Source organism: Streptomyces sp. NPDC107654, from assembly GCF_055639035.1.
Window position 1 is genome coordinate 115,344 of the sequence record NZ_JBVKBI010000010.1, and the last position, 55,169, is coordinate 170,512.

A 55,169-nucleotide genomic window follows, 5' to 3' on the forward strand; every position below is an offset into this window, starting at 1 on the left:
CCTGCGCCCGTCGAAGCTCCTGCCCGGCGTCGCCACCCCGCTCGCCGGCCAGCCGGAGATCGACTTCGTCGTGGTCCGCGAGGGCACCGAGGGCCCGTACACCGGCAACGGCGGCACCATCCGCAAGGGCACCCCGCACGAGGTCGCCACCGAGGTGTCCGTCAACACCGCCTTCGGTGTCGAGCGCGTGGTCCGCGACGCCTTCGAGCGCGCCCAGGCCCGCCCGCGCAAGAAGCTCACGCTGGTCCACAAGAACAACGTGCTGAGCTTCGCCGGACACCTGTGGACGAACGTCTTCGACACCGTGGCCCAGGAGTACCCCGAGGTCACCACCGACTACATCCACGTCGACGCGGCCACCATCTACCTGGTCACCGACCCGGCCCGCTTCGACGTCATCGTCACCGACAACCTCTTCGGCGACATCATCACCGACCTCGCCGCGGCCGTCTCCGGCGGCATCGGCGTGGCCGCCAGCGGGAACATCAACCCCTCCCGCGAGTTCCCCTCGATGTTCGAGCCGGTCCACGGTTCCGCGCCCGACATCGCCGGCCAGGGCAAGGCCGACCCGACCGCCACGGTCCTGTCCGTCGCCCTGCTCCTGCGCCACCTCGGCTACGACGACGAGGCCGACCGCATCGACGCGGCGGTCGCCGCCGACCTCACCGAGCGCGCCGGGAAGCCGGCCCGCTCCACCTCCGGGATCGGCGACGCGCTCGCCGTACGCGTAGCCGGCTGACCCGCCGCGCTCACCTCCAGCCGCCGGGTCGCGACCGCACCCGGCGGCTTTTCCCGTGCCTCGCCGGGTGCCACCATCAACCCCTGGGCCGCTTCACCCCGATTCCGTCCGCCACCGCCGCCGCGCGATAATCGAACGCGGAGCCGCGGTATGAGGGAATGCTCGGACGTCCTAGCACTGGCGACCAGCAGTACAGGCGTGAGCGCGGCCCGTCACTACAACCGGTGAAGGACAACACATGACGACGCCCACGATCGAGCTCAAGCCCTCCGCCAGCCCGCTCGCCGCCGCAGAGCGCGAGGCGATCCTGGCCAACCCCGGGTTCGGCCGCCACTTCACCGACCACATGGTGACGATCAAGTGGACGGAGGGCCGGGGCTGGCACGACGGCCAGCTCGTTCCGTACGCGCCGATCCCCCTCGACCCGGCCACCAACGTCCTGCACTACGCCCAGGAGATCTTCGAGGGCCTGAAGGCCTACCGTCAGCCCGACGGCTCGGTGGCCATGTTCCGCCCGGACCAGAACGCCAGGCGTTTCCAGCGTTCCGCCCGCCGCCTCGCCATGCCCGAGCTGCCGGTCGAGACGTTCATCGAGGCCTGCGACGCCCTGGTCCGCCAGGACGTCGACTGGGTGCCCGCACACGGCGGCGAGGAGTCGCTGTACCTGCGCCCGTTCATGATCGGCACCGAGGTCGGCCTCGGCGTCAAGCCCGCCAACGAGTACCTGTTCATCGTCATCGCCTCCCCGGCCGGCGCCTACTTCCCCGGCGGCGTCAAGCCGGTCTCCATCTGGGTCTCCGAGGACCGCGTCCGCGCCGTCCCCGGCGGCATGGGCGACGCCAAGACCGGCGGCAACTACGCCGCGTCCCTTCTCGCCCAGGCCGAGGCCGCCGCCAAGGGCTGCGACCAGGTCTGCTACCTCGACGCGGTCGAGCACACGTGGGTCGAGGAACTGGGCGGGATGAACCTGTACTTCGTGTACGGCGACAAGATCATCACCCCCACCCTGACCGGCTCCATCCTGGAGGGCGTCACCCGTGACTCCCTGCTGGCCGTCGCCCGTGACCTCGGGTACGAGTCCGAGGAGGGCCGCGTCTCCGTCGACCAGTGGCAGCGCGACTCCGAGAACGGCACCCTCACCGAGGTCTTCGCCTGCGGCACCGCTGCCGTGATCACCCCGGTCGGCACCGTCAAGCGGGCCGGCGGGGAGTGGCGGCAGAGCGGCGGGGAGCCGGGCGAGGTCACGCTGCGGCTGCGGCAGGCGCTGCTCGACCTCCAGCGGGGCAGGGCCGAGGACAAGCACGGCTGGATGCACCGCATCGGCTGACAGCTCAGCGGGAACTGCGTGACAGGCCGTCGATCGTCTGCGGGTCCTTCGTGGCCTGTCGCGCGGTTCCCCGCGTCCCTCCGGGGCGCTCCAGCAGCAGGTAGGCGGCCCCGCCGACCGCGCCCGACAGCAGGAAGCTGCAGTCCACCCCGCCCGTCCAGGACAGCAGCGGGCCCTCGTACGACGGCAGGGACACCGCCAGCAGGCCGACCAGCGCGCCCAGCGCCCAGGACGCGGTCGCCCGCGGGTTCCAGCCCGCCCGGAACCAGTAGGTCCCGCCCCGCGAGCGGCGGTTGAAGACCTGGAGGGCGTCGGCGTCGTACACCCCGCGGCAGCGGGCGAAGCCGATGAGGGTGATGACCGCCCAGGGGGTGCCGAGGGCGGTGAGCAGCAGCACGAAGGACGTCATCGCGGACTGCGCGTCCCAGGCGTAGTGGCCGGCGAAGACGCAGGCCGTGGCCACGATCGCCACGGTGCAGGTGGCGCGGGCGCGGGAGGCGCGGGGCAGGATCGCGTCGAGGTCCAGGCCCATGGAGTACAGCATCAGACCCGCGTTGCCGACCGAGCCGGCCGACGCCGACAGCAGCAGCGGGACCAGGTACCAGGTGGGGGAGGCGGCGACCAGCGGGCCCGCGTAGTCGGTGGCCGCGCGGGCCGCGTACGCCGTGAAGGTGCCGAAGAGCTGGGGGACCAGCAGGCCGAGGACCAGGCCGAGCCAGGTGGCGTGCAGCACCCGGCGCGAGGAGTGGCGGGCCGGGGAGACGTAGCGGGTGTAGTCGCCGAGCAGCGTGATGAAGGCGATGGGTCCGGACAGGCCCGCCGCCACCGCCGCGAGGAACCAGGTGGGCCGGAAGGTGCCCAGCAGGTAGCCGCCCGCGTCCGGCAGCGCGGCGGTGGTGAAGTGCGGCCCGTAGGCGAGGACGCCGAGCAGCAGCAGGGCCGTCATGCCGACGGCCAGTATCCGGGACATGGCGAGCAGGACCCGGTAGCCGTAGACCGCGCCCGCGACGGTCGCCGCGGCGAGCACCGCGTAGACGAGGGCGTACGACACCCCGTCCGCCGGCACCCCGAAGAGCCGGCCGAGGACCATCAGCATCACGTCGCCGCCGATCCACACCGTCAGCGCGGTGTAGCCGAGCGCCAGCAGCAGTCCGACCACCGAGCCGACGAGCCGGCCGCGCACGCCGAACTGGGCGCCGGAGGAGGTCGACAGGTTGGTCGCGGTGCGCAGGGAGACCAGCGCCAGCGGGGCCGTGAACAGCGTGCCGATCACCGTGCCCGCCACGATCGCGCTCACCGACGCCCACCAGCCGAGCCCGAAGGACGCCGGCAGCCAGCCGAAGATGATCACCCCGAGGCAGAGGTTGGAGCCGAGCAGGATCGACACGAGGTCGCGTGGCCCGCTGGTCCGTTCCTCGTCCGGGATGGTGTCGACACCGCGCTGTTCAATCGGCATGGCTGGTCTCCTTCGACGGCCGCCTCATCGGTTTAGAGCGACGTTCAATGTGACGTGTGGCCTGGCCGTCGGTCAATGCTTCTGTTTCGCCAATTCAGTGTTTAGAGTGGTGTTCAAATCTGGTGGAGGCAAGGAGGTGCCGGGTCGTGAGACTGACCCCCACGGAACGTGACCGGCTGCTGCTCTTCGGAGCCGCCGAGCTGGCCCGGGCCCGCCGGGCGCGCGGCCTGCGGCTGAACGTGCCCGAGGCCACCGCGCTGATCGCGGACACCGTCTGCGAGGCGGCCCGGGACGGCAGGCGGCTCGCCGAGGCCGTCGAGGCGGCCCGCTCGGTGCTCGGCCCCGAGGACGTCCTGCCGGGCGTCGCCGACGTCGTCACCGAGGTGATGGTCGAGGCCGTCTTCGACGACGGCTCCCGGCTCGCGGTCGTCTCCGACCCCCTCGGCGGCGGCTCGGGCCCGGAGGGACCCGGCGCGCTGCTGCCGGGCCCCGAGCACCCCGAGCCCGGGGCCGCCCTGCACCTCACCGTCACCAACACCGCGACCGTCCCGGTCTCCGTCACCTCCCACTTCCACTTCTTCGAGGCCAACCCGCGGCTCGACTTCGACCGCGACCAGGCCTACGGCATGCGGCTGGCCGTGCCCGCCGGGTCCTCGGTGCGCTTCGGACCGGGGGAGAGCGCCGAGGTCGGACTGGTCCCGATCGGCGGCGACCGGATCGCGATCGGCTTCGCCGGACTGGTCGACGGACCGCTGGACGCGCCCGGAGCCAGGGAGGAAGCACTGCGCAGGGCCGCCGCCTGTGGATACCTGGGAGTTCCCCGCGAGGAGGGCAACCGATGAGCCGACCCGGAGGGCACCCCGCAGAGGCCCGCCGTCTCACCCCCTACGAGTACGCCGCCACCCACGGCCCCCGCGCCGGCGACCGCATCCGCCTCGGCGACAGCGGGCTGACCGTTCGGGTGGAGTCCGACGCCCAGAAGTACGGCGACGAGTTCCTCGCCGGCTTCGGCAAGACCGCCCGCGACGGACTGCACCTCAAGGCCGCCGCCGTCCGCGACACCTGTGACGTCGTCATCAGCAACGTCGTCGTCATCGACCCGGTCCAGGGCATCCGCAAGGTGTCCATCGGCATCCGCGAGGGCCGCATCCACGCCATCGGACGGGCCGGCAACCCGGACACCCTCGACGGCGTGGACGTCGTCGTCGGCACCGGCACCTCGATCGTCTCCGGCGAGGGGCTGATCGCCACCGCCGGTGCCGTCGACACCCACGTCCACCTGCTGTCACCGCGCATCATGGAGGCCTCCCTCGCCTCCGGCGTGACCACGGTCATCGGGCAGGAGTTCGGCCCGGTGTGGGGCGTCGGCGTCAACTCGCCCTGGGCGCTCAGGCACGCCTTCAACGCCTTCGACGCCTGGCCGGTCAACATCGGCTTCCTCGGCCGGGGTTCCTCCTCCCACGCGGCCCCGCTGATCGAGGCCCTGGCCGAGGGCGGGGCCGGCGGCTTCAAGGTGCACGAGGACATGGGCGCCCACAGCCGCGCGCTGGACACCGCGCTCCGGGTCGCCGAGGAGCACGACGTCCAGGTGGCCCTGCACAGCGACGGCCTGAACGAGTGCCTGTCCGTCGAGGACACCCTGCGCGTCCTGGACGGCCGCACGATCCACGCCTTCCACATCGAGGGCTGCGGCGGCGGACACGTCCCGAACGTGCTGAAGATGGCCGGCGTCCCGAACGTGATCGGCTCCTCCACCAACCCCACCCTGCCCTTCGGCCGGGACGCGGTCGCCGAGCACTACGGCATGATCGTCTCCGTCCACGACCTCAAGCCCGACCTGCCCGGCGACGCCGCCATGGCCCGCGACCGGATCCGGGCCGGCACCATGGGCGCCGAGGACGTGCTGCACGACCTGGGCGCGATCGGCATCACCTCCTCCGACGCCCAGGGCATGGGCCGGGCCGGGGAGACGGTCCGCCGCACCTTCGCCATGGCCGGCAAGATGAAGGCCGAGCTGGGGCCCCTGGACGGCGACGGCGACGGCGACGACAACGCCCGCGTCCTGCGCTACATGGCCAAGCTGACCATCAACCCGGCCATCGCGCACGGCCTCGCCCACGAGGTCGGCTCCATCGAGACCGGCAAGCTCGCCGACATCGTGCTGTGGCGCCCGGAGTACTTCGGCGCCAAGCCGCAGCTCGTCCTCAAGGCCGGCTTCCCCGCCTACGGCGTGGTCGGCGACCCCAACGCGGCCACCGACACCTGCGAACCCCTCGTCCTCGGCCCGCAGTTCGGGGCGTACGGCGCGACCGCCGCCGACATCTCGGTGGCGTTCGTCGCCCGGGCCGCCGTCGACCAGGGAGGCGACGCGATGCCCACCCGGCGCCGCCGGGTCGCCGTGCGCGGCACCCGCGGCATCGGCCCCGCCGACCTGCGCCTGAACTCCCGCACCGGAGCGGTCGACGTCGACCAGCGCACCGGCCTGGTCACCCTCGACGGCGACCCGCTGCGCTCCGAGCCGGCCGACTCCGTCTCCCTCAACCGCCTGTACTTCCTGTGAGGATCCCCATGTCTGCTGCCGCCGACGGCTTCCGCATGCCCGCCGAGTGGACCCCGCACGAGCGCACCTGGATGGCCTGGCCCGGCCCCAACCCCACCTTCGACGACCCCGACGACCTGGCCGCCGCCCGGACCGCCTGGGCGTCCGTCGCCCGCGCGGTCCGCCGCTTCGAGCCGGTGACCGTCGTGTGCGGGCCCGGCCAGTCCGCCGAGGCGCGCGCCCTCCTCGGCCCCGGCGTCGACACCGTCGAGCGGGAGCTGGACGACGCCTGGATGCGGGACATCGGCCCGACCTTCCTCACCGACGGCAAGGGCCGGCTGGCCGCCGTCGACTGGACGTTCAACGGCTGGGGCGCCCAGGACTGGGCCCGCTGGGAGCACGACTCCTCGATCGGCGCGTACGTCTCCGACCTCGCGGGCGCGAAGACGTACGCCTCGCGGCTGGTCAACGAGGGCGGCGCCATCCACGTCGACGGCGAGGGCACCGTGCTGCTCACCGAGACCGTGCAGCTCGGCCCCGAGCGCAACCCGCACTGGACGAAGGCGGAGGTCGAGGCGGAGATCCACGCCCATCTCGGCACGGAGAAGGCGATCTGGCTGCCGCGCGGCCTGACCGGCGACTACCCTCCCTACGGCTTCGGCACCCTCGGCCACGTCGACATCGTCGCCGCCTTCGCCCGCCCCGGTGTCGTCGTCGCCCACCACCAGCCGGACCCGGCGCACCCCGACCACGAGGTAACCCAGGAGGTCATCGGCCTGCTGAGGTCGGCGACCGACGCCCGGGGCCGCCGCCTGGAGGTCGTGGAGGTACCCGCGCCGACCGTCCTGGAGGCCGACGGCCACTGGGCCGACTACTCCTACATCAACCACTACCTCTGCAACGGCGGCCTGGTCCTGTGCGGCTTCGAGGACCCGCGCGACGAGATCGCCGCCGGCATCTTCCGCCGGCTGTTCCCGGAGCGGACCGTGACCCTGGTGGACGCGCGTACGATCTTCGCGGGCGGAGGCGGTATCCACTGCATCACGCAACAGCAGCCGAAGGTCTGACACGTACAGGAGCAGCAGATGGCCGGTGCGGGCCGGGCGCGCAGGAACGCGCCGCCGCGCGAGGAGGTCCTCGCCGCCGCCATGAACATGATCGCCGAGCGCGGCCTGGAGAAGCTCACCATGGCGGGGCTCGGCCGCGAGGTCGGCATGAGCAGCGGCCATCTCCTGTACTACTTCCGCTCCAAGGACGAGCTGCTGCTCCAGGCCCTGGAGTGGAGCGAGGGCCGGCTGGGCGCGGAGCGGGGCCGCCTCCTCGCGGCGCCGGGAACCGCCCGCGAGCGACTGTCCGACTACGTCGACCTGTACGTCCCCGACGGGCACCGCGACCCGCACTGGACGCTCTGGCTGGAGGTCTGGAACCGCTCGCAGAACGCCGACGACGACGCCCGCGCCCGGCAGGCCGCCATCGAGGGCGCCTGGCACCGCGACCTGGTCGCGCTGATCGCCGAGGGCACCTCCCGCGGGGAGTTCCGCCGGGTGGACGCGGACCGCTTCGCGGCGAGGCTGCGCGCGCTGCTCGACGGATTCTCCATCCACGTCGCCATCGGGTTGCGCGGCACGAACCGGGAGCAAGTGCTCCAGCACGTGCGGGAATTCGTCGAGGACGCGCTCCTGGCGGCGTAGCCGGAGGAATCGTCGGCTCCGTCATCGGGCAGGTAACGGCCCATGGAACCACAACACTGGAAGAAGATCTGGGTCGGCTCGGCGGGCAACATGGTCGAGTGGTTCGACTGGTTCGTGTACGCGAGCTTCGCCACGTACTTCGCCGGCGCGTTCTTCCCGAGCGGCAACCCCACGGCCCAGCTCATGAACACCGCCGGCATCTTCGCCGTCGGCTTCTTCATGCGCCCCGTGGGCGGCTGGCTGCTCGGCAGGGTCGGTGACCGCAAGGGCCGCAAGGCGGCGCTGACGCTGACCGTCACGCTCATGTCGGCCTCGGCGGTCCTCATCGCCGTCGCCCCGACCTACGGGGTGGCCGGCTACGGCGGCGCCCTGGTGCTGCTCGTCGCCCGGCTGCTCCAGGGCCTGTCGGTGGGCGGCGAGTACGCGGCCAGCGCCACCTATCTCACCGAGGCCTCGGACCCGAAGCGGCGCGGCTTCGCCTCCAGCTTCCAGTACGTGTCCATGACGGCCGGCCAGATCGTCGGCCTCGGCCTTCTGATCGTGCTCCAGCGCACCATGTCCGACGACGCCCTGCACAGCTACGGCTGGCGCATCCCGTTCGTGGTCGGCGCGCTCGGCGCGGCCGTCGTCTTCTACCTGCGCCGGACCATGCTGGAGACCGAGGTCTACGCGGAGGACACCTCGCACTCCGAGGAGCGCGGCACGCTGCGCGCCCTGTGGCAGCACCGGCGGGAGGCGTTCCTGGTCGTCGCCCTCACCATGGGCGGCACGGTGGCGTACTACACGTACACCACCTACCTCACCAAGTACCTGTCCAACTCGGCGGGCCTGTCCAAGCAGACCGCGACCCTCGTCTCCTTCACCGCGCTGATCGTCTTCGCCTGCCTCCAGCCGCTCGCGGGCGCCCTCTCCGACCGCATCGGCCGCCGCCCGCTGCTGATCACCTTCGCCGTCGGCTCCACCGTCCTCACGGTGCCGATCATGACGCTGCTGAAGCACGCCGACGGCTACTGGGCCGCCCTCGGCCTCGCCCTGCTCGCGCTGGTCGTGGTCACCGGCTACACCTCCATCAACGCCTGTGTGAAGGCCGAGCTGTTCCCGACCGGGGTGCGCGCGCTCGGCGTCGCCCTGCCGTACGCCATCGCCAACGCCCTCTTCGGCGGCACGGCGGAATACGTCGCGCTGTGGTTCAAGAAGGGCGGCATCGAGTCGGGCTACTACTGGTACGTGGCCGCCTGTGCCGCCGTCTCCCTCGTGGTGTACGTCACCATGCGCGAGACGAAGGACCTGGATCTGGCCCGGGTGAAGGCCGCCGAGGACTCCGGGGAGTCCAGCCTGACGCCCGCATCCTGAGACGGTCGGTGAGCCGGGGGCGGTGCTGTGCCAGACTGCCCCCGTGCTCTCGTTCGCCATGATTATGGGCAGCAGGCGCGCCGGTCCGCAGTGACCACCTCGTACGACCAGGTGCGGGTGGCCACCGTCGTCCTCGACCCGCGCGCAGACCTCTCGCACCCGCGAGGGGTTTTTTCGTTTTCCGGCCCACCTTCAGCCGGAGGCGGAGCGCGAGGGAGCATGGAGGAACGGTGGAGCCGGTCATTCCGGTACAGACCGAAGATCCACAACAGGAGCCTTGACACCATGACCGAGACGGCAACCAACGAGCCGGACGACTCGTTCCACGTCTTCGACACCACGCTGCGCGACGGCGCGCAGCGCGAGGGCATCAACCTCACCGTCGCGGACAAGCTCGCCATCGCCCGGCACCTGGACGACTTCGGCGTCGGCTTCATCGAGGGCGGCTGGCCCGGCGCCAACCCCCGCGACACCGAGTTCTTCGCCCGCGCCCAGGCGGAGATCGACTTCCGGCACGCCCAGCTGGTCGCGTTCGGCGCCACCCGCCGCGCCGGCGCCAAAGCCGCCGACGACCCGCAGGTCAGGGCGCTGCTGGAGTCCGGCGCCCCGGTGATCACCCTGGTCGCCAAGTCGCACGACCGGCACGTGGAGCTGGCGCTGCGCACCACCCTGGACGAGAACCTGGAGATGGTCCGCGACACCGTGTCGTACCTGAAGGACCAGGGCCGCCGGGTCTTCGTGGACTGCGAGCACTTCTTCGACGGCTACCGCGCCAACCCCGACTACGCCAAGGCGGTCGTCCGCACGGCCTCCGAGGCCGGCGCCGACGTCGTCATCCTCTGCGACACCAACGGCGGCATGCTCCCCGCCCAGGTCCACGCGGTCGTCTCCACCGTCCTCGCCGACACCGGCGCCCGGCTCGGCATCCACGCCCAGGACGACACCGGCTGCGCCGTCGCCAACACCCTGGCCGCCGTCGACGCGGGCGCCACCCACGTCCAGTGCACCGCCAACGGCTACGGCGAACGCGTCGGCAACGCCAACCTGTTCCCGGTGGTCGCGGCCCTGGAGCTGAAGTACGGCAAGAAGGTGCTGCCCGACGGCCGGCTGCGCGAGATGACCCGCATCTCCCACGCCATCGCCGAGGTCGTCAACCTCACCCCCTCCACCCACCAGCCGTACGTCGGCGTCTCCGCCTTCGCGCACAAGGCCGGCCTGCACGCCTCCGCCATCAAGGTCGACCCGGACCTGTACCAGCACATCGACCCCGAGCAGGTCGGCAACACCATGCGCATGCTGGTCTCCGACATGGCGGGCCGCGCCTCGGTCGAGCTGAAGGGCAAGGAACTCGGCATCGACCTGGGCGGCGACCGGGAACTGGTCGGCCGGGTGGTCGAGCGGGTCAAGGAACGCGAGCTGAAGGGCTACACGTACGAGGCCGCCGACGCCTCCTTCGAACTGCTGCTGCGCGCCGAGGTCGAGGGCCGGCCGCTGAAGTACTTCGACGTGGAGTCCTGGCGGGCCATCGTGGAGGACCGCCCCGACGGTTCCCACGCCAACGAGGCCACGGTCAAGCTGTGGGCCAAGAGCGAGCGGATCGTCGCCACCGCCGAGGGCAACGGCCCGGTCAACGCCCTGGACAGGGCCCTGCGCGTGGCACTGGAGAAGATCTACCCGCAGCTCGCCAAGCTGGACCTGGTCGACTACAAGGTCCGCATCCTGGAGGGCAAGCACGGCACCTCCTCCACCACCCGGGTGCTGATCTCCACCTCGGACGGCTCCGGCGAGTGGTCCACGGTCGGCGTGGCCGAGAACGTCATCGCCGCCTCCTGGCAGGCCCTGGAGGACGCGTACACGTACGGCCTGCTCCGCGCGGGCGTGGAGCCGGCCGAGTAGCCACAGTGGAGGCATGACCTCACACGCCAGTGACGTGCTGTCCGGGGCCCGCGTCGCGACCCGGCTGCCCGCGCGGGACCTGGACCGGGCCCGCCGCTTCTACGCCGAGAAGCTCGGCCTGTACCCGGTGGACGAGCGGCCCGGCGGGCTGCTGTACCGGTGCGCGGGCGTGGACTTCGTCGTGTTCCGCTCGACGGGGGCCTCGCCCGGCACCTTCACCCAGATGGCCTTCGAGGTGGACGACATCGAGGGCGCCGTGACCGAGCTGCGCCGCCGGGGCGTGGTCTTCGAGGAGGTCGACGTGCCCGGGCTCCGCACCCGCGAGGGCATCGCCGACATCGACGGCAACTACCCGAGCAAGGGCGCGAGCGGGGAGCGCGGCGCGTGGTTCCGCGACAGCGAGGGCAACCTGCTGGGCATCGACCAGCTGATCCTCTGAGGTTGGCCGGTCCTGCGAGGTTGGCCGGTCCTGCGAGGCCGGCCGGTCCTGCGAGGGCGACCGGTCCTTCGCGAGCGGTTGATCCTGCGCGGGCGGCGGCGCCCGGGAGGCTCAGGGGGCGCGCCAGATGTTGTCGAAGGCGATGTTCTCGATGCGGCGCCGCTCGCGGACGGCCTCCAGCTCGGTGACCGCGTCGCCGACCGCCAGCAGCACGGTGAGCGCCGCCTGGTCGTCGGGTTCCGTGTCGGCCGGCGGGTCCGGCTGGATGCCGAGGGTGGCGGCGAGACCGGTGAGGACCGGGTCCCGGGACTCCCAGCGGTCGGTCGCGTGCCGCCGGGCGGGCGTGTCGGCCGGCGTGCCGCCGTCGCCCCGGACCGGCCACCAGTGCCGGCGCTTCCCGGTGATCTGCCCCTCGGCCTCCAGCACGTCGCGGTAGGCCACGGCCAGTCCCTCGCCGCGCCGCCACAGCCAGTCCTCGACCGTCTCGTACGGCTCCTCGCGGACGAGCCGCGCCCCGGCCTCGTCCAGCATCCGGTCACCCGTGGTCAGCACCGGCCCGGGCACGATGCGCTCACCGTCCAGCGTGAGCGCCCGCACCCCGAGCAGGTCGACCAGCTCGGCCCCGGCGAGCGCCAGCGCCAGATCACCCTGCTCGACGGGCCGCTCGCCGGAGACGTCCAGGCTCACGAGGAACAGATCCTGCGGTGTGGTCATACCCCCACCTTGGTCCCCGGACGGCCGATCCGCAGCACGCCACACCGTCCCGCGCTCAGCACGAGTCGTCGGCGAGCCGCTCGAACGCGCCGAGGCTCATCGCCCGGCCGTCCGCCCACACCTGCCCGGGTCTGAGCCGGCCGATCTGCTCGCCGGTGAACTCCACGGTCCCGTTGTAGGAGTAGCCGCCGGCGTAGTGCCCGAACCCCAGGACGTAGTGGTGCCGGGGGAGCAGCCGCCGGGCCCCCCGGTGCCGGGCCCGCCAGCGGGCGGGCGGGTCGAAGAGGGGGAAGCCGGCGTCGCCGCGCAGCCCCTTCCTCCTCACGTCCCACCCGGTGGTGACGGGGCCCTCCTCGCCGGTGCGGGGCCGCCCGTCCAGGTACGGGCGTTGGTAGCCGTCGTCCCCGCAGGGCCGCACCACCGCGTACGGCGTCCCGTCCGCAGCGACCCGCACCCCCGCGAGCGGCAGGTCGACGGCGCCGCAGCCGCTCAGCAGCAGCACCCCGCCGACGATCCCCGCCGCCACGGCCCCCGTACGTCTCATGCTCCGCCCTACCTCAGCTGCCACTTCTGGTTGGCGGCCCCGGTGCACGACCAGATCTGGATCCGGGTCCCGTTGGCGGAGGCGTTGTCCGTGACGTCGAGGCACTTGTCCGCCGCCGTGTTCACCACATCACCGGTGGACGCGTCGTACGACCACCGTTGGGCACCGGTACCGTTGCAGTCGTACAACTGCGCCTTGGCGCCGTCGGCGGTCGAACCGGAGGTCACGTCCAGGCACTTGCCGAGCGCCCGCACCGACCCGTCGCCCTGGACGGTCCACTGCTGGGCGGCGGTGCCGTTGCAGTCGTAGAGCTGCACGGCCGTACCGTTGGCGCCCGAACCGCCCGCCACGTCGAGGCACTTGCCCGCGAGTCCGACGAAGGAGCCGGTCCGCGCGCCGCCGCCGGACTGGGTGCCGGACCAGGTGAAGGTGGCCGAGGTCCTGCCGGGCAGCGAGTAGGTGGCGTGCTGGGAGCCCCAGTCGATGGTGACCGTCTTCGCCGACGAGGAGTCGTTGTAGGCGATCAGCGCCTTGCCGCCGTCCGGGTTGCGCCAGGCGACGTTGGGTACGGAGGTGGACGCGGTGGAGGCGATCCGCTGGGCGCCGGGACGGACGAACTTGGTCAGGTGGCCCATGTCGTAGTACTCGACGGTGTAGTCCACGGTGCCGCTCGCGCCGTCGCCGTCGTGCACGGTGACCAGGCCGGTGCAGGTGCCGCAGCCGCCGTTGTGCGGGCCCATGTTCTGGTCCACGGCCAGCGACCACTTGGTCACCGACTTCGCCCAGTTGCGGGTGTAGTCGATGATGTTCGACATGTCCTCGCGCTGCTGGTCGGCGATCCAGGTGCCGCCGGAGTGCTCGGTGCCGAAGGCGTCCAGCGCCGGGTAACGGTCGTGCACGGCGGTCTGCTTGCCGACGTCACCGCCGTAGCCGTGCCAGGCGATACCGCCGAAGTTGGGGTGGTTGCGGACGGCCGGGTCGTCCACGGTCTGGGCGGCGTAGGAGTCGTAGACGTCCCAGTTCCAGTCGTGCGCGAGGACCTTGGTGGTCAGGCCCGCCGCCTGCAGCTTGGGCAGCAGCTCGCTCTTGGTGAAGTAGGCGAGGCCGCTCGCGTTCCAGCTCATCGACGGATAGCCGGAACAACAGGTCGGTTCGTTCTGCGCGGTGACGTAACGGACGTCGATGCCCTGGTCCTTGTAGGCCTGGAGGTATTTCACGAAGTAGGAGGCGTACGCCCCGTAGTCCTCGGCCTTCAGCCAGCCGCCGTTGAGCGAGCCGCTGTCCTTCATCCAGGCCGGTGCGGTCCACGGCGAGGCCATCACGGTGAGGGACGGGTTGAGCTGGAGCGCCTGCCGGGTCAGCGGGACCACGTCGGCCAGGTCGTGCGCGATGGAGAACTTCGCCAGGGACGGGTCGGTCTGCCCGCCCGGCACGTCGTCGTAGGTGTAGCCGTAACGGGCGAGGTCGGAGGCGCCCATCGGGTTGCGCAGGAACGACAGGCCGATGCCGTCCGTCGGCGAGAACAGCTTGCGCAGGGTCGCGTCCCGGGTCGCCGGGGACAGCGCCCCGCTGCTGTTCATCAGCCAGGCGGCGGTGTCCGTGAAGGACGCGCCGCCGCCGGTGAAGGTCTGGTACCGGGTGTTCTCGTCCACGGTGATGTTCTCGCCGCCACCGCCCGTCCCGGGCTGGAAGGCGAACGGCGTCTGCGGCTGGAGGCCGCGTACGACGTGCCGGCCGGCGGAGTCGTCGGTGGTGGTGAGCCAGGCGGTGACCTGTTCACCGGCCGCGTGCGCGGGGGGTACGGCCACGCTGACGCCGGCGGCGGAGAGCAGCCCGGCGAGCAGCAGCCGGACCGTGCGGGGGGATCTCCTCATGGTGCGTCGCCCTTCCTCTTCGGATCGGCGGAGCTGACGGTGCGTCTTGACGGGGATGACAGCCCCTAGTTAACTCACGGCGTGAGCTAAGCCCTGAGTGAACTGAGTGAACCACGAGAGCCGAGGGAAGGTCCATGCGAAGAACCGCCCTGCTCGCCTCCGCCGCACTCCTCGCCGGTCTGCTGCCCTGGGCGGCGACCGCACGCGCCGCCGACGAACCCGCCCCCGTCCCCGTAGACCGCTTCGAAGGCGAGGTGCCCTTCGCCGCCCAGCCCGCCGAGGGCCTCTTCACCTGGGGCGGCGACGCCGACGACCCGCCCGCCCTCCGCCTCGCCGACCGCGCCGACGCCCCCGAGGGCGGCAAGGTCCTCACCGGCGGCTACGACATCAGCGGCTACGGCGGCTTCACCCACGACTTCGCCGCCACCGCACCCGCCCACGACTGGTCCGCCCGCCAGGGCATCCGGCTGTGGTGGGAGGGCCGGAACAACGGCCGGAAGATCACCTTCGAGATCAAGGACGGCGGCGCCCACGGCGAGGCCTCCGAACTCTGGACCACCTCCTTCACCGACGACTTCACCGGCTGGAAGCAGATCAGCCTCCCCTTCACCGACTTCACCTACCGCACCGACTACCAGCCCGTCGGCGGCATCGACCACGTCCTCGGCCTGAAGGAGATGTGGGGCTACGCCGTCACCCTCCCGCCGGGCGCCAAGGGCGACTTCGCCATGGACGGCGTGGAGCTGTACGGCAAGGCCGACCAGGCCCTGCGCGCCTCCGTCACCACCGATGCCCCCGTGGTCCCGGTCGAGGAGGGCCGGACGGCGAGGGTCGAGGTCACCGTGGCCACCACCGGCGAGGCGCCCCTCGCCGACCCGGTCACCGTCCACTACGCCACGGCCGACGGCACCGCGACCGCCGGCAAGGACTACACCCCCGTCTCCGGCACCCTCACCTTCCCGGCCGGCACCGCCTCCGGCACCGTCCGGACCATCGAGGTGCCCACCCGCCGGGACCGCACGGCCGAACCCGCCGAGAGCATCCCCCTGAACCTCACGACCACCGGTGCCAAGGCCCCCGCGGAGACCCCGCGGATCGTGATCGACGCACACGGACTGCCGTACCTGAACGCCGGGTTGCCGGTGAAGAAGCGCGTCGCGGACCTGCTCGGCCGGATGTCCCTGGCGGAGAAGGCCGGCCAGATGACCCAGGCCGAGCGCGGCGCGATGTCCCGCCCGGACGACATCGCCGCCTACGCCCTCGGCTCCCTGCTCTCCGGCGGCGGCTCGACCCCGACGCCCAACACGCCCGCCGCCTGGGCGAAGATGATCGACGCCTTCCAGCTCCGCACCCAGGCGACCCGCTTGCAGGTCCCGCTGCTCTACGGAGTCGACGCGGTCCACGGCCACAACAACCTCTCCGGTGCCACGGTCCTGCCGCACAACGTCGGCATCGGCGCCACCCGCGACCCGCAACTCGCCTACGAGACCGGCACGGTGACGGCGGCCGAGGTCCGGGCCACCGGAGTCCCCTGGGACTTCGCCCCCTGCCTGTGCGTGAGCCGCGACGAACGCTGGGGCCGCTCCTACGAGTCCTTCGGCGAGGACCCGGCCCTGGTCGAGTCCATGGAGACGGTGATCCAGGGCCTCCAGGGCCGCGCGAACGGCAGTGACCTGAGCCGTGACGACAAGGTGCTCGCCACGGCCAAGCACTTCGTCGGCGACGGAGGCACCGCCTACGGCTCCTCGACCACCGGGACGTACACCATCGACCAGGGCGTCACCACCGTCACCCGCCGGCAGCTGGAGGACGTCCACCTGGCGCCGTACCGCGAGGCCGTCGACCGGGGCATCGGCACCGTCATGCCGTCGTACTCCTCCCTGGACATCACCGGCGACGGCAAGGGCCCGGTGAAGATGCACGCCCGCGGCGACATGATCAACGGCGTCCTCAAGGGCCGCATGGGCTTCTCCGGCTTCGTGATCAGCGACTGGAACGCCCTCGACCAGCTCCCCGGCGACTACGCGGCCCACGTCCGCACCTCCGTGAACGCGGGCGTGGACATGATGATGGTGCCGTACGGCTACAAGGAGTTCGCCACCACGCTCGCCGACGAGGTGAAGGCGGGCCGGATCAGCGAGCGGCGGATCGACGACGCGGTCTCCCGCATCCTCACCGAGAAGTTCCGGCTCGGCCTCTTCGAGCACCCCTACGCCGACACGCGCGGCGCCGCCGCCATCGGCTCCGCGGGCCACCGCGCGGTCGCCCGCCGCGCCGCCGCCGAGTCGCAGGTGCTGCTGAAGAACGCGGGCGGAGTGCTGCCGCTGAAGAAGAGCGAGAAGGTGTACGTCGCCGGCTCCAACGCCGACGACATCGGCAACCAGACCGGCGGCTGGACCCTCACCTGGCAGGGCGCCTCCGGGAACACCGTCCCCGGCACGACCATCCTCCAGGGCCTGCGCGAGGCGGGCGGGAACGTCACCTACTCCAAGGACGCCTCCGCCCCCACCGGCGGCTACGACGTCGGTGTGGTCGTGGTGGGCGAGACCCCGTACGCCGAGGGCGTGGGAGACGTCGGCAACGGCCACGACCTCGATCTCTCCGCCGCCGACCGGGCCGCCGTGGACAAGGTGTGCGCGGCCATGAGGTGCGCGGTGCTGATCGTCTCCGGCCGCCCCCAGCTGATCGGGGACCGCCTGGACGAGATCGACGCCCTGGTGGCCTCCTGGCTCCCCGGCACCGAGGGCGAGGGCGTCGCCGACGTCCTCTACGGCAGGCGCCCCTTCACCGGACAGCTCCCCGTCACCTGGCCCAGGTCCGAGTCCCAGCTGCCGATCAACGTGGGCGACGCGGCGTACGACCCGCAGTTCCCCTACGGCTGGGGCCTGACCACCCTGACAGGGACCCCGAAGGGCGGTACGGCCACCCTGCGCGACCTCGCCGTCCGGGCGGCCGCGGCCGAACGCCACGGGGACGCCCGCACCGGACGCGCCCTGGTGACCAGGGCCCGGCTGCTCGTCCAGCAGAAGACGGCCGGACATCTGACGGAGGCGGTGGCAGGCCCCTTCGCCGACGCCGATCACCTGCTGCTGACCGGCAGGTACGGAAAGGCGGTGGAGAAACTGACGGAGGCCTACCGGGCGGCCTGACTCCCGGGGGGTCCGGGCCCGGCCTCCCAGGTCCGGGCCCGACCCCTGGGAGGTGGTCCAGAAACGACCGGTTTGGGGACGCTTCGGGTAGCGTCGAAGTATGAAGGGTCGACGTACGAAGGGTCGGCGTATGAATGGTCGACGTGGCAACGATCGGCGTATGGCGGCCGTCCCGCGGACTCGAAGCCTCCCCGCCCTGCTGCTGGCCGCCCTCGCCCTGGCGCTGGCGACCCTCTTCGCGCCCGGGGCGAGCGCGGACACCAGCGTCTCCACGGTCGCCCGCGCCCTGCGCCACAGCCCGGTCTACGTCGACCCGGCGGCCCGCGGCCAGCTGTCCGCCGCGGACGCCGCCGCCCTCGCCGACCGCATCAAGGACGCGGACAGACCCCTGTTCATCGCGGTCCTCCCGGCCGGCTACCCCACCGCCAACCTCTTCTCCGACCTCCGCTCCGCGACCGGCGTCACCGGCCTGTACGGCATCCGCCTCGGCGACCGCTTCGACGCCCGCGCCGACTCCTCCGTCATGTCGTCCACGGCCCGCCAGAACCTGGTCCGCAGCGTCCAGGGCGAGGACGCCAAGGCCCAGCTGGCCGACTTCACCGACCGGGCCCTGGCCAACATGGGCGGCCACGCGCCGCGCAGCTGGGGCGGCTCGGCCGGGGGCGGCGGCATGTCCACCACCGGCCTGATCACCACGGTCGCGGTCCTCGCGGCCGCCGGCGCGGGCGCGTACGCGCTGGTCCGGCGCAGCCGCCGGCGCCGCGAGGACGAGCAGCGGGCCGCCCTGGACCGGCTGCGCGTGGTCGTGGACGAGGACATCACCGCGTTCGGCGAGGAACTCGACCGCCTGGATTTCCACCCCTCGGAACCGGGCGCCGACGACGCGATGCGCGCCGACTACGAGCGCGCCCTGGACGCCTACGAGAACGCCAAGCAGCGCATGGCCGAGGCGAGGAAACCGGAGGACGTCCGGCTCGTCACCGAGGCAGTGGAGGACGGCCGCTTCTCCCTCGCCCAGCTGGCCGCCCGCCGTGAACACCGCCCCCTGCCGGAACGCCGCCCGCCGTGCTTCTTCGACCCCCGCCACGGCCCCTCGGTCTCCGACGCCACCTGGACCCCGCCCGGCGGCACCGCGCGCCAGGTCCCCGTCTGCGCCGCCGACGCCACCCGGCTGGCCGACGGCCGCGACCCCGTGATCCGCGAGGTCGACACGGACTACGGCCGTCGCCCCTACTGGGACGCGGGCCCCGCCTACGGCCCCTGGGCAGGCGGTTACTTCGGCGGCGGCCTCCTCCCCGGCCTCCTCGTCGGCACGATGCTGGGCGGGATGATGGCGACGCCCACGTACGCCGCCGACTACGGCACCGGGTACGGCGACTTCGGAGGCGGGGACGGCTTCGGGGGCGGTTACGAAGGCGGCGACGTCTCCGGGACGGACTTCGACGCCGGGGACTTCGGGGGCGGGTTCGGGGACGGGGGAGGGTTCGACGGGGGCGGCGGCGGGGGAGGGGACTTCGGCGGGAGCTTCTGAAGACCTGATCAGCGCGCGTGACGCCGGACGACCTTCCGCCGGGTGGCGTACCGCTCACCGGCGGCATGCCACCAGCCCGGCGGCGAGGGCCCGACGACGACCGACGCCGGTTGACCGGGATGCAGCCCCAGCCGCCACAGGGCACCGGCCTCGACACTCACACCGAGCGTGCCGCGCCAGTGCCCGTCGTCGCCGACCCGGCACATCAGGTCGATCCGCACCTCGTCCTCGGCGAACGGCATCCAGTCGACGCCGCGCTCACGCAGTCAACCGAGGAGCACATGGATCGGGTTGGGGCGCCCGGGCACGTTCTCGTACGAGGTGATGTGGATCCACTCGGGTGCGGGTGCCGTTTCGGAGGCGGGTTCGGAGTCGGGTGCGGTGTCAGCGGGCCAGGCCGTCAAGGAACTCGCTCCAGGTGGTGGGGGAGAGGGTGAGGATGGGGCCGGTGGTGTTCTTGGAGTCGCGGATGTGGATGGCGGTGGGGTGGGAGGCTACTTCGACGCAGTTGCCGCCCTCGCTGCCGCTGTAACTGGACTTGTGCCAGGTGTAGGCGAGTTCGAGGCAGTCGCCGCCCTGGCTGCCGCTGTAGCTGGACTTGAACCATGCGAGTGCTGCGGTGTTCATGACTCTCCTAGCAGTCCCTTCAGGCGGCGCTCGCTCTCTTCGCAGGAGAGCGCCTGTGACCGCAGCATCCCATACTTGTGGTAATAGTCGCTGACCTCATCTGGGTCATCTACGAGGAAGCTCGCGCGCTGAACTTCCAGGTAGACGAGCCGTTCATGCTCCGGCGTCTCCAGGAGCACCATGGGTCCGTCGAGCGCGGCGTGAGGCGTCTGTTCCATGGGCATGAGCTGGAAGCTCATGTGAACCGGTCGGGTGTACTCCAGGATCTGCCGGAACTGCTCACGCATGACATCCGGGCTGCCGACCGCTCGCCGCAGGATGCTCTCCTCAAGGATGAAGTGACCCAGGGGAGGCTTCTCCCGCTGCCAAACCAACTGCCGTTCCATACGGGCGTTCACCCACTGCTCGGCGGTCTCACTTCCGAGCGCCGGATAGCGACAGTCGAATACAGCGCGGCAGTAGTCCTTGGTCTGAAGGAGCCCCGGAACGAGCAAGCTCTCGTACGACAGCAGGCTCACCGCCTCCTGCTCATGATCGATGAGCCCCTGCGCGAACTGCACGATCCGGTCCCGCACCGGCAGCTTGGCCACCACCACCGCCAACGCACCGCCGGTGTCGAGGAGCTCGTCGAACTGCTCGGCGCGATCCGGCTGGAGGGCTAACCTCCCCTGCTCGACCGACCTCACCGTGTCGACGGAGAGGCTGGCCCTCTCCGCGAACTGTTCCTGCGTGAGACGGGCCTTCCGCCTGAAGTGCGCCACGAGCGCACCGACCGCGTACCACGAACCGACCTTCTTGGGCCTCGCTGCCTCGTGCATGGCCGTTCCCTTCCCCCGTACGCACGCCGAGCTCTCGTAGTGGACTCGTAGGAATGAGGACTACGACTTCACTCACTGACCCAGTGTAGTGACGCACAGTGACACTCGCTGCATGAACGCAGAACCCCAACACCCCCATATGCGCCAGGCGTTCTACCGCCGGGACCGCAGGTCGGTACCGCTCGCACGGGAGTTCGTGCGCGGAACGCTGACGGAGTGGACCGTCGCCGAACGCGGCGACGACGTACTGCTCTGCGTGAGCGAGCTGGCGACCAACGCCCTCCTCCACGGGGTCCCCGCCGGCCGGGGCTTCCTGCTCCGGCTGGAGTTGCACCGCGAGGGTGCATTGCGCGTGGAGGTGCACGACAGCGGCCCGGGCGAGGTCCGCGCCCCGGAGGCGTCCCCGGACTCGGAGCACGGCCGGGGTCTGCTCCTCGTCGCGGCCCTCGCCGACAAGTGGGGCGTGGGGGAGCGGAACCCCGGCAAGATCGTGTGGTGCGAGTTCGCGGTGCGGGGTGGCGAGGCGGCCGTCCCGGGTCGGCCGAGGTGACTGTCTGCCGACGACGTGGCTGTGGGGCCGCCCGCTTCTTCTCTCAGTGTCGGGCTTCCGCGAGGTGAGCCAAGGGCGCTCCAACCCGGGGAAGAAGCGAGCGGGCAGCCCGGGGAAAGTGGCCGGCTCAGGCCCGCCACCCCCTTGGGTCGGCTGCGTTCGTGGCGTGGGTAAGGGGGCGCGGGAGCGGATCGCGGGCACGCCGGGTGAGATTGGCGGCTTCCCGTGTGGGTCTGGCGGCGGGTGACCGGCGTGCGCATGCGCGGTGGGTTCGGTGGCGGACAGCTGGTCAAGGGCGGGTCGCACTCCGCCCCCGCGCAGCGGCTGGGGCCCTGCTTCGGCGCCCCATCGGCCCCAGAAGTCACCCGAGGGCGGTAACTGGCGGATTTGGGCCACCTCCGCCGACGGCCCACCCCGCGATACAGCCCTCGCGCTGCTCTCCCTGGCCCAGGTCCGCCAGTCACTTCCCAAGGGGAGCCGAGAGGCGCATGAGACCCCCGTGGCGTTGGCAGAGGCGGGGGTAGGGAGGCCCTCCAGTCCCACCAGGCGCGTGTAAGGCGGAACCGCGTCCTCATCCCACCGACCGCTCGCCGCCAATCCCACCCGGCGTGCCCGCGATCCGCTCCCGCACCCCCTCACCCACGCCACGCACGCAGCCGACCTCGGGGCCCGGTGCCGGGCTGGGCCACCGTCTTTCCGGGCGGCCCCACGGTCACTGGTGAACGCCGCTCGGGGCGGCGCCGGCGGTGCGCACGGCTCAGGCCTGCTTGATGGCCGAGATGTCGAAGACGAGCTTGATCTTGTCCGAGACCAGGACGCCGCCGGTCTCCAGAGCCGCGTTCCAGGTCAGGCCCCACTCCGAGCGCAGGAGCTCGGCCTTGCCCTCGAAGCCGACGCGCTCGTTGCCGAAGGGGTCGGTGGCGGAGCCGTTGAACTCCAGGTCGATGGTGAGCGGCTTGGTGACGCCGAGCAGGGAGAGGTCGCCGGTGATGCGGAAGTCGTCGCCGCCGAGGGCCTCCGCCTTGGTGGAGCGGAACGTCATCGTCGGGAACTCCTCGATCCGGAAGAAGTCGGAGGACTTCAGGTGACCGTCGCGGTCGGCGTTGCCGGTCTCGATGCTCGCCATCTGGACGTCGATCTCGGCGGTGGACTTGGCGGGGTCGGCGCCGTCCAGGTGGAGCGTGCCGGTGAAGTCCTCGAAACCGCCCTTGACGTTCGTGACCATGGCGTGCCGGGCGACGAAGCCGATCGAGCTGTGGGCCGGGTCGATCGTGTAGTCGCCGCTCAGCGCGGTCAGGTCGGGGGTCCGGGCGGCCTGGGGCGCAGAGGTGGGGGCGGTGCCGGCAGGGGCGGCGGTGGTGGTGGTCTTGCGGCCGAAGATGCCCATGACGTGCTCCTGAAGGGGTCTAGTTGAACGTTGAACGACTTACGGCTTCGACGGTAGACCGATTCGGTTCGGATTTCAACTGCACCCGGAGGGTGATTGTCCACGGACGGAGAGTCGTCGTGCGTGCCCCCTGGCGGACACCCCGCCCCCTCGGGCACCATCTGCCTGCACCACCTGCACAGCCGCCCCCAGGAAGCACGGCCCGCCGCAGGAAGGTCCCCATGAAGCCGCTGAAGCCCCGCGCCCTCCTCACCGCGCTCGCCCTCGTCGTCGCCCCCGGTGTCGTCCTCGGGACCGCGACGGACGCCTTCGCCGTCACCAAGATCAGTCACGCCACCGCCACCCGGATGTTCCGTGACGTCGGCATCACCTGGTCGTCCTCCGGCAACTGCTCCGACCGCAACAACTCCACCTGCACCTCCTTCGACCAGCTCAACCTGGCCACCGCCCAGGGCGCCCAGACCCTCAAGCGGGCCGCCGGCTGCGCGCTCAACATCACCGGCGGTACGGAGACCGGCCACGCCTCCGGCACGTACTCCCACTGGAACGGCTACAAGCTCGACTACGGCAAGAGCACGTGCGTGACGTCGTACATCAAGAACAACTTCACCTACATCGGCCTCCGCGGCGACGGCGCCCCGCAGTACAAGTCCGGTTCCGGCAACATCTACGCCGACGAGGGCAACCACTGGGACGTCCTCTACTACAACTGCGGCGGCTGCTGAGCCGGCGGCGGAGGACGGTGACCGGCCCCATGGGCCTGACCCGACGCGCACTGCTGCTGGCCGCCGCCCTCGCCGCCGCCCCGGCGGCCGGCGCCCGGGCGGCCGAGGACGCCTACGACGCGCTGCGCCGCCGGTGGCTCGACATCGCGCTGGGCGCCGGGTACGACCCGGGCGTCGAGCCGTACGCCTCCCGGCTCGCCCAACTAGGGGAGCGGGCGCGGGAGTTCCAGAACGCCATGGTTCCCGCCCCGGCGTCCCTCTGGCCCGGGCACCCCTTCGACCCGCCCTCCGGCATCACCTTCAGCTACGGCCGCCTGTGGACCATGGCCCAGGCCTATGCGCAGCGCGGCACCGGCGGCACGGGTGATCCCCGGCTCCTCGCGGACGTACTGCGCGGGCTCGACCATCTCTCCGCCACCGTCTACAACCCGTCCACCAGCCGCTACGGCAACTGGTGGGAGTGGCAGATCGGCAGCCCCCGGCTGCTGATGGACATCACCGCCGCCCTGTACGAACAGCTCGGCCCCGAGCGGATCGCGGCGGCCTGCGCGGCCGTCGACCACTTCGTGCCGGACGCCGTGCTCGCCGACTACTCCGGCACCTCCACCGGAGCCAACCGCGTCGACCTGTGCCGCTCGGTCGCCCTGCGCGGCATCCTCGGCCGCGACCCGCGGAAGATCTCCCTCGCCCGTGACGCGCTCTCACCGGTCTTTCCCTACGTGACCAAGGGCGACGGGCTCTATGCCGACGGGTCCTTCGTCCAGCACACCTGGGTCGCCTACTCGGGGACGTACGGCCAGGTCCTGCTCGACGGTCTCGGGCGGCTGTTCGCGCTGCTCGCGGGGTCCGAGTGGGAGGTCGCCGACCCGGCGCGGCAACACGTCCTGGACAGCGTCGAGCACGCCTACGCGCCCCTCATCCACGACGGACTGGTGATGGACTGCGTCAACGGGCGTGCCATCAGCCGGGGTTACCTCCGCTCCGACGACCTGCACGTGCTCCGCTCCGACCACTACAACGGGCAGGCCCTGATCGCCGCCATCGCCCTCCTCGCGGGCGGTGCGAGCACGGCGGAGCGGGAGCGCTGGTACGGGCGGATCAAGGGCTGGGTCGAACGGGACACGACCGTACCGGTGCTGACGTCGGGTCAGTTCGGCGTCGCCGATCTCGCGCGGCTGCACGCCGTCGCCGCCTCGCCCGTGCCCTCCGCCCCCGAGCCCCTCGGCCACCGGCTCTTCCCGGCCATGGACCGCGCCGTCCACCGCACCCCCCGCTTCACCGCCGCCCTCGCCATGGCCAGCGACCGCATCGCCCACTACGAGTGCGGCAACGGCGAGAACCCGCGCGGCTGGCACACCGGCTCCGGCATGCTCTCCTGGTGGCCGCGGGGCCGCGGCGACCAGTACACCGACTGGTACTGGCCCACCGTCGACTGGTACCGGCTGCCCGGCACCACCGTGTCCACCCGGCGCCTCCCCGACCGCGCCGGCGGTGAGTGGGGCGCCCCCAAGCCGGACGTCCGCTGGGTCGGCGGGGTGACGGACGGTACGCACGCGGCGGTCGGCCAGCACCTGAAGGGGCTCGGCTCGACCCTGGAGGCCCGCAAGTCGTGGTTCTTCCTCGCCGACGCCGTGGTCTGCCTCGGTGCCGGGATCAGCTGCGCCGACGGTGTCCCGGTCGAGACGGTCGTGGACAACCGGAACCTGGGGGAGGGGGGCGGGCAGGCCTTCGTGCGGACCGCGCGCTGGGCCCATCTGGAGGGGCACGGCGGATGGGTCCTGCCGTACGGCGGCGAGCTGCGCACCCTGCGCGAGGACCGCACCGGCGCCTGGTCCGACATCAACACCACCAGCACCGACGAGCGGCGCACCCGCCGCTGGCAGACGCTCTGGCTCGACCACGGCACCGACCCGGTGGCCGCCCGCTACACCTACGTGCTGCTGCCCGGAGCCACTCGCGCCGAGACCGCGCTGCGGGCCGCCGACCGGAACTGGCTGTCCGTCCTCGCCAACGGCACGGACGCCCAGGCCGTCGCCGTACCCGGCTCGGGGGTGACGGCGTACACCTTCTGGCGGGCCGGTACGGTGGGAGACCTCACCGTCTCGGCCGGCGCGAGCGTGCTCGTCGTCCGCCGGGGGCGTACGGCCACCCTCCACGTGAGCGAGCCGCCCCGCACCGGAGCCCCGCTGGAGCTGGTCTGGGACCATCCGGTACGCGCGGTGGTCCGGGCCGACGACAGCGTGGAGGTCCGTTCGGCGGACCGCCGTCTGAGGCTCCTTGTCACTCCGGGGATGGCATGCTCCACCCATGAATGTGAGGTGGCTCTCAGGTGACGCCTTTGTGGCCCTCCTACAACAGCGTGGCCTTCTGAGCAGTCGGAACGGCTGCATGCCGCCACGGTTCTGTTCACTCGTACCAGGAAAACGGGCCGGAGACTGTACAGAGTCGACGGCTCGCTTTTCTTCGGGTCCTTCGTAAGGTCGCTACATGACCGTTTTGGAAGAGACGACGGGTGAGCCGACCGGCGAGCCGACGGACGCGCGCGGACGGGTCGCCGAACTGCACGAGATCCGTGCCCAGGCCGTGGCGGGCCCGAGCGAGAAGGCGACCGAGGCGCAGCACGCCAAGGGCAAGCTGACGGCACGGGAGCGGATCGAGCTGCTCCTCGACCCCGGGTCCTTCCAGGAGGTCGAGCAGCTGCGCCGGCACCGGGCGACCGGCTTCGGCCTGGAGGCCAAGAAGCCGTACACCGACGGTGTCATCACCGGCTGGGGCACGGTGGAGGGCCGTACGGTCTTCGTCTACGCCCACGACTTCCGGATCTTCGGCGGCGCCCTCGGCGAGGCCCACGCCACCAAGATCCACAAGATCATGGACATGGCCATCGCGGCCGGGGCCCCGCTGGTGTCGCTGAACGACGGCGCCGGCGCCCGTATCCAGGAGGGCGTCTCGGCCCTCGCCGGCTACGGCGGCATCTTCCAGCGCAACACCAAGGCGTCGGGTGTCATCCCGCAGATCTCGGTGATGCTCGGCCCGTGCGCGGGCGGCGCGGCCTACAGCCCCGCCCTCACGGACTTCGTCTTCATGGTCCGCGAGACCTCCCAGATGTTCATCACCGGCCCGGACGTGGTCAAGGCCGTGACGGGCGAGGAGATCACCCAGAACGGTCTCGGCGGCGCCGACGTCCACGCGGAGACCTCCGGCGTCTGCCACTTCGCGTACGACGACGAGGAGACCTGCATCGCCGAGGTGCGCTACCTCCTGTCGCTGCTCCCGCAGAACAACCGCGAGAACCCGCCGCGCGTCGAGTCCTCCGACCCGGTCGACCGCCGCTCCGACGCCCTGCTCGACCTGGTCCCGGCCGACGGCAACCGGCCGTACGACATGGCCAAGGTCATCGAGGAGATCGTCGACGACGGCGAGTACCTGGAGGTCCACGAGCGCTGGGCGCGCAACATCATCTGTGCCCTCGCCCGGCTGGACGGCCAGGTGGTCGGCATCATCGCCAACCAGCCGCAGGTCCTCGCCGGCGTGCTGGACATCGAGGCGTCGGAAAAAGCTGCGCGCTTTGTCCAGATGTGTGACGCTTTCAATATCCCGATCGTCACCTTCCTGGACGTCCCCGGGTTCCTCCCGGGCGTCGACCAGGAGCACGGCGGAATCATCCGTCACGGCGCGAAGCTGCTGTACGCCTACTGCAACGCGACCGTGCCGAGGATCTCGCTCATCCTGCGCAAGGCGTACGGAGGTGCCTACATCGTCATGGACTCCCAGTCGATCGGCGCCGACCTCACCTACGCGTGGCCGACGAACGAGATCGCCGTGATGGGCGCGGAGGGCGCGGCCAACGTCATCTTCCGCCGCCAGATCGCCGACGCCGAGGACCCCGAAGCCATGCGGGCCCGCATGGTCAAGGAGTACAAGTCCGAGCTGATGCACCCCTACTACGCGGCCGAGCGGGGCCTGGTCGACGACGTCATCGACCCCGCCGAGACCCGTGAGGTGCTGGTCAAGTCCCTGGCCATGCTGCACACCAAGCACGCCGACCTGCCCTCCCGCAAGCACGGCAACCCCCCGCAGTAACCCCGCGGACCCGCCGCGGCAATCCCGCGGACCCCTCTCCCCCGGAGACTGACACCCATGAGCACTCCTGACATCCGCGTCGAGAAGGGCCACGCCGAGCCCGAGGAAGTCGCCGCCATCACGGCCATCCTCCTGGCCCGCGCCGCCGCCCGCCCCGAGCCTTCGGCGACCCACCGGATCCGAGCGAAGGCAGGCTGGCGCCGCCTGGAGCGCGAGCCCGGCTTCCGGGCGCCGCACAGCTGGCACTGAGGTTCAGCGCGCATCACCGCGGCCCCGCCGCCCCTTGTGGGTGGCGGGGCCGCGGTGTGTCTCCTCGCACCGCCGCTCCACGCTCCGCTGGAAGCGCAGGCCGGACACGCGCAGGCGCACCAGTCCGGCCGTGTCCCTCCGGCGGTCCTGCTCCCGCCGCCCGCCCCCCCATCGACCACCCCGTCGATCACGTCGGGAGCCAGTGAGGCAGCGGGGTATGACAAAGGGGCCCCCTCCAGCCGGAAAGGGCCCCTCGCAGCAGGCGGGCGGCTAGCGCAGCCGCGCCATCAGGGCGTGCTCCACGAGCGTGATCAGCGCGCTCTTGGCGTCCGCGCGGTGGCGGGCGTCGGTCGTGATGATCGGGGTGTCCGGTCCGATCTGCAGGGCCTCGCGGACCTCGTCCGGGCTGTACGGCTGGTTGCCGTCGAAGCCGTTGAGGGCGATGACGAACGGCAGACCGCTGTTCTCGAAGTAGTCGACCGCGGGGAAGCAGTCGGCGAGGCGCCGGGTGTCGACCAGGACGATCGCGCCGATGGCGCCGCGCACCAGGTCGTCCCACATGAACCAGAAGCGGTCCTGGCCCGGCGTACCGAAGAGGTAGAGGATCAGGTCCTGGTCGAGGGTGATACGGCCGAAGTCCATGGCGACGGTGGTCGTCGTCTTGTCTCCGGTGTGGGTGAGGTCGTCGATGCCGGCCGAAGCGGACGTCATGACGGCCTCTGTGCGCAGCGGGTTGATCTCCGAGACGGCGCCGACGAACGTGGTCTTGCCCACGCCGAAGCCGCCCGCCACCACGATCTTCGCGGAGGTGGTGGAGCGGGAAGGACCGCCGCTAGAGCTTGCGAAGTCCACTGAGCACCCTTTCGAGCAGTGTCACGTCTGGCTGGCCACCGGCGTTCTCGTCGCCGCCGGGCTGATGGATGGCGACCAGGCCCGCCTCCGCCAAGTCGGCGACGAGGATCCTGGCCACGCCGAGGGGGATCGTGAGGAGGGCCGAGATCTCGGCCACTGACTTGATCTCCCGGCAGAGGTTGCAGATCCGCTGATGCTCGGGCAGTTGGCCCTGCATCTGGTGCGGAGCGGCGGTGGTGTGCACCAGCGCCTCGATGGCGAGCTGGTAGCGCGGGCGGGTCCGGCCGCCGGTCATGGCGTACGGACGCACCAGGGGGTTGTTGGACGCCGAGGCGGGGGCCGGCTCCGGTCGGCGCTGCGGCTGGACCGGCTGGATGCGCGGGGCCGGCGGCTGGTCGTACGGCGACGGGCCGGGGCCCTGCGGGGCGTACGGCTGCCGGCGGGCGGGGGTGGAGGGGAAGTTGTACCGGTTCGCCGAACCGTCGCCCTGACCCTGGCCAGGGCCGTACGACCAGTTACCCGAAGACGAACCGCCTGGGGGTGTTGCCACTTTCTCCTCCTCCGACTGCGCCGGGCACCCATCCGTGTGGAGCCGCGTCCCGAAACCTTACGGCCCCGGGACGCGAATACGCACCGTACGTTAATTAGTTGAGAAGGCTTCCCTGGAGCTCCGCACGGAGATCCGGGGTGAGGACCGTGCCCGCTCGGTCCACCAGAAGGGCCATCTCGTACCCGATGAGGCCGATGTCCGCCTCCGGGTGGGCCAGCACAGCGAGTGAGGAACCGTCGGAGATGGACATGATGAAGAGGAATCCCCGCTCCATCTCCACAACCGTCTGATTCACGCTTCCCCCCTCGAAGATCCGGGAGGCGCCTGCCGTCAGAGACGTCAGACCGGAGGCGACGGCCGCGAGCTGGTCGGCGCGGTCGCGGGGGAAGCCTTCGGACATCGCCAGAAGGAGTCCGTCGGCGGAGACCACCACCGTGTGGGACACCCCCGGGGTGTTGTCCACGAAGTTGGTGATCAACCAGTTCAGGTTCTGTGCCGCCTGGCTCATCGGGCTCACACTAACGCTCCTGGTTGTAGGTGCTGTCAGGACCGAAGCCCTGGCCGTTCGTTTCACTGCCTGCGCTGCGTCCGCGCTGGACGCCCCGGCGCAGGTTGCTCAGCCTGCCCCGGACGTCCTCCGGGGCGCGGGAGACCTGCGGGCCTCCCTGGGGGGTGGTCTCGGCGGCACCCTCGACCAGGTTGGCCTTGGGAACCCGCCGCGGCAGACCGGAGGCGGTGACCCCGCCTGCCTTGGGCTTCCGGAGCTGCGCGGCCTGCTGCCACCGCTCGTCGTTCGCCGAACGCCAGCTGCTGTCGCCGCTCGCCCCCGGCGCGTTGCCCGGTGCGGGAGCCGGCGCTTCCTGCTGCGCACGCGCCGTGCCGTTCGGGGAACCGGCGCCGTGGGAGCCGCTCGCGGGGGACCCGCGGCGGGGCAGCCCGGCGTCGGTCAGCGCGTGTGCGGCGGGGGAGGCCGTTCCCGGACGGTCGAAGCCTACGCCGTTCCGCTCACTCGCGTCAGCGGCCTGCGGGGATTCCGCTTCCGGAGCGTACTGGGCGGGATAGCCGTTCTGGTAGCCGTCCTGCTGGGGCCAGTCGTCCTGATAGGACGGCTCCTGGGCAGGCTCCGCATACGGGGACGAGGGCTCCGGGTAGCCGCCGTGGCCCAGGTAGCCGTCGGACTGCGGCTGCTCGCCGTTCGACGCGTAGTACTGCCCGTCGTACTGCTGCCGCTCGTACGAGGCGTGCTGCTGCTCCTCGTACGCGGGCGTCTCGTACGCCTGCCGGTGCTGCTCCTCGTACTGCTGCCGGGGCTGCTCCTCGTACTGCTGCCGGGGCTGCTCCTGGTACGACGGCGTCTCGTACGTCTGCTGGTGCTGCTCCTCGTACGCCTGCTGCTCGGCGGCCTGCGGGCCGTGGGCCTGGGCCTCCAGGGCGGCGCGGCGCTCCTCGCGCATCAGGGAGCGGCCGACGGGGTCCAGGTCACGGATGTCGTCGGGGACCTCCGTGTACTGGCTGTCGTCGAAGCCGAGTTCGGCGGCGGTGCGCATCGGCTGCACCTGACCGAAGTCCTCACCCCGGAACTGCTGCTCCGGAATGATCTGCGAGACGGTGAACTCCTCGCGGTCCAGCGGGGCCTCGCCACCACCGCCGTGCGTGATCGCGTCCGGCAGCATGACCAGGGAGGTCGTACCGGCCTGCTCGCCGGAGGGGCGCAGCTGGACCCGGATGCCGTGCCGGTCGGACAGCCGGCCGACCACGAACAGGCCCATGCGCTGCGAGATCGCGGCGTCCACGGTCGGCGGGTTGGCCAGCTTGTGGTTGATGTCCGCGAAGTCCTCGGCGGTCAGGCCGATGCCCTTGTCGTGGATCTCGATCATGACGCGGCCGTCGGGCAGACGGGTCGCGGTGACGCGGACCTTGGTCTGCGGGGAGGAGAACGTGGTGGCGTTCTCCAGCAGCTCGGCCAGCAGGTGCACGAGGTCGGTGACCGCGCGGCCGTGGATCTCGGCCTCCGGGACGCCGGACAGCTCGATGCGCTCGTACTGCTCCACCTCGGAGGAGGCGGCGCGCAGCACGTCGACCAGCGGGACCGGCTGGTCCCAGCGGCGGCCGGGCTCCTCGCCGGCGAGGACCAGCAGGTTCTCGCCGTTGCGGCGCATACGGGTGGCCAGGTGGTCCAGCTTGAAGAGGTTCTCCAGCTGGTCCGGGTCGGCCTCGTTGTTCTCCAGGTCGGTGATCAGGGTCAGCTGGCCCTCGATCAGCGACTGGTTGCGGCGCGAGAGGTTGGTGAAGATCGCGTTGATGTTGCCCCGCAGCAGCGCCTGCTCGGAGGCGAGCCGGACCGCCTCGCGGTGGACCTGGTCGAAGGCGCGGGCGACCTCGCCGATCTCGTCCTTGGTGGTGATCGGGATCGGCGCGACCCGGGTGTCGACCCGGCCGGGGTCGGTACGGGACAGCTGGTCGACCAGCATCGGCAGCCGCTGCTCGGCGATGCCGAAGGCGGCGTTGCGCAGCTGGCGCATCGCCCGGCTCATCTGGCGGGCGACCAGACCGGCCAGGATGAACGCGGCCAGCAGGGCGATCACGACGACCGCACCGGTGATGAACGCCGAGGTCTTGGCGTCGTCGGCGATGCTCGACGCCTCGCTCACCGCCTTGTCGGCCATGTCCGACTCGATCTGGCGGTACGCCTTGTACTTCAGCGTGTTGACCGCCCACCAGTTCTCGGCGGTGAGTCCGTTCGCCGCCAGCTGCTCACGGGTGAGCGCGCTGGTGTCCTTCATGTTGGCGACCAGGCCCACCATCCTGACCGGGTCGGACGGCGGCGGGACGAACTTCGGGTTGCTCGCCTTGGCCTTCGCGGCCATGCCGGCGGCATCCGACTTGACCTGGGTCTCGGCGTTCGTCAGCTTCTGCGCGTCGGCCTCGGTGCCACCGCCGATGTACTCCTCCCGGGCGATGCGCTCCAGGTAGGCGTACGAGCCGAGGGAGGTCCGCTGCGTCGTCAGGTTCGGGTCGTCCGGACCGGGCTTGACCAGCAGGTGGGTGCCGATCGACCGCTCCAGCGAGAGCGCCGCCTTGGTCAGCGAGATGGCGTAGACGGTACGGCCGTAGGAGGTGATGTTGCCGGTGCCCAGACCGAGCTCGTTGGCGAACTCCATCAGGGGGTGGCTGATGTCGACGTAGCCCTCTTCGGTCTGCACGCCGATCTTCTTGGAGGTGTACGCGGTCTGGCGCAGCTCGACCAGGCGCGGCTCGACCTCGTGGAAGAGCTTCAGCCGGCGTTCGAGGCCCGCGTCGGACGGCATGCTCCGCGTCGCCTCCTTGAAGGCGGCGGCGGCCTGGTCCGTGGCCTTGCGGGCGTCCGCGACCGTCTGCTTGCTGGTCGCGTCCTTCTTCTTCAGCAGCAGCGGCGCCGCGGTGACGTCACGCTCGCTCTCCAGCGCGTCGGCGTAGGTGAGGGCGGCACGCACCAGACGGGCGGTGTTCTCGGCGTCGCGGGCTTCCTGCCAGGTGTCGATCGAGCTCTTCACCTGGAAGCCGCCCATGACGAGACCCACCGCCACGGGTATGAGCAGGATCGCGTTCAGCCGGGTGGGCACCCGCCAGTTCCGCGGGGAGAGACGGCCGCCGCTGGACGCGGGAGTGGCCGCCGGTTCCGCTCCGGGAACGGGGGTGGGCGCCGCAGCGCGCGGCGGCGGGGTGAAGTTGCCCCGCGCCGACGGCTCGGGACCGTTCTTGCTTCGCCTCACTCGACCAACAACCTCTCGGCGGTCGGCACCTACGTCGTGCCGCAGTCTCTCAGAGCCCGGTTCGCCATCGACCACCAGTGCGTACGCGGTACGCCCTCAGTACGTCGTCGACCATTGGGCAGTTCAGGCATTCCAGCACGTGGACCAGCGCGATTCCAAACAGCGGAAACCGGCAGAGCGCGCACTTGTAAGGGCCAGATAAAACGGTCATAAAGAGCGAGCCCCGCCAAAAGGCGGGGCCTTTGTGCGCACAGCGGTACCGCGCGACCGCGTCGCGTGGTGGCGTCGGGCGATTCCTCTGCCGAACTGTTATGAACACCGGAGCCGACCGTGTCAAAGGCCACAGTCGGCTCCCGAATCCTTTACGACAACTGCCGTAAGAGACGTCGTACTTGGGTGCTACTTCAGCCGTGCCATCAGGGCGTGCTCCACGAGCGTGATCAGCGCGCTCTTGGCGTCCGCGCGGTGGCGGGCGTCGGTCGTGATGATCGGGGTGTCCGGTCCGATCTGCAGGGCCTCGCGGACCTCGTCCGGGCTGTACGGCTGGTTGCCGTCGAAGCCGTTGAGGGCGATGACGAACGGCAGGCCGCTGTTCTCGAAGTAGTCGACCGCGGGGAAGCAGTCGGCCAGGCGCCGGGTGTCCACGAGCACCACCGCGCCGATGGCGCCGCGCACCAGGTCGTCCCACATGAACCAGAAGCGGTCCTGGCCCGGCGTACCGAAGAGGTAGAGGATCAGGTCCTGGTCGAGGGTGATACGGCCGAAGTCCATGGCCACCGTGGTGGTGGTCTTGTCCCCGGTGTGGGTGAGGTCGTCGATGCCGGCCGAAGCGGACGTCATGACGGCCTCTGTGCGCAGCGGGTTGATCTCCGAGACGGCGCCGACGAACGTGGTCTTGCCCACGCCGAAGCCGCCCGCCACCACGATCTTCGCGGAGGTGGTGGCCCGGCCCGCGTCAGAGCTTGCGAAGTCCACTGAGCACCCTTTCGAGCAGCGTCACATCCGGAGCGCCGCCGTTGTTCTCGTCGCCACCAGGCTGGTGGATGGCGACCAGGCCGGCCTCGGCGAGGTCGGCCACCAGGATCCGGGCCACACCGAGCGGCATGGCCAGCAGAGCCGAGACCTCCGCGACCGACTTGACCTCGCGGCACAGGTGGCAGATGCGCTGGTGCTCGGGAAGCAGCCCCATGAGCGCTGCCGGGTCGGCCGTGGTGCTGATCAGCGCCTCGATGGCGAGCTGGTAGCGGGGCCTGGTCCGGCCGCCGGTCATGGCGTAGGGCCTCACCAGCGGCTGGTCGCCCTCGTCCCCGTACGGCTCCGCGTACGGATCATGATGGGCGGTGGGCGGGGTCATGAATCCTCCGGGCGGGACAGCAAGTCGGTCAGTCAAGCCGTCTGACGGGGCCGGTGGGGGGATTGTGGCGGCCGGACGGTGTTTTCGTGAGGTGGGTGGTGCCGGGGGCGGTCAGTGGAGCAGACTGCCCTGGAGTTCGGCGCGCAGGTCCGGGGTGAGTACCGCCCCCGCGCGGTCGACGAGCAGTGCCATCTCGTAGCCGACGAGACCGATGTCCGCATCGGGGTGGGCCAGTACCGCGAGGGACGACCCGTCCGAGATGGACATCAGGAAGAGGAAGCCGCGCTCCATCTCGACGACCGTCTGCGCCACCGTGCCGCCCTCGAAGATCCGGGACGCCCCGGCCGTCAGGGAGGTCAGTCCGGACGCGACGGCCGCCAGCTGGTCGGCGCGGTCCCGCGGGAAACCTTCGGACATCGCCAGCAGAAGGCCGTCGGCGGAGACCACCACGGTGTGGGACACCCCGGGGGTGTTGTCCACAAAGTTGGTGATCAACCAGTTCAGGTTCTGTGCCGCCTGGCTCATCGGACTCAACTAACGCTCCTGCTGGTGAGTGGGGCTCGGGAAGCTGCCGGTCTGGCCGCTGCCGGCCTGACGGCCCTGAGCGATGCCCCGACGGAGATTGGTCAGCCGTCCGCGCACGTCGTCAGGCGCACGCGAGACCTGCGGACCGGCTTGGTTCTGTTGCTGCTGGGCGGTGCCGGGCACGAGGTTGGCCCGGGGCACCCGGCGCGGCAGGCCGGAGGTGGTGACCCCGCCCGCCGCGGGCTGCCGGACGCGCTCCGCCTGCCGGACGAGTTCGTCGTTCGGCGAGGTGCGCCAGGAGCCGGTGTTGGTCGACGCGGACCGCTGCGGAGCGGCCGGCGCGGGCGCCTGCTGCTGCGGCTGCTGCTGCGGTGCCGGCGCGCCCTCCTGCTGCTGACCGTGGAACCAGTTGGTCTCCAGGGTGTCGTACAGCGGGGTGCGGCCGTCACCCGGACCGCTGGCCGGAGGCAGGGCCTCCGGCTGCCGGCGGGCCGGACGCTGCTGCTGCGGCGCCTGCGGGCGCGGGGCGCCGAAGTCGTCGCGGGCGGGCGGCTGCGGACGCTCGAACTGACCGGTGTGACCGGGGTCCTGGCGGCCGGGCAGGGCGTGCTGCCCGGTGGAGCCGCTGTCGTAACCGCCGTTGTACCCGTTGTCGTCGTACGCCTGCGGGGCCTGCGGGGCCGGGAACTGGCCCGTGTTCCGGTCGCCGCCGTCCTGCCGTCCGGGCGCCTGCGTGCCGTACACGTCGGAGCGGACGAAGGAGCCGGTGTCCTGCTGGCCGCCGGGGACGTCGTAGCCGCCCTGCTGCTGGGCGAGGTCGGGGTGCGCGAACTGGCCGGTCTGCCGGGCGTTGTCCGGGTGCGCGAACTGGCCGGTCTGCCGGGCGTCGTCGGGGCGCGCGAACTGGCCCGTGTGCTGGGCGTTGTCCGGGCGGGCGAACTGGCCCGTGTGCGAGGCGCCGTTCAGCTCGGCGCGCGGGAACTCGCCGGTCGCGGCCGGTCCCTGGGCATCGATCCGGGGCATCTCCGCGGTCGAGCCCGGACCCTGCCGGTCGTCCACGCGCGGCATGTGCGCGGTCCGCGCCGGGTCCTGCTCGTCGTGGCCGCGCGGGGTGTCCAGCGAGGCGCGCGACAGCGGGGCCTGGGCGTCGCTCCACTCCGGGGTGCGGGACTGCGGGTCACCACCGGGCAGCTCGGCCCGCGGGCCGCCGCGCGGCGGCAGCTGGGGCTGGCGGCCCTGGTCCGCGGAGGCACCGGGTCGCTTGGCGCCGCGACCGCGACCGCCGAAGGCGTCCTGCTGCGGCCCGCCCGGCTGGGCGGCCTGCAGGCCCTGCGGGGCGCCGGGCGCCTGGGCGCCGAAACCGGCCGGTGCGGGACGGTTCTGCTGGAGGCCGCCGAGGCCGCCGGGACCGCCCTGCGGGCCGCGCGCTCCGCCCGGCGCACCGGGACGGCCGCCCTGGCCCGCGCCGGGCAGCGCGGCCCGGGGGCCCTGGCCGGAGCCGACCTGGCCGCGCGGACCCGGACCGGAACCGAGCAGACCGCCGCCGGCCGGACCGGAGCCACCGCCGTTGTTGCCGTTCTGCCGCCTGGCCGCGGCCGCACCGGCGGCGGCCTGCGCGGCGGCGGGGCCACCGGTGGACATGGGCGCGCCGGGCTTGCCCGGAGCGGGCTTCTTGCCGCCCTGGGCGACGTCGACGGGCAGCATGACCAGCGCGGTCGTACCACCGGAGTCGGACGGGCGGAGCTGGATGCGGATGCCATGCCGCTGCGACAGACGGCCGACCACGAAGAGGCCCATGCGGCGGGAGACGGAGACGTCCACGGTGGGCGGCGAGGCGAGCCGCTCGTTGATCGCCGCGAGGTCCTCGGGGGAGAGGCCGATACCGGTGTCGTGGATCTCGATCAGCACCCGGCCGTCGGGCAGCGCGTGACCGGTGACCTTGACCTTGGTCTGCGGGGAGGAGAACGAGGTGGCGTTCTCCAGCAGCTCGGCGAGCAGGTGCACGAGGTCGTTGACGACCCGGCCGGCGACCTCGGTGGTGGGCACGGCGGCCAGCTCGATGCGCTCGTACTGCTCCACCTCGGACGCGGCGGCGCGGAGCACGTCGACCAGCGGGACCGGGCGGGTCCAGCGGCGGCCGGGCTCTTCACCGGCGAGAACGAGGAGGTTCTCACCGTTACGGCGCATACGGGTGGCGAGGTGGTCGAGCTTGAACAGCGAGGACAGCTGGTCCGGGTCGGCCTCGCGGGACTCCAGCTCGGAGATCAGCGACAGCTGGCGCTGGATCAGACCCTGGGAGCGGCGCGAGAGGTTGGTGAACATCGCGTTGACGTTGCCCCGCAGCAGGGCCTGCTCGGCGGCGAGGCGGACCGCCTCGCGGTGCACGTCGTCGAAGGCCGCGGCCACCTGGCCGATCTCGTCCCGGGAGTGCACACCGACCGACTCCACGGAGGTGTCGACGTCCTGCGGGTCCGACTCCGACAGCTGCTTGACCAGCTCGGGCAGACGGTCCTGGGCGACCTTGGTCGCGGTCTCCTGGAGGCGGCGCAGCGAGCGGATCATGGACCGCGCCACGACGAAGGCGCCGACCAGCGACACACCGAGCACGAGGAGGATCAGCGCACCGGAGATGATGGCGTCGCGCTGCGTCTCGCTCTTCAGCTCGCGCGCCTTCTGCTCCATCTCCTCGAGCAGCGTGCGCTCGATCTTCTTCATCTGCTCGATCTTCGTCGAGCTGTCGTCCATCCAGTCCTTGTACGACCGCGCGGGCAGCTGCTGCAGGCCGTCCGGGGAGTCGAAGGAGCGCTTGGCGTAGGTGTCCGCCGTCTGGATCGTCGCGTTGTTCTCGGTGATCGGCTTGAGCAGGTCCTCGGCGTCGTGGTTGGCGTAGATCTTGCGGAAGATCGCCAGCTCGGAGCCTTCGCTCTCGTACGCCGACTGGCCGTAGAGGCGGTCGTTCTCGGAGAGGTCGCCCTTGGTGTCCGTGGTCGCGGGCAGGGCGGCGGCGATCAGGGCGCGCTGCTCGGAGGCGTACTCCTTGGCGGTGGAGAAGGCCGCCAGGGCACGGGTCCGGGAGATCATCTCCGGGTTGCTGGACGCCTCGGCCATGTCCTGGGAGAGGCCGATCAGCTGGGTGATGAGCCGGTGGTACGACTCGACCGTCTGGGTCGAGTTGTCCTTCGACGTGTACGCGGACTTGCGGATCTTGGCCAGGTCGTCGAGCTGGTTGGCGAGACCGACCAGCGCGTCGCGGACGCCCTGGAGGTTGCCGTCCTTGCTGGCCGTGTCGATCTGCTCGGAGGCGTCGAGGAAGTTCTCGCGGGCCCGGTCGGTCTTCTCCTGGTAGCCCTTGATCGTGTAGTCGCTGGCCTTCAGGCCGTGCGCCATCGGGCCGGCCGACTGGTCGCGCTCGTCCTGGAGCGCGTGGGCCAGCTCGGTGGCCTGCTTGGTCATGTCCGTCAGCAGCTTCATGTTGTCGAGCTGCTGGATGTCGTCCATGTTCTCGTTGATGCGCAGCGCGCCCAGCGAGGTCGCCGCGACCACGGGCAGCGCGAGCAGCGACACCAGACGGGTGGAGATGCGCCAGTTGCGCAGCGCCAGCCGCGAACCGGTGCTGGCCGGGCCCTGCGAGGGCTTCACCGTGGGGGTGGGGTTGCCCGAGGGCGCCGCGGTCGTGGAGGCCGTCGCACCGGACGCGCCGGGACGGCCGCCGCGCTCACCGCCGTCTCCGGCCGGGGCCTGGCCCGGGTTCTGGGCGTGCTGGGGCGAGGAGCTGACGGCCATGGGGCCAGTCCCGCCGTGCGGCTCCGGCTCCGCCGAAGCGCTGCCATCCCTCTTGAAACGTCCCTGCACTAGCGTCGCAACCTCTGGACCAGGCGCCCCTCCGCGCGAACGGAGGGACACGGTGTCGGCGTCGTGGAGAGCGCCCTGAATACGCCCCCCGTGGTCTGGAGTGACCGGCGCTGGTTCCCCCCTATCTCGCCGCCACTCGGCGCTGCGTCGCGCCCCCTGCGCCGGCTCGATCCTGCGGCGGTCCGTGGAATTCCAGCACAGTGCAGGATCTCCAACAAGGGCAGTGCGCCGAGCTGTGACCTCCGTGACGGGGCGTGAGGGGTGGATTACCGGCCGTCTAACCGGTTCCGGGGCATAACGGGCACATCTCTGCGAGTCGTCGCTCGGTGCCCCGTGTCCCAGTCGACATGATCAGGAGCGGAATGGTGGCTTCAGGGAGTCAATGTCCGTTTCTTCAGCGCTGATTGTCGGCCGGAATTGACCGGTTTGCCCGTGAGTTCGTGAGCAAACTCACATGCCTGTCGTGCGCAGTTGGCGACTTGGCCGGGGAACCGGATGTTTAGCCTGACGCTTTACAGGACGTACGACTCTGCCAACCCGCTCGATCAGAGAGCACAGGACGACAACGGTGAAGACGACGATGATGTTCCGCAAGATAGCCAACCCGCGACGCACGACCCTGGCGCACCTGAAGGACGCCGGCGAGCTGCACACGCCCGAGCTGCCGGAACACTCCGCCGACCTCCCCGCCCAGACGGCCAACCCCCGCCGCACCGTCCTCGTGGACGTCCCGGCCGGCGTGGGTGCCGCGGCCGGCGAGTGACCGACGCCCGAAGCGGGCGCGGCCGGGAGGATCACGTGAGCGGTCCTCCCGGCCGCGCCCGTTCCGTTTTCCCCGCGCGTTTCCCCTCGCGGACGGCGCCGGCTCCCGGCGGGCGGCGCGCTCTCCCCACAGGGGGGCGCGATCCCGGTGACCCGCTTCCGACCTGCGGCGATACCCCCAGAAGCGAACAACTTCGCATAGCTCCGATAGCCTGAGGCGTCAGTACGCCGGTTCTCAGTGAGGGGCGCAAGGATCCCGTGCGCATCGCCAGGTTCTCCATCGACGGGAACGTAGCCTTCGGCGCGGTCGAGGGCGACAAGCAGGACGAACTCGTCCTCGACATCATCAAGGGCATCCCGTTCGCGGACTTCGAACTGTCCGGGACGAAGGTGCCGCTCGGCAAGGTCAGGCTGCTCCCGCCGGTGCTCCCCAACAAGGTCGTGGCCTTCGCCCGCACCTACCGCGAGCACGCCCAGGAGCTGGGCAACGCGGTCCCGGAGGCGCCGTTCGCCTTCTTCAAGCCGTCCACCTCCGTGATCGGCCCGGGCGACGAGATCCGGTACCCGTCGTTCAGCGAGGAGCTGCACCACGAGGCCGAGCTGGCCGTCGTCATCGGCCGCATGTGCCGCGAGGTCCCGCGCGAGCGCGTCAAGGACGTGATCTTCGGCTACACCTGCGCCAACGACGTCACCGCCCGCGACGTGCAGAAGCGCGAGAAGCAGTGGGCCCGGGCCAAGGGCTTCGACACCTCCTGCCCGCTCGGCCCCTGGGTGGAGACGGACCTGCCGGTGGAGGCCGCCAACGACCTCACCATCCAGCTCACCGTCAACGGCGAACAGCGCCAGCTGGGCCGCACGAGCGAGATGATCCAGCCCATCGAGGACCTGATCGTCAACATCTCCGAGGCCATGACGCTGCTCCCCGGCGACGTCATCCTCACCGGCACCCCCGCGGGGGTCGGCCCCCTCGGTGTCGGCGACGAGGTCGCCGTCACCATCGAAGGCATCGGCACTCTCACCAACAAGGTTGTCAAGCGTGGCTAGCGCACCCGTACGCGTCCGTTTCTGTCCCTCGCCCACCGGTAACCCCCACGTGGGCCTGGTCCGCACCGCCCTGTTCAACTGGGCGTTCGCCCGGCACCACCAGGGCACCCTGGTGTTCCGCATCGAGGACACCGACGCGGCCCGCGACTCGGAGGAGTCGTACAACCAGCTGCTGGACGCGATGCGCTGGCTCGGCTTCGACTGGGACGAGGGCCCGGAGGTCGGCGGCCCGCACGCGCCGTACCGCCAGTCGCAGCGCATGGACCTCTACAAGGACGTCGCCCAGAAGCTCCTCGACGGCGGCCACGCCTACCACTGCTACTGCTCCCAGGAGGAGCTGGACACCCGCCGCGAGGCCGCCCGCGCCGCCGGGAAGCCCTCCGGCTACGACGGCCACTGCCGCGAGCTGTCCGCCGGGCAGGTCGAGGAGTACCAGGCCCAGGGCCGCACCCCGATCGTCCGCTTCCGGATGCCCGACGAGACGATCACCTTCACCGACCTGGTCCGCGGCGAGCTGACCTTCACGCCGGAGAACGTGCCCGACTACGGCATCGTCCGCGCGAACGGCGCCCCGCTGTACACGCTGGTCAACCCGGTCGACGACGCCCTGATGGAGATCACCCACGTCCTGCGCGGCGAGGACCTGCTCTCCTCCACCCCGCGCCAGATCGCCCTGTACAAGGCGCTGATCGAACTGGGCATCGCGAAGCGGATCCCGCACTTCGGCCACCTGCCGTACGTCATGGGCGAGGGCAACAAGAAGCTCTCCAAGCGCGACCCGCAGTCCTCCCTCAACCTCTACCGGGAGCAGGGCTTCCTGCCCGAGGGCCTGCTCAACTACCTGTCCCTGCTGGGCTGGTCGCTCTCGGCGGACCAGGACATCTTCACGATCGAGGAGATGGTCGCGGCCTTCGACATCTCCGACGTGAACCCCAACCCGGCGCGCTTCGACCTGAAGAAGTGCGAGGCGATCAACGGCGACCACATCCGCATGCTGGAGGTGAAGGAGTTCACCGAGCGCTGCCGTCCGTGGCTGAGGGCCCCGTTCGCCCCGTGGGCGCCGGAGGACTTCGACGAGGCGCGGTGGCAGGCGATCGCCCCGCACGCCCAGACCCGCGTCAAGGTCCTGTCGGAGATCACCGACAACGTCGACTTCCTCTTCCTCCCGGAGCCGGTGTCCGACGAGGCGTCGTGGACGAAGGCCATGAAGGAGGGCAGCGACGCCCTGCTCCGCACCGCCCGGGAGAAGCTGGAGGCGGCCGACTGGACCTCCGCGGAGTCCCTCAAGGAGGCCGTCCTGGCCGCCGGCGAGGCGCACGGCCTGAAGCTCGGCAAGGCCCAGGCCCCGGTCCGCGTGGCCGTCACCGGCCGCACCGTCGGCCTGCCCCTCTTCGAGTCCCTGGAGGTCCTGGGCAAGGAGAGGACGCTGGCCCGCATCGACGCGGCGCTGGCCAGGCTCACCGCGTAGTCATCACGTGCGACAGGGGCGGCATCCGGAGCGTTCCGGGTGCCGCCCCTGTCGCGTCGGTCACTGGGCGTCGGCTTCGTCGATCAGGTAGGCGCTCTCGTCGAAGATCTCCAGCACGACGACGACCATGATCGCCCCGGCCACCATGTACTCCAGCATGACGCCAGGGGCTACATACGCCTTGCGCAGGTGCTCGTCAGGGCCCAACTGCGCGGTTGATGTCTTCCGGAACGGGTCCCGCGCCAGTACGCGTACGGCCCTGTCCAGCTGTGCTCGGCGCTCCGCGGGCAGGGCGTCGAACGTCGCACGGGCCTCGACGGTGAACTGGACGCGGTACTCGTTCATGCCGACCAGTCTGCCAGCCGTCCGGCGGTACCGTCGGCGGTATGACGATCAGAGCCGTGGTCTGGGACGTGGACGACACGCTGTTCGACTACACGACCGCCGACCGTGAGGGGATGCGGGCGCACCTCGCGGCCGAGGGGCTGCTCGCCGGGTACGACGGCCCCGGGCAGGCCCTCGTGCGGTGGCGGGAGATCACCGATCTGCAGTGGGCGCGGTACGCGGCGGGGGAGTGCTCCTTCCAGGACCAGCGGCGTGACCGGGTGCGGGTCTTCCTCGGCACCGGGATGACCGACGCCGAGTGCGACGCCTGGTTCCAGCGGTACGTGGGGCACTACGAGGCCGCCTGGAGCGTCTTCCCCGACGTCCTGCCCGTCCTGGAGGCCCTCTCCGCCAGCCACCGGCACGCGGTGCTGTCCAACTCCAGCATCACCGTCCAGGAGCACAAGCTGCGCACCCTGGGTCTGCTGGACCGCTTCGAGTCCGTGCTGTGCGCCGCCGAGCTGGGCGTGTCCAAGCCGGAGCCGGGCGCCTTCCTCGCGTCCTGCGAGGCGCTGGGCCTGCCGCCGCACGAGGTGGCGTACGTCGGCGACCACCCCGAGATCGACGGGCGGGGCGCCGCCGAGGCCGGGCTGCTGTCGGTGTGGATCGACCGCGGAGGGGTGTACGCGGCCGCCCCCGGGGAGGTCGTCGCGCACCGGATCTCGACCCTCGCCGAACTCCCGGCGCTCGTCCGCGCGGATACCCGTTTTGGAGCCCCGTCCACCTTCGGGTAATGTTCTTCCTGCGCCGAGGGGAACGGGCCGAAAGGCCGGAGCCCCACGGAGCAGACTAGAACGAGAACCCCGCAGGGGGTTGAGTTCCAGTGGCCTATGGTGTAATTGGCAGCACGACTGATTCTGGTTCAGTTAGTCTTGGTTCGAGTCCAGGTAGGCCAGCTCGCAGAGCTCATCTGCAAAGCCCCCGTTGTGTAGCGGCCTAGCACGCTGCCCTCTCAAGGCAGTAGCGCCGGTTCGAATCCGGTCGGGGGTACTGATCTCGATCTTGTCGGGATCGCTAGGGCCCCCGTTGTGTAGCGGCCTAGCACGCCGCCCTCTCAAGGCGGTAGCGCCGGTTCGAATCCGGTCGGGGGTACTGACTGGTCTAAACCATCATTGGTCTATGGTGTAATTGGCAGCACGACTGATTCTGGTTCAGTTAGTCTTGGTTCGAGTCCAGGTAGACCAGCTCGGACCTGCGGCGGTGCAGTATTGAACGCCTGCAGTGTCCACGCCCCCGTTGTGTAGCGGCCTAGCACGCCGCCCTCTCAAGGCGGTAGCGCCGGTTCGAATCCGGTCGGGGGTACATCGGGAAGGCCCCTCGCTTCGGCGGGGGGCCTTCGTCGTGCCCGCGCCGGCTACTCGAAGCCGTACCGCCGGGTCGACTCCTCCTCCTGGGCCAGCCGGCGCAGCGCCTGCAGCATCGGCTCGGTCAGCACCGCGCCGAGCACCGCCGTCTCCACCTTCTCCGCCTCCGACGGACGCGTCTCCACGAAGTCCAGGTCGAGCCTGGCCACCTCGTGCATCAACTGGGCGTACGAGGCGAGCAGTTCGAACCCCCACTCGTAGCCGACCCGGCGGAACGCGGCCACCGCCACCACCAGCGAGCGGTACGCGGGGGAGACGGTCGCGAGCAGCCTGGCGTTCTGCCAGCCGAGCCGGTCCAGGAGCGCGGCGACCTCCTGCTGGGCGGCCCGGACGTACTCGTCCTCCTCGTCCGGTTCCCGCACCTGCGGCAGGGCCCACAGGGCCGCGCCCAGGCGCATCGAGCGGCCCAGGGAGTCGTCGTCCACGTGCCCGAGCACCTCCCGGACCGTGGCCACCGGGAGCCCGCCGACCTGGATCATCGCGCGCACCAGCCGCAGCCGGCGCAGGTGCTCCTCGTCGTACTCCGCCGTCGTCGTGTTGACCTGGCGGCCCGGCGGCAACAGCCCTTCGCGCAGGTAGTACTTGATCGTCGCGGTGGCCACACCGCTGCGTCCGCTCAGCTCGGCAAGCCGCATCCCTTGCGCTCCTCGTTGGATAACGGCACTATCCAAGCATGCGCGCCTTGGATAGCGACGCTCACCGAGGAGGGGGAGCCCATGGTGTCCCGAACGACCGCCGACGCGCGGGGCGAGGTCGTCGTGCTGCTGATCGGCATGCGCATCCACCGCTTCCGGGCCGTGCACCTGTGGCTGCCCGTGATGCTGGCGATGGTTCGCATGCTGCGGGAACTGGGGAAGGACCCGGCGCGGGGGCTGCGCGCGAAGGTGATGCTGACGGCGTCGCCGCGGAGCTACTACGTCGTCCAGTACTGGGAGTCCAAGGAGAAGCTCTACGCCTACGCGACCGCCCCGGACGCCTTCCACCGCACGGCCTGGGCGCGGCTCAACCGCAAGGAGCGCGCCGGGCGGCTGCGCGGGCAGGTGGGGATCTGGCACGAGACGTACGTCGTGCCGGAGGGGTCGTACGAGGCGGTCTACGGGGACATGCCGGCGTTCGGGCTCGCCGAGGCGTACGGGCAGGTGCCGCTGGAGCGGCGGGGCCGGTACGCGAAGGACCGGTTCTCGTACCGCACGCGGCGGGGGCCGGCGGCGGAGGAGACCCCCTGAAGGGGGAGCGGAGGAGGGCCCGCCGCGGCGTTGGGGCGGGCCATCCTCGGTGTCTTTCGCGCGTCCGGGGTCAGCCGGAGCGGCGCAGGGCCTCCGAGAGGCGGGCCGCGGCGTCGATGACCGCCTGGGCGTGCATACGGCCCGGGTGGCGGGTCAGGCGCTCGATGGGGCCGGAGACGGACACGGCGGCCACCACGCGGTTGGAGGGGCCGCGTACGGGCGCGGAGACGGACGCGACGCCCGGCTCGCGTTCGCCGATGGACTGGGCCCAGCCGCGCCGCCGCACGCCCGACAGCGCCGTCGCCGTGAAGCGGGCGCCCTGCAGGCCGCGGTGCAGGCGCTCGGGCTCCTCCCAGGCCATGAGGATCTGTGCCGAGGAGCCGGCCTTCATCGTCAGCGTCGAGCCCACCGGGACGGTGTCCCGCAGGCCGGACAGGCGCTCCGCCGCTGCCACGCAGATCCGCATGTCGCCCTGGCGGCGGTAGAGCTGCGCGCTCTCGCCGGTGACATCACGGAGGTGGGTGAGCACGGGGCCCGCCGTCGCGAGCAGGCGGTCCTCGCCGGCCGCCGCCGCGAGCTCCGCCAGGCGCGGTCCGAGGATGAACCGGCCCTGCATGTCGCGTGCCACCATGCGGTGGTGTTCCAGGGCCACGGCCAGGCGGTGGGCCGTGGGTCGTGCCAGTCCGGTGGCCCCGACCAGACCCGCGAGGGTGGCCGGACCGGACTCCAGAGCGCTCAGGACGAGGGCCGCCTTGTCCAGAACGCCGACGCCGCTACTGTTGTCCATGCAACGATACTCACGTCTCACTCTGTGAAACGCAAGTTCAATTTTCCGTGGAACGCGCCACCCTGGAATCACACAGCGGCCCGCAGACCAACGGGCCTGGCGGTGGACGCCCGGAATCACGACGTTCAGGGGCCCCCGAGAAGGGCAGCCACCGCTCCTCAAGATCTCTAGTTGGGTCGGTGGACGCTTGCCGGCCGGAGGGAAAGCGATGGGTAGGACACTCGCGGAGAAGGTCTGGGACGACCATGTCGTCCGGCGCGCCGAGGGCGAGCCCGACCTCCTCTACATCGATCTGCACCTGCTGCACGAGGTGACCAGCCCCCAGGCCTTCGACGGGCTCCGCAAGAGCGGCCGCCAGGTGCGCCGTCTCGACCTCACCATCGCGACCGAGGACCACAACACCCCGACCCTCGACATCGACAAGCCCATCGCCGACCCCGTCTCCCGCGCCCAGCTGGAGACCCTGCGCAAGAACTGCGCCGAGTTCGGTGTGCGGCTGCACCCGCTGGGCGACGTCGAGCAGGGCGTCGTGCACGTCGTCGGCCCGCAGCTGGGCCTGACCCAGCCCGGCACGACCGTCGTCTGCGGCGACTCGCACACCTCCACGCACGGCGCCTTCGGCGCGCTGGCGTTCGGCATCGGCACCTCCCAGGTCGAGCACGTGCTGGCCACCCAGACGCTGCCGATGGCCCGCCCGAAGACCATGGCGATCACGGTCGACGGCGAGCTGCCCGAGGGCGTCACCGCCAAGGACCTGATCCTGGCGATCATCGCGAAGATCGGCACCGGCGGCGGCCAGGGCTACGTCCTGGAGTACCGCGGCTCCGCCGTCGAGAAGCTCTCGATGGAGGCCCGGATGACCATCTGCAACATGTCGATCGAGGCCGGCGCCCGCGCGGGCATGATCGCCCCCGACGAGACCACCTTCGAATACCTCAAGGGCCGCCCGCACGCCCCCGAGGGCGCCGACTGGGACGCGGCCGTCGCCTACTGGAGGACCCTGCGGACCGACGAGGACGCCGTCTTCGACGCCGAGGTCCACATCGACGCCGCCTCGCTGTCCCCCTTCGTCACCTGGGGCACCAACCCCGGCCAGGGCGCGCCGCTTTCGGCGGACGTCCCCGACCCGGCTTCGTACGAAGACGCTTCGGAGCGCTTCGCCGCCGAAAAGGCCCTGGAGTACATGGGGTTGGAGGCCGGACAGCCGCTGCGCTCCATCAAGGTGGACACCGTCTTCGTAGGTTCCTGCACCAACGGCCGCATCGAGGACCTGCGCGCCGCCGCGGACCTGCTGCGGGGCCGCAAAGTCGCCGACGGCGTACGGATGCTGGTCGTCCCGGGCTCCGCGCGGGTGGGCCTGCAGGCCGTCTCCGAGGGTCTGGACGTGGTCTTCAAGGAGGCCGGAGCCGAATGGCGGCACGCCGGCTGCTCGATGTGCCTCGGCATGAACCCCGACCAGCTGGCCCCGGGCGAGCGCTCCGCGTCCACCTCCAACCGCAACTTCGAGGGCCGGCAGGGCAAGGGCGGCCGTACGCACCTGGTGTCGCCGCAGGTCGCGGCCGCGACCGCCGTCCTGGGCCACCTGGCCTCGCCCGCCGACCTGACCGACGCCCCCGCGCCCGCTGGAGTCTGAGAATCATGGAAGCCTTCACCACCCACACCGGCCGGGCCGTCCCGCTGCGCCGCAGCAACGTCGACACCGACCAGATCATCCCTGCTCACTGGCTCAAGAAGGTCACCCGGGACGGCTTCGAGGACGGTCTGTTCGAGGCCTGGCGCAAGGACCCCGAGTTCGTCCTCAACCGCCCCGAGCGGCAGGGAGCCACCGTCCTGGTCGCCGGACCCGACTTCGGCACCGGGTCCTCCCGCGAGCACGCCGTCTGGGCGCTGCAGAACTACGGCTTCAAGGCCGTGATCTCCTCCCGCTTCGCCGACATCTTCCGGGGCAACTCGCTGAAGAACGGCCTGCTCACGGTGGTCCTGGACCAGAAGATCGTGGACGCGCTGTGGGAGCTGACGGAAGCGGACCCCACCACTGAGGTCACTGTGGACCTTGAGGCGCGTGAGGTGCGCGCCGAGGGCGTCACCGCCTCCTTCGAGCTGGACGAGAACTCCCGCTGGCGGCTGCTGAACGGCCTGGACGACATCTCCATCACGCTCCAGAACGAGTCCGACATCGCCGCCTACGAGGCCGAGCGCCCCGCCTACAAGCCGCGCACCCTCCCCGTCTGATCGACTCGGCCCGGACCCCCTGAACGGGTCGGGTTTCGGCCACCGCGACACCCCGTCCGTACCCCCGATCGCCACGATCGGGGGTACGGCCATGTCTGCACCCGAACGGCCCTGTCCTCCCGCCCTACTCAGCTCAACTGCCCACGTTAGGGCCGCTGTTGTCCGGGTACGTGAGTGCTGTGTTCGCGCCCTCCGCAAGTGCCTGGAAGGCCATTTGAGGCGGCAGTTACACCCTGCGCAGGCGACAACTCGCCCCAGATGGCACAATCTGTGCATGGGACACGACGGCCAACTCCAGCTCTATGCGGCGGTCGCGAACCAACTCAAGGAAGCGCACGCAAGAGTGCGCGCACTGCAAGTCCCGGAGGGCGTACGGATGGCGCTGACCCGGAAGCTGCTGGTCATTACGGCCGCGGCCAAGCACGATCTCGCCGACGCGGCAAGGCGGCTCGATCGGTTCACGGCGGATCTCGACGCGGGTCGGATCCCTGACGAGGACCGCTGAACCGTCCGAGACGGCCGAGTCCGTTGCGGCACAAGGGTGATAAGCCCGTTTCGTGTTTGATTTGCGGTATATATCTGCCTAACGTGCGAAAAAGCTTGAACACTTTCGTTCTGGCGATGTCTCCGAAGGGGAAGACGTGAACAAGGCGCAGCTCGTAGAAGCGATTGCCGACAAGGTGGGTGGCCGCCAGCAGGCCGCCGATGCCGTCGATCATGTCCTGGACGCCATCGTCCGCGCGGTCGTCGCGGGCGAGCGGGTCTCGGTCACCGGCTTCGGGTCCTTCGAGAAGGTGGACCGCCCCGCCCGCTACGCCCGCAACCCCCAGACGGGCGAGCGGGTTCGGGTCAAGAAGACCTCCGTCCCGCGCTTCCGTGCCGGTCAGGGCTTCAAGGACCTGGTGAGCGGCTCGAAGAAGCTCCCGCGCGGGGGCGAGGTCTCGGTCAAGAAGGCGCCCAAGGGCAGCCTGTCCGGCGCGCCGCCCACCATCGCCAAGGCCGCCGGAAAGAAGGCCGCCGCGAAGAAGACGGCCACCGCCGCCGCGAAGAAGACCACCGCGAAGAAGGCGACGCCGGCGAAGAAGACCACCACCACCGCCGCCGCGAAGAAGACCACGGCGAAGAAGGCGACGCCGGCGAAGAAGACCACGCCGGCCGCGAAGACCACCACGGCCGCCGCGAAGAAGACCACCGCCAAGAAGGCGACGGCCAAGAAGGCCCCGGCCAAGAAGGTCACCGCGAAGAAGGCCCCGGCCAAGAAGTCGACGGCCCGCAAGACCACCGCCAAGAAGACCACCGCCCGCAAGGCGACGTCGTAAGGCCGCCAGGACGTTCACGCGCCGGGCCGGACTCCCCAGGGGAGCCCGGCCCGCGGTGTGTGCAGGGGCGGTTACAGGGTCTGCAGGGTGACGAGGGTGATCCGCACGGCGCCGCCCTCGCTCTCCGTCTCGATCCGCACGCGCTGTCCGGGACGCAGCAGCCGCAGGCCCCCGGCGTCGAACGCGGCGGCGTCGAAGGGCACCGGGGTGCCGTCGTCGAGGAGCACCTGACCGCTGCGGGTGTCCGGGTCGTAGGTGTACGCGGTGGCCTGCATGGCAGCAGCCTACCGGTCGCTCCGGATCCGGTTTCCGCCGCAGCGTTGCGGGTGTCTCAGGCGCCTCAGGCGTCCCAGGGGCCGTAAAGCCGTAGAGCCCCGGAGCAGGAGATCCGCGGAGGCGGTGGGCCGTGGGGCCGCAGGTCCACGGAAGCGCGGAGTCGCGGAGCCGCAGGGCCGTAAGGCCGCGGGGGCGCCTTCAGGAGCCCGGGATCAGTAAGCCCGCCGATGCCGCCGCCGTGTGCCGGCCCACCCCCAGCCGCAGTGCCGCGCGCAGGTCGTCGCCGGTGTCCACGTCCTGCCGTACCGAATCGACCCCCGTGAGCGCGAGTTCCGTCGCACCGGAGGCGCGGTGGCGGGAGCGGGAATCGATGCCGAACGCCGGCTGCAATTCCCGGCCGGGACCCGCGGCCAGCAGTGTCGTACCCCGTTCCGCCGCATCCGCCAGAAATGCCCGGGGGAATTCCCCGGCGGCGGACAGTACCCGGGACAATTCCGCCGGCCGCAGGGCCGGCAGATCGGCGTTCAGGGCCGCCAGCGGGGCAGCCGGGCGCAGCGACCGTACGACGGCCGCGCCGTGCGCCAGGGCGGCGTTCAGGCCGCCGCGGGGGGTGTCCGGGACGATCCGCGCGCCCAGCGCGGCCAGCTCCCGGCCGGCCAGTTCGTCGTCCGTGACGACCGCCACATCCGACACCTCCGGGCACGCCAGCGCCGCGCCCACCGTGTCCTGCGCGAACGCCAGTGCCAGCCCCGGGCGCACCCCGTCGTGGGCGGTGTCCGCGAGCCTGCTCTTGGCCCGCGTCAGGGGCTTCAGGGGGATGACCAAGGTCCACTGCACCGGCGTACCGTCCCTCTCTCGTCGCGCTCATTGTCCCCCGCGCCATCTGGCGCGTTCGGTGGCGGGGCGTACGGTGTTCTCGACAGACCGGCGGCCCGGGGCCAGACTTGTGCGGCCCCCGCCGGGATGGCAGTCCTAGAGGAAGGTGTCCTTGTGCCCCGCCGCAGAATCGGCTTCTGGTACCGCTTCGCCGCGGTGATCTGCAAACCGCCGCTGGTGGTTCTGATCAAGCGGGACTGGCGCGGAATGGAGCACATTCCGGCCGAGGGCGGATTTATCACCGTGGTGAACCACAATTCCCACGTGGACCCCTTCGCATACGCGCACTATCAGTACAACACCGGACGGGTGCCGCGATTCCTGGCGAAGAGCGGGCTTTTCAAGAAGGGATTCGTCGGCGCCGCGATGCGCGGCACCGGGCAGATCCCCGTCTACCGCGAGTCCACCGACGCCCTGAGCGCCTTCCGGGCCGCGATCGACGCCGTGGAACGCGGCGAGTGCGTGGCCTTCTACCCCGAGGGCACCCTCACCCGCGACCCGAACGGCTGGCCCATGACCGGCAAGACCGGCGCCGCCCGGGTCGCCCTGCAGACCAAGTGCCCGGTCATCCCGGTCGCCCAGTGGGGCGCCAACGAACTGCTGCCGCCGTACGCCAAGAAGCCGAACCTCTTCCCGCGCAAGACGCACCACGTGCTCGCGGGCCCGCCCGTGGACCTCTCCCGCTTCTACGGCCAGGAGATGACCCCGGAGGTGCTCAAGGAGGCCACCGAGGTCATCATGGCGGCCATCACGCGCCAGCTGGAGCAGATCCGCGGCGAGAAGGCGCCCGAGACGCCGTACGACCCGCGCCGGGAGCGGATCGAACAGCGGCGCCGCACCCAGGCGCAGGCGAAGGCGAAGGCACAGGCACGGGCACAGGCGCAGGCGCAGGCACAAACGCAGGGACAGCCCTCGGCGCAGGTGCGGACCGAGGGCCGGCAGGCGGAAGGGCAGAGCAAGTGAGCAAGCCTGTGCGGGCGGCCGTCATGGGCACCGGTTCGTGGGGCACCGCCTTCGGCATGGTCCTCGCCGACGCCGGCTGCGACGTGACCCTGTGGGCCCGCCGCCCGGAGCTGGCCGAGGCGGTCAACTCCACCCGGACCAACCCGGACTACCTGCCCGGCGTGGAACTCCCGGAGAACCTGCGCGCCACCGCGGACGCGGCCGAGGCCCTCGGCGACGCGGACTTCACCGTGCTCGCCGTCCCCTCCCAGACGCTGCGCGCCAACCTCACCGAGTGGGCGCCGCAGCTCGCGCCGGACACCGTGCTCGTCTCCCTGATGAAGGGCGTCGAGCTGGGCTCGACCATGCGGATGAGCGAGGTGATCGAGGACGTCGCCAAGGTCGGCGCCGACCGGATCGCGGTCGTCACCGGGCCCAACCTGGCCCGCGAGATCGCCGCCCGCATGCCCGCCCTGGCCGTCGTGGCCTGCACCGACGAGCGGGTCGCCCAGCGGCTCCAGGCGGCCTGCCACACGCCGTACTTCCGGCCGTACACCAACACCGACGTGGTCGGCTGCGAACTCGCCGGCGCGGTCAAGAACGTCATCGGGCTCGCGGTCGGCATCGCCGACGGCATGGGACTCGGTGACAACGCCAAGGGCTCCCTCATCACCCGCGGTCTCGCCGAGACCACCCGGCTCGGCCTCGCGATGGGCGCCGATCCGCTGACCTTCTCCGGACTCGCGGGCCTGGGCGACCTGGTGGCCACCTGCTCCTCGCCGCTGTCCCGCAACCACACCTTCGGCACCAACCTCGGCAAGGGCATGACCCTGGAGGAGACCATCGCGGTCACCCGGCAGACCGCCGAGGGCGTCAAGTCCTGCGAGTCCGTGCTGGATCTGGCCCGCCGGCACGGCGTCGACATGCCCATCACCGAGACGGTCGTCGGCATCGTCCACGAGGGCAAGTCGCCGGTCGTCGCGCTCAAGGAGCTGATGGCCCGCAGCGCCAAGCCCGAGAGGCGCTGAACCCCCGTCCGTGCGACGCTGAGCGACCGCCCGGGGGACACGCAGTCACGGCCGCCGAGCGGGCGCTGACGCGCGGGATACCACCGGGTACTCTCAACCCGATATGAGCACCGAGAACCTTCCCCAGAGCCCTGAGCAGCCGTCGCGCAAGCCGCGCGTCGCCGTCGTGTTCGGCGGCCGCAGCTCCGAACACGGGATCTCCGTGGTCACCGCCGGGGCCGTCCTCAAGGCCATCGACCGGACGAAGTACGACGTCCTGCCGATCGGTATCACCACGGACGGCCGCTGGGCGCTGACGGCCGACGAGCCGGAGCGGATGGCCATCACCGAACGCCGCACCCCCAGCGTGGAGGAGCTGGCGGAGTCGCACGAGGGCGGCGTGGTGCTCCCCGTCGACCCCGCGAACCGCGAGGTCGTCTACAGCGAGCCCGGCTCCGTGCCCAAGGCGCTCGGCGAGGTCGACGTGGTCTTCCCGGTGCTCCACGGCCCCTACGGCGAGGACGGCACCCTGCAGGGCCTGCTGGAGCTGTCCGGTGTTCCGTACGTCGGCTCGGGTGTGCTCGCCTCGGCCGTCGGCCAGGACAAGGAGTACATGAAGCGGGTGTTCACCTCCTTCGGGCTCAAGGTCGGCCCGTACCTGGTGATCCGGCCCCGCGAGTGGGCGCAGGACGAGTCCGCCGCCCGCAAGAGGATCGTCGACTTCGCCGGTGAGCACGGCTGGCCGCTGTTCGTGAAGCCCGCGCGCGCGGGTTCCTCCATCGGCATCACCAAGGTCGACGACCTGTCCGGCCTGGACGAGGCGATCGCCGAGGCGCAGTCCCACGACCCGAAGATCCTGGTCGAGGCGGCCCTGCGGGGCCGTGAGATCGAGTGCGGCGTCCTGGAGTTCGAGGACGGCCCGCGCGCCTCCGTACCGGCCGAGATCCCGCCGCCGGACGCGCACGCGTACTACGACTTCGAGGCCAAGTACATCGACTCCACGCCCGGCGTCGTCCCCGCCCCGCTCACCGAGGAGGAGACCGCCGAGGTGCGCCGGCTCGCGGTCGAGGCGTTCGACGCGGCCTCCTGCGAGGGCCTGGTCCGCGCGGACTTCTTCCTCACCGAGGACGGCGAGTTCGTGATCAACGAGATCAACACCATGCCCGGTTTCACGCCGATCTCGATGTACCCGAAGATGTGGCAGGAGACCGGGATCGGATACCCCGAGCTGGTCGACCGCCTGGTGCAGGCGGCGCTGCGCCGTCCGACCGGACTGCGCTGAGCCCGCGGCGGCTCAGTACCGCATGGAGGCGAGCCCCTCGGGGATCGCCTTCTTGACGGCCGGCGCCAGGTCCATCAGCACCTGGGCGCTGTCGTCCGCCCCGGACAGCTCCTTCGACAGGGTCACCTGCACGTACGCGCGGCGACCGGACGTGGTGAACCGCCACGTCCCGTCGTCCTCCTTCTCCATCAGCCACTCCACCCCGTTGACCCCGCCGGCGACCGCGTCCGGGTCCTGGCCCAGGGCCACCTTGGGGTCGACCATCTTCGGCGGCCGGACGATGCCGCAGCGCAGTATGATCGCCGGGCTTCCCCAGCCCGCCGTGTAGGAGGACCGGGGTTCGGGGTCCTGGCGGCTTCGCCCGTTCACCTTCCGTGGCAGCACCTTGTCCAGGTCACGGCAGAGCGGGGCGGTCTTCGCGTCGGGGGTGGGGACCGCGACGCTGCCGCCGTCGTCCGCGGTGGAGCAGCCCGCGACCGCCATGAGCAAGGCGGGCGCGAGCAGGCCGAGAGGCCGGTGACGGAAGAAGTTCACCGGCCCAGCGTAGACGGGGGCTACAGATGGACGACCGGGCAGGTCAGCGTGCGCGTGATGCCGTCCACCTGCTGGACCTTGGCGACCACCATGCGGCCGAGCTCGTCGACGGTGTCGGCCTGGGCCCGCACGATCACGTCGTACGGTCCCGTCACGTCCTCCGCCTGGATCACTCCAGGGATCTTGCTGATCGTCTCGGCGACGGTCGACGCCTTGCCGACCTCCGTCTGGATCAGGATGTACGCCTGTACCACGGAACCTCCAGGGCGGCCACGAGGATCATGTGGGGGAAAGGAACGCCACGGTATCGCGTCGCCGCTCCCCGCGGGGAGACCTGCGGGGACCGGGCTTGCGCGCCAGGGTGCGGGCACGAGGGATCACGAGGGACATGGACGGTCACCGGGACCGTACCGACGGTCGTCGGCGACCGGGCCGACGGGCACCGGGGGCCGCGACTTACGGTCCTTACGACCGTATCGGGGACACTGATGACGCGCGACCGGTGCAGGGCACGGCACAGAAGGGGCTTGAGGCAATGAAGGGCACAGTGGGTGAGCTAGGTGAGTTCGGGCTCATCAGGGAGCTGACCTCCCGTCTCACCACCACCCCGGCGGTCCGGGTCGGCCCCGGCGACGACGCCGCGGTGGTCGCCGCCCCCGACCGCCGGGTGGTGGCGAGCACCGACATCCTGCTGGAGGGCCGGCACTTCCGCCGTGACTGGTCCACGGCGTACGACGTCGGCCGCAAGGCCGCCGCGCAGAACCTCGCCGACATCGCCGCGATGGGCGCCGTGCCGACCGCGCTGCTGCTCGGCCTGGTCGTCCCGGCGGAACTGCCGGTCACCTGGCCCACCGAACTGATGGACGGGCTGCGCGACGAGTGCCAGGTCGCCGGCGCCTCCGTGGTCGGCGGGGACGTCGTACGCGGCGACACGATCATGGTGTCGATCACCGCGCTCGGAGATCTGCGCAACCAGGAGCCCGTCACGCGCGCGGGCGCCCAGCCCGGCGACCTCGTGGCCGTCACCGGCTGGCTGGGCTGGTCCGCCGCCGGGTACGCGGTGCTCGTCCGCGGGTTCCGCTCGCCGCGC

At 71.2% G+C, this 55,169-nt stretch carries 52 protein-coding genes and 5 tRNA genes (2 of these 57 cut by a window edge); 34 read left to right on the plus strand and 23 right to left on the minus strand.

Annotated elements, in window-relative coordinates; translation table 11 throughout:
- Both ACZ7N4_RS19640 and ACZ7N4_RS19645 read left to right on the plus strand, forming a co-directional pair.
- Nucleotides 1-739, plus strand: partial view of a 3-isopropylmalate dehydrogenase gene (locus ACZ7N4_RS19640; RefSeq protein WP_471359588.1) — the 3' portion only. The gene continues 305 nt to the left of window position 1, outside the view; only the last 739 of its 1,044 coding nucleotides appear in the window; the start codon falls outside the window, past its left edge; its stop codon occupies nt 737-739.
- A 238-nt stretch (nt 740-977) separates the two neighbouring features.
- Nucleotides 978-2,066: a branched-chain amino acid aminotransferase gene (locus tag ACZ7N4_RS19645; RefSeq protein WP_471359589.1), complete on the plus strand. Its 1,089-nt coding sequence runs from the start codon at nt 978-980 to the stop codon at nt 2,064-2,066.
- A 4-nt stretch (nt 2,067-2,070) separates the two neighbouring features.
- Here ACZ7N4_RS19645 and ACZ7N4_RS19650 read toward each other — a convergent pair whose 3' ends face one another.
- Entirely contained in the window at nt 2,071-3,522 is a 1,452-nt protein-coding gene (locus tag ACZ7N4_RS19650) for a cytosine permease (RefSeq protein WP_471359590.1), read from the minus strand.
- Between the two features lie 146 nt (nt 3,523-3,668).
- Between ACZ7N4_RS19650 and ureA the strand changes: the two genes are divergently transcribed.
- The 7 genes from ureA to ACZ7N4_RS19685 all read left to right on the plus strand — a co-directional run bounded on the left by ureA (nt 3,669) and on the right by ACZ7N4_RS19685 (nt 11,440).
- Nucleotides 3,669-4,364, plus strand: a complete 696-nt coding sequence (gene ureA / locus ACZ7N4_RS19655) for an urease subunit gamma (protein ID WP_471359591.1) — start codon at nt 3,669-3,671, stop codon at nt 4,362-4,364.
- Nucleotides 4,361-6,082, plus strand: coding sequence for an urease subunit alpha (locus ACZ7N4_RS19660; RefSeq protein ID WP_471359592.1), 1,722 nt, complete (start codon nt 4,361-4,363; stop codon nt 6,080-6,082). The genes ureA and ACZ7N4_RS19660 overlap by 4 nt, the downstream gene beginning before the upstream one ends.
- Nucleotides 6,083-6,090: 8 nt before the next feature.
- A complete protein-coding gene (locus tag ACZ7N4_RS19665) occupies nt 6,091-7,128 on the plus strand; it encodes an agmatine deiminase family protein (RefSeq protein WP_471359593.1) in 1,038 nt (345 codons plus the stop codon).
- A gap of 18 nt (nt 7,129-7,146) precedes the next feature.
- Nucleotides 7,147-7,752, plus strand: a complete 606-nt coding sequence (locus tag ACZ7N4_RS19670; protein WP_471359594.1) for a TetR/AcrR family transcriptional regulator — start codon at nt 7,147-7,149, stop codon at nt 7,750-7,752.
- Between the two features lie 42 nt (nt 7,753-7,794).
- The gene (locus tag ACZ7N4_RS19675) at nt 7,795-9,105 is read left to right on the plus strand and encodes an MFS transporter (protein WP_471359595.1); all 1,311 of its coding nucleotides are present in this window, start codon (nt 7,795-7,797) and stop codon (nt 9,103-9,105) included.
- A gap of 285 nt (nt 9,106-9,390) precedes the next feature.
- Complete coding sequence (gene cimA / locus ACZ7N4_RS19680) at nt 9,391-11,001, plus strand: citramalate synthase (protein ID WP_471359596.1); 1,611 nt, start codon at nt 9,391-9,393, stop codon at nt 10,999-11,001.
- Nucleotides 11,002-11,014: 13 nt separating this feature from the next.
- Complete coding sequence (locus tag ACZ7N4_RS19685) at nt 11,015-11,440, plus strand: VOC family protein (RefSeq protein WP_471359597.1); 426 nt, start codon at nt 11,015-11,017, stop codon at nt 11,438-11,440.
- A 111-nt stretch (nt 11,441-11,551) separates the two neighbouring features.
- Here the strand turns inward: ACZ7N4_RS19685 and ACZ7N4_RS19690 are convergent, their stop codons facing one another.
- The 3 genes from ACZ7N4_RS19690 to ACZ7N4_RS19700 are packed head-to-tail and all read right to left on the minus strand — an operon-like array spanning nt 11,552 to nt 14,572.
- Nucleotides 11,552-12,154 carry a GPP34 family phosphoprotein gene (locus ACZ7N4_RS19690; protein ID WP_471359598.1) on the minus strand — a complete coding sequence of 201 codons (603 nt, stop codon included), beginning with the start codon at nt 12,152-12,154 and terminating at the stop codon, nt 11,552-11,554.
- Nucleotides 12,155-12,209: 55 nt separating this feature from the next.
- Nucleotides 12,210-12,698: a hypothetical protein gene (locus ACZ7N4_RS19695; RefSeq protein ID WP_471359599.1), complete on the minus strand. Its 489-nt coding sequence runs from the start codon at nt 12,696-12,698 to the stop codon at nt 12,210-12,212.
- An 8-nt stretch (nt 12,699-12,706) separates the two neighbouring features.
- Nucleotides 12,707-14,572: a ricin-type beta-trefoil lectin domain protein gene (locus tag ACZ7N4_RS19700; protein ID WP_471359600.1), complete on the minus strand. Its 1,866-nt coding sequence runs from the start codon at nt 14,570-14,572 to the stop codon at nt 12,707-12,709.
- Nucleotides 14,573-14,706: 134 nt separating this feature from the next.
- On the opposite strand from ACZ7N4_RS19700, the gene ACZ7N4_RS19705 reads away from it, so the two are divergent.
- Together ACZ7N4_RS19705 and ACZ7N4_RS19710 are read left to right on the plus strand one after the other, a co-directional pair.
- Nucleotides 14,707-17,721 carry a glycoside hydrolase family 3 protein gene (locus tag ACZ7N4_RS19705; RefSeq protein WP_471359601.1) on the plus strand — a complete coding sequence of 1,005 codons (3,015 nt, stop codon included), beginning with the start codon at nt 14,707-14,709 and terminating at the stop codon, nt 17,719-17,721.
- Between the two features lie 160 nt (nt 17,722-17,881).
- Nucleotides 17,882-19,252 (plus strand): hypothetical protein, encoded by a 1,371-nt coding sequence (locus ACZ7N4_RS19710; protein ID WP_471359602.1) that lies wholly within the window; start codon nt 17,882-17,884, stop codon nt 19,250-19,252.
- Between the two features lie 8 nt (nt 19,253-19,260).
- On the opposite strand, the gene ACZ7N4_RS19715 is transcribed toward ACZ7N4_RS19710, so the two are convergent.
- The 3 genes from ACZ7N4_RS19715 to ACZ7N4_RS19725 all read right to left on the minus strand — a co-directional run bounded on the left by ACZ7N4_RS19715 (nt 19,261) and on the right by ACZ7N4_RS19725 (nt 20,697).
- Nucleotides 19,261-19,494, minus strand: a complete 234-nt coding sequence (locus tag ACZ7N4_RS19715) for a hypothetical protein (RefSeq protein WP_471359603.1) — start codon at nt 19,492-19,494, stop codon at nt 19,261-19,263.
- A gap of 142 nt (nt 19,495-19,636) precedes the next feature.
- On the minus strand, nt 19,637-19,879 hold the full coding sequence (locus ACZ7N4_RS19720) for a DUF397 domain-containing protein (RefSeq protein WP_471359604.1): 243 nt from the start codon (nt 19,877-19,879) through the stop codon (nt 19,637-19,639).
- A complete protein-coding gene (locus ACZ7N4_RS19725; RefSeq protein WP_471359605.1) occupies nt 19,876-20,697 on the minus strand; it encodes a helix-turn-helix domain-containing protein in 822 nt (273 codons plus the stop codon). Before ACZ7N4_RS19725 ends, ACZ7N4_RS19720 begins: the two co-directional genes overlap by 4 nt.
- Before the next feature lie 112 nt (nt 20,698-20,809).
- On the opposite strand from ACZ7N4_RS19725, the gene ACZ7N4_RS19730 reads away from it, so the two are divergent.
- Complete coding sequence (locus ACZ7N4_RS19730) at nt 20,810-21,247, plus strand: ATP-binding protein (protein WP_471359606.1); 438 nt, start codon at nt 20,810-20,812, stop codon at nt 21,245-21,247.
- A 757-nt stretch (nt 21,248-22,004) separates the two neighbouring features.
- Here the strand turns inward: ACZ7N4_RS19730 and ACZ7N4_RS19735 are convergent.
- Nucleotides 22,005-22,634 (minus strand): YceI family protein, encoded by a 630-nt coding sequence (locus tag ACZ7N4_RS19735; protein WP_471359607.1) that lies wholly within the window; start codon nt 22,632-22,634, stop codon nt 22,005-22,007.
- Between the two features lie 221 nt (nt 22,635-22,855).
- On the opposite strand from ACZ7N4_RS19735, the gene ACZ7N4_RS19740 reads away from it, so the two are divergent.
- From ACZ7N4_RS19740 to ACZ7N4_RS19755, 4 genes are all read left to right on the plus strand, one after another.
- Entirely contained in the window at nt 22,856-23,359 is a 504-nt protein-coding gene (locus ACZ7N4_RS19740) for a hypothetical protein (RefSeq protein ID WP_471359608.1), read from the plus strand.
- Between the two features lie 29 nt (nt 23,360-23,388).
- The gene (locus ACZ7N4_RS19745; protein ID WP_471359609.1) at nt 23,389-25,692 is read left to right on the plus strand and encodes a polysaccharide lyase 8 family protein; all 2,304 of its coding nucleotides are present in this window, start codon (nt 23,389-23,391) and stop codon (nt 25,690-25,692) included.
- Between the two features lie 154 nt (nt 25,693-25,846).
- The gene (locus tag ACZ7N4_RS19750; RefSeq protein ID WP_471359610.1) at nt 25,847-27,442 is read left to right on the plus strand and encodes an acyl-CoA carboxylase subunit beta; all 1,596 of its coding nucleotides are present in this window, start codon (nt 25,847-25,849) and stop codon (nt 27,440-27,442) included.
- A gap of 57 nt (nt 27,443-27,499) precedes the next feature.
- The gene (locus tag ACZ7N4_RS19755) at nt 27,500-27,691 is read left to right on the plus strand and encodes an acyl-CoA carboxylase subunit epsilon (protein ID WP_468189908.1); all 192 of its coding nucleotides are present in this window, start codon (nt 27,500-27,502) and stop codon (nt 27,689-27,691) included.
- A gap of 270 nt (nt 27,692-27,961) precedes the next feature.
- Here ACZ7N4_RS19755 and ACZ7N4_RS19760 read toward each other — a convergent pair whose 3' ends face one another.
- The 8 genes from ACZ7N4_RS19760 to ACZ7N4_RS19795 form a co-directional block, all read right to left on the minus strand.
- Nucleotides 27,962-28,543 (minus strand): GTP-binding protein, encoded by a 582-nt coding sequence (locus tag ACZ7N4_RS19760; RefSeq protein WP_029183992.1) that lies wholly within the window; start codon nt 28,541-28,543, stop codon nt 27,962-27,964.
- Nucleotides 28,524-29,093, minus strand: a complete 570-nt coding sequence (locus ACZ7N4_RS19765) for a DUF742 domain-containing protein (protein ID WP_471359611.1) — start codon at nt 29,091-29,093, stop codon at nt 28,524-28,526. Before ACZ7N4_RS19765 ends, ACZ7N4_RS19760 begins: the two co-directional genes overlap by 20 nt.
- Nucleotides 29,094-29,187: 94 nt before the next feature.
- Nucleotides 29,188-29,601, minus strand: coding sequence for a roadblock/LC7 domain-containing protein (locus ACZ7N4_RS19770; RefSeq protein ID WP_004983065.1), 414 nt, complete (start codon nt 29,599-29,601; stop codon nt 29,188-29,190).
- Nucleotides 29,602-29,611: 10 nt separating this feature from the next.
- Nucleotides 29,612-32,845 (minus strand): sensor histidine kinase, encoded by a 3,234-nt coding sequence (locus ACZ7N4_RS19775; protein WP_471359612.1) that lies wholly within the window; start codon nt 32,843-32,845, stop codon nt 29,612-29,614.
- A gap of 399 nt (nt 32,846-33,244) precedes the next feature.
- Entirely contained in the window at nt 33,245-33,820 is a 576-nt protein-coding gene (locus ACZ7N4_RS19780) for a GTP-binding protein (RefSeq protein WP_471359613.1), read from the minus strand.
- Complete coding sequence (locus ACZ7N4_RS19785; RefSeq protein WP_009190816.1) at nt 33,801-34,199, minus strand: DUF742 domain-containing protein; 399 nt, start codon at nt 34,197-34,199, stop codon at nt 33,801-33,803. The genes ACZ7N4_RS19780 and ACZ7N4_RS19785 overlap by 20 nt, the downstream gene beginning before the upstream one ends.
- Nucleotides 34,200-34,310: 111 nt before the next feature.
- Nucleotides 34,311-34,724, minus strand: a complete 414-nt coding sequence (locus ACZ7N4_RS19790) for a roadblock/LC7 domain-containing protein (protein ID WP_030346561.1) — start codon at nt 34,722-34,724, stop codon at nt 34,311-34,313.
- Between the two features lie 9 nt (nt 34,725-34,733).
- The gene (locus tag ACZ7N4_RS19795) at nt 34,734-38,576 is read right to left on the minus strand and encodes a sensor histidine kinase (RefSeq protein WP_471359614.1); all 3,843 of its coding nucleotides are present in this window, start codon (nt 38,574-38,576) and stop codon (nt 34,734-34,736) included.
- Between the two features lie 568 nt (nt 38,577-39,144).
- On the opposite strand from ACZ7N4_RS19795, the gene ACZ7N4_RS19800 reads away from it, so the two are divergent.
- The 3 genes from ACZ7N4_RS19800 to gltX all read left to right on the plus strand — a co-directional run bounded on the left by ACZ7N4_RS19800 (nt 39,145) and on the right by gltX (nt 41,850).
- On the plus strand, nt 39,145-39,339 hold the full coding sequence (locus ACZ7N4_RS19800; protein ID WP_471359615.1) for a hypothetical protein: 195 nt from the start codon (nt 39,145-39,147) through the stop codon (nt 39,337-39,339).
- Between the two features lie 257 nt (nt 39,340-39,596).
- Nucleotides 39,597-40,382, plus strand: a complete 786-nt coding sequence (locus tag ACZ7N4_RS19805; RefSeq protein WP_471359616.1) for a fumarylacetoacetate hydrolase family protein — start codon at nt 39,597-39,599, stop codon at nt 40,380-40,382.
- Nucleotides 40,375-41,850 (plus strand): glutamate--tRNA ligase, encoded by a 1,476-nt coding sequence (gene gltX / locus ACZ7N4_RS19810; RefSeq protein ID WP_471359617.1) that lies wholly within the window; start codon nt 40,375-40,377, stop codon nt 41,848-41,850. The genes ACZ7N4_RS19805 and gltX overlap by 8 nt, the downstream gene beginning before the upstream one ends.
- 60 nt (nt 41,851-41,910) lie before the next feature.
- Here gltX and ACZ7N4_RS19815 read toward each other — a convergent pair whose 3' ends face one another.
- Complete coding sequence (locus tag ACZ7N4_RS19815; protein WP_471359618.1) at nt 41,911-42,195, minus strand: hypothetical protein; 285 nt, start codon at nt 42,193-42,195, stop codon at nt 41,911-41,913.
- Nucleotides 42,196-42,236: 41 nt separating this feature from the next.
- Here ACZ7N4_RS19815 and ACZ7N4_RS19820 point away from each other — a divergent pair, with 41 nt between their 5' ends.
- From ACZ7N4_RS19820 to ACZ7N4_RS19845, 6 genes are all read left to right on the plus strand, one after another.
- Nucleotides 42,237-42,968, plus strand: coding sequence for an HAD family hydrolase (locus ACZ7N4_RS19820; RefSeq protein ID WP_471359619.1), 732 nt, complete (start codon nt 42,237-42,239; stop codon nt 42,966-42,968).
- 90 nt (nt 42,969-43,058) lie between these two features.
- Nucleotides 43,059-43,130, plus strand: a tRNA-Gln gene (locus ACZ7N4_RS19825).
- A 21-nt stretch (nt 43,131-43,151) separates the two neighbouring features.
- Nucleotides 43,152-43,224 (plus strand) — tRNA-Glu (locus ACZ7N4_RS19830).
- Nucleotides 43,225-43,253: 29 nt separating this feature from the next.
- Nucleotides 43,254-43,326: transfer RNA gene (locus ACZ7N4_RS19835), tRNA-Glu, on the plus strand.
- Between the two features lie 21 nt (nt 43,327-43,347).
- Nucleotides 43,348-43,419 (plus strand) — tRNA-Gln (locus ACZ7N4_RS19840).
- Between the two features lie 44 nt (nt 43,420-43,463).
- Nucleotides 43,464-43,536 (plus strand) — tRNA-Glu (locus ACZ7N4_RS19845).
- A gap of 52 nt (nt 43,537-43,588) precedes the next feature.
- Here ACZ7N4_RS19845 and ACZ7N4_RS19850 read toward each other — a convergent pair.
- Nucleotides 43,589-44,233, minus strand: coding sequence for a MerR family transcriptional regulator (locus ACZ7N4_RS19850; RefSeq protein WP_471359620.1), 645 nt, complete (start codon nt 44,231-44,233; stop codon nt 43,589-43,591).
- Between the two features lie 81 nt (nt 44,234-44,314).
- Between ACZ7N4_RS19850 and ACZ7N4_RS19855 the strand changes: the two genes are divergently transcribed.
- Nucleotides 44,315-44,824, plus strand: coding sequence for a DUF4188 domain-containing protein (locus tag ACZ7N4_RS19855; RefSeq protein ID WP_471359621.1), 510 nt, complete (start codon nt 44,315-44,317; stop codon nt 44,822-44,824).
- 70 nt (nt 44,825-44,894) lie between these two features.
- Here ACZ7N4_RS19855 and ndgR read toward each other — a convergent pair whose 3' ends face one another.
- Entirely contained in the window at nt 44,895-45,611 is a 717-nt protein-coding gene (gene ndgR, locus ACZ7N4_RS19860) for an IclR family transcriptional regulator NdgR (RefSeq protein WP_009320373.1), read from the minus strand.
- Nucleotides 45,612-45,819: 208 nt separating this feature from the next.
- Between ndgR and leuC the strand changes: the two genes are divergently transcribed.
- From leuC to ACZ7N4_RS19880, 4 genes are all read left to right on the plus strand, one after another.
- On the plus strand, nt 45,820-47,244 hold the full coding sequence (gene leuC, locus ACZ7N4_RS19865; RefSeq protein WP_471359622.1) for a 3-isopropylmalate dehydratase large subunit: 1,425 nt from the start codon (nt 45,820-45,822) through the stop codon (nt 47,242-47,244).
- 5 nt (nt 47,245-47,249) lie between these two features.
- Nucleotides 47,250-47,843, plus strand: a complete 594-nt coding sequence (leuD, locus tag ACZ7N4_RS19870) for a 3-isopropylmalate dehydratase small subunit (protein WP_471359623.1) — start codon at nt 47,250-47,252, stop codon at nt 47,841-47,843.
- Between the two features lie 274 nt (nt 47,844-48,117).
- On the plus strand, nt 48,118-48,348 hold the full coding sequence (locus ACZ7N4_RS19875; RefSeq protein ID WP_471359624.1) for an SCO5555 family protein: 231 nt from the start codon (nt 48,118-48,120) through the stop codon (nt 48,346-48,348).
- A 136-nt stretch (nt 48,349-48,484) separates the two neighbouring features.
- Nucleotides 48,485-49,162, plus strand: a complete 678-nt coding sequence (locus tag ACZ7N4_RS19880; RefSeq protein ID WP_471359625.1) for an HU family DNA-binding protein — start codon at nt 48,485-48,487, stop codon at nt 49,160-49,162.
- A 71-nt stretch (nt 49,163-49,233) separates the two neighbouring features.
- On the opposite strand, the gene ACZ7N4_RS19885 is transcribed toward ACZ7N4_RS19880, so the two are convergent.
- A complete protein-coding gene (locus ACZ7N4_RS19885; protein ID WP_471359626.1) occupies nt 49,234-49,437 on the minus strand; it encodes a hypothetical protein in 204 nt (67 codons plus the stop codon).
- A 199-nt stretch (nt 49,438-49,636) separates the two neighbouring features.
- Nucleotides 49,637-50,275, minus strand: a complete 639-nt coding sequence (gene cofC / locus ACZ7N4_RS19890; RefSeq protein WP_471359627.1) for a 2-phospho-L-lactate guanylyltransferase — start codon at nt 50,273-50,275, stop codon at nt 49,637-49,639.
- Between the two features lie 153 nt (nt 50,276-50,428).
- On the opposite strand from cofC, the gene ACZ7N4_RS19895 reads away from it, so the two are divergent.
- The 3 genes from ACZ7N4_RS19895 to ACZ7N4_RS19905 all read left to right on the plus strand — a co-directional run bounded on the left by ACZ7N4_RS19895 (nt 50,429) and on the right by ACZ7N4_RS19905 (nt 53,545).
- Nucleotides 50,429-51,277: a lysophospholipid acyltransferase family protein gene (locus ACZ7N4_RS19895; protein ID WP_471359628.1), complete on the plus strand. Its 849-nt coding sequence runs from the start codon at nt 50,429-50,431 to the stop codon at nt 51,275-51,277.
- Nucleotides 51,274-52,284: an NAD(P)H-dependent glycerol-3-phosphate dehydrogenase gene (locus tag ACZ7N4_RS19900; protein WP_471359629.1), complete on the plus strand. Its 1,011-nt coding sequence runs from the start codon at nt 51,274-51,276 to the stop codon at nt 52,282-52,284. Before ACZ7N4_RS19895 ends, ACZ7N4_RS19900 begins: the two co-directional genes overlap by 4 nt.
- Before the next feature lie 103 nt (nt 52,285-52,387).
- Complete coding sequence (locus ACZ7N4_RS19905) at nt 52,388-53,545, plus strand: D-alanine--D-alanine ligase family protein (RefSeq protein ID WP_471359630.1); 1,158 nt, start codon at nt 52,388-52,390, stop codon at nt 53,543-53,545.
- Nucleotides 53,546-53,557: 12 nt separating this feature from the next.
- Here ACZ7N4_RS19905 and ACZ7N4_RS19910 read toward each other — a convergent pair whose 3' ends face one another.
- The gene (locus ACZ7N4_RS19910) at nt 53,558-54,079 is read right to left on the minus strand and encodes a DUF3515 domain-containing protein (protein ID WP_471359631.1); all 522 of its coding nucleotides are present in this window, start codon (nt 54,077-54,079) and stop codon (nt 53,558-53,560) included.
- Between the two features lie 20 nt (nt 54,080-54,099).
- Complete coding sequence (locus tag ACZ7N4_RS19915) at nt 54,100-54,333, minus strand: Lrp/AsnC family transcriptional regulator (RefSeq protein WP_028802415.1); 234 nt, start codon at nt 54,331-54,333, stop codon at nt 54,100-54,102.
- 281 nt (nt 54,334-54,614) lie between these two features.
- Here ACZ7N4_RS19915 and ACZ7N4_RS19920 point away from each other — a divergent pair, with 281 nt between their 5' ends.
- Nucleotides 54,615-55,169: the 5' portion of a thiamine-phosphate kinase gene (locus ACZ7N4_RS19920; protein ID WP_471359632.1), read on the plus strand. 411 nt of this gene lie beyond the right edge of the window; 555 of the gene's 966 nt are visible here — the first part of the coding sequence; it begins with the start codon at nt 54,615-54,617; its stop codon lies beyond the right edge, outside the window.

Excerpts from the sequence above, each read along its gene's own strand:
- ACZ7N4_RS19645 (WP_471359589.1), top strand. The coding sequence starts at position 978 with ATGACGACGCCCACGATCGAGCTCAAGCCCTCCGCCAGCCCGCTCGCC.
- ACZ7N4_RS19650 (WP_471359590.1), bottom strand. The coding sequence starts at position 3,522 with ATGCCGATTGAACAGCGCGGTGTCGACACCATCCCGGACGAGGAACGG.
- ACZ7N4_RS19660 (WP_471359592.1), top strand. The coding sequence starts at position 4,361 with ATGAGCCGACCCGGAGGGCACCCCGCAGAGGCCCGCCGTCTCACCCCC.
- ACZ7N4_RS19665 (WP_471359593.1), top strand. The coding sequence starts at position 6,091 with ATGTCTGCTGCCGCCGACGGCTTCCGCATGCCCGCCGAGTGGACCCCG.
- ACZ7N4_RS19670 (WP_471359594.1), top strand. The coding sequence starts at position 7,147 with ATGGCCGGTGCGGGCCGGGCGCGCAGGAACGCGCCGCCGCGCGAGGAG.
- ACZ7N4_RS19675 (WP_471359595.1), top strand. The coding sequence starts at position 7,795 with ATGGAACCACAACACTGGAAGAAGATCTGGGTCGGCTCGGCGGGCAAC.
- cimA (WP_471359596.1), top strand. The coding sequence starts at position 9,391 with ATGACCGAGACGGCAACCAACGAGCCGGACGACTCGTTCCACGTCTTC.
- ACZ7N4_RS19685 (WP_471359597.1), top strand. The coding sequence starts at position 11,015 with ATGACCTCACACGCCAGTGACGTGCTGTCCGGGGCCCGCGTCGCGACC.
- ACZ7N4_RS19690 (WP_471359598.1), bottom strand. The coding sequence starts at position 12,154 with ATGACCACACCGCAGGATCTGTTCCTCGTGAGCCTGGACGTCTCCGGC.
- ACZ7N4_RS19695 (WP_471359599.1), bottom strand. The coding sequence starts at position 12,698 with ATGAGACGTACGGGGGCCGTGGCGGCGGGGATCGTCGGCGGGGTGCTG.
- ACZ7N4_RS19700 (WP_471359600.1), bottom strand. The coding sequence starts at position 14,572 with ATGAGGAGATCCCCCCGCACGGTCCGGCTGCTGCTCGCCGGGCTGCTC.
- ACZ7N4_RS19705 (WP_471359601.1), top strand. The coding sequence starts at position 14,707 with ATGCGAAGAACCGCCCTGCTCGCCTCCGCCGCACTCCTCGCCGGTCTG.
- ACZ7N4_RS19710 (WP_471359602.1), top strand. The coding sequence starts at position 17,882 with ATGGCGGCCGTCCCGCGGACTCGAAGCCTCCCCGCCCTGCTGCTGGCC.
- ACZ7N4_RS19715 (WP_471359603.1), bottom strand. The coding sequence starts at position 19,494 with ATGCCGTTCGCCGAGGACGAGGTGCGGATCGACCTGATGTGCCGGGTC.
- ACZ7N4_RS19720 (WP_471359604.1), bottom strand. The coding sequence starts at position 19,879 with ATGAACACCGCAGCACTCGCATGGTTCAAGTCCAGCTACAGCGGCAGC.
- ACZ7N4_RS19725 (WP_471359605.1), bottom strand. The coding sequence starts at position 20,697 with ATGCACGAGGCAGCGAGGCCCAAGAAGGTCGGTTCGTGGTACGCGGTC.
- ACZ7N4_RS19730 (WP_471359606.1), top strand. The coding sequence starts at position 20,810 with ATGAACGCAGAACCCCAACACCCCCATATGCGCCAGGCGTTCTACCGC.
- ACZ7N4_RS19735 (WP_471359607.1), bottom strand. The coding sequence starts at position 22,634 with ATGGGCATCTTCGGCCGCAAGACCACCACCACCGCCGCCCCTGCCGGC.
- ACZ7N4_RS19740 (WP_471359608.1), top strand. The coding sequence starts at position 22,856 with ATGAAGCCGCTGAAGCCCCGCGCCCTCCTCACCGCGCTCGCCCTCGTC.
- ACZ7N4_RS19745 (WP_471359609.1), top strand. The coding sequence starts at position 23,389 with ATGGGCCTGACCCGACGCGCACTGCTGCTGGCCGCCGCCCTCGCCGCC.
- ACZ7N4_RS19750 (WP_471359610.1), top strand. The coding sequence starts at position 25,847 with ATGACCGTTTTGGAAGAGACGACGGGTGAGCCGACCGGCGAGCCGACG.
- ACZ7N4_RS19755 (WP_468189908.1), top strand. The coding sequence starts at position 27,500 with ATGAGCACTCCTGACATCCGCGTCGAGAAGGGCCACGCCGAGCCCGAG.
- ACZ7N4_RS19770 (WP_004983065.1), bottom strand. The coding sequence starts at position 29,601 with ATGAGCCAGGCGGCACAGAACCTGAACTGGTTGATCACCAACTTCGTG.
- ACZ7N4_RS19785 (WP_009190816.1), bottom strand. The coding sequence starts at position 34,199 with ATGACCCCGCCCACCGCCCATCATGATCCGTACGCGGAGCCGTACGGG.
- ACZ7N4_RS19790 (WP_030346561.1), bottom strand. The coding sequence starts at position 34,724 with ATGAGCCAGGCGGCACAGAACCTGAACTGGTTGATCACCAACTTTGTG.
- ACZ7N4_RS19815 (WP_471359618.1), bottom strand. The coding sequence starts at position 42,195 with ATGAACGAGTACCGCGTCCAGTTCACCGTCGAGGCCCGTGCGACGTTC.
- ACZ7N4_RS19820 (WP_471359619.1), top strand. The coding sequence starts at position 42,237 with ATGACGATCAGAGCCGTGGTCTGGGACGTGGACGACACGCTGTTCGAC.
- ACZ7N4_RS19850 (WP_471359620.1), bottom strand. The coding sequence starts at position 44,233 with ATGCGGCTTGCCGAGCTGAGCGGACGCAGCGGTGTGGCCACCGCGACG.
- ACZ7N4_RS19855 (WP_471359621.1), top strand. The coding sequence starts at position 44,315 with ATGGTGTCCCGAACGACCGCCGACGCGCGGGGCGAGGTCGTCGTGCTG.
- ndgR (WP_009320373.1), bottom strand. The coding sequence starts at position 45,611 with ATGGACAACAGTAGCGGCGTCGGCGTTCTGGACAAGGCGGCCCTCGTC.
- leuC (WP_471359622.1), top strand. The coding sequence starts at position 45,820 with ATGGGTAGGACACTCGCGGAGAAGGTCTGGGACGACCATGTCGTCCGG.
- leuD (WP_471359623.1), top strand. The coding sequence starts at position 47,250 with ATGGAAGCCTTCACCACCCACACCGGCCGGGCCGTCCCGCTGCGCCGC.
- ACZ7N4_RS19875 (WP_471359624.1), top strand. The coding sequence starts at position 48,118 with ATGGGACACGACGGCCAACTCCAGCTCTATGCGGCGGTCGCGAACCAA.
- ACZ7N4_RS19885 (WP_471359626.1), bottom strand. The coding sequence starts at position 49,437 with ATGCAGGCCACCGCGTACACCTACGACCCGGACACCCGCAGCGGTCAG.
- ACZ7N4_RS19905 (WP_471359630.1), top strand. The coding sequence starts at position 52,388 with ATGAGCACCGAGAACCTTCCCCAGAGCCCTGAGCAGCCGTCGCGCAAG.